At 72.9% G+C, this 56,457-nt stretch carries 56 protein-coding genes and 1 pseudogene (1 of these 57 only partly in view); 32 read left to right on the top strand and 25 right to left on the bottom strand.

The window, feature by feature from the left end:
• The 6 genes from pgl to tkt all read right to left on the bottom strand — a co-directional run.
• Positions 1-213, bottom strand: partial view of a 6-phosphogluconolactonase gene (gene pgl, locus FXF50_RS27365; RefSeq protein ID WP_148431803.1) — the 5' portion only. The gene continues 558 nt to the left of window position 1, outside the view; the window shows 213 of its 771 coding nt (coding positions 1-213); it begins with the start codon at positions 211-213; its stop codon lies beyond the left edge, outside the window.
• A 57-nt stretch (positions 214-270) separates the two neighbouring features.
• Positions 271-1,287, bottom strand: coding sequence for a glucose-6-phosphate dehydrogenase assembly protein OpcA (locus FXF50_RS27360; RefSeq protein WP_091320766.1), 1,017 nt, complete (start codon positions 1,285-1,287; stop codon positions 271-273).
• A gap of 31 nt (positions 1,288-1,318) precedes the next feature.
• Positions 1,319-2,929: a glucose-6-phosphate dehydrogenase gene (gene zwf / locus FXF50_RS27355; RefSeq protein WP_255510216.1), complete on the bottom strand. Its 1,611-nt coding sequence runs from the start codon at positions 2,927-2,929 to the stop codon at positions 1,319-1,321.
• Positions 2,930-2,931: 2 nt separating this feature from the next.
• A complete protein-coding gene (locus FXF50_RS27350) occupies positions 2,932-4,572 on the bottom strand; it encodes a glucose-6-phosphate isomerase (RefSeq protein WP_148431802.1) in 1,641 nt (546 codons plus the stop codon).
• A gap of 69 nt (positions 4,573-4,641) precedes the next feature.
• Positions 4,642-5,820: a transaldolase gene (gene tal / locus FXF50_RS27345; RefSeq protein WP_148431801.1), complete on the bottom strand. Its 1,179-nt coding sequence runs from the start codon at positions 5,818-5,820 to the stop codon at positions 4,642-4,644.
• Positions 5,821-5,836: 16 nt separating this feature from the next.
• Positions 5,837-7,975, bottom strand: coding sequence for a transketolase (gene tkt, locus FXF50_RS27340; RefSeq protein WP_148431800.1), 2,139 nt, complete (start codon positions 7,973-7,975; stop codon positions 5,837-5,839).
• 265 nt (positions 7,976-8,240) lie between these two features.
• Here tkt and FXF50_RS27335 point away from each other — a divergent pair, with 265 nt between their 5' ends.
• The 3 genes from FXF50_RS27335 (at position 8,241) to FXF50_RS27325 (ending at position 10,711) form a co-directional block, all read left to right on the top strand.
• Positions 8,241-9,200, top strand: a complete 960-nt coding sequence (locus tag FXF50_RS27335) for a heme o synthase (protein WP_148431799.1) — start codon at positions 8,241-8,243, stop codon at positions 9,198-9,200.
• Positions 9,201-9,451: 251 nt separating this feature from the next.
• A complete protein-coding gene (locus tag FXF50_RS27330; protein WP_091320776.1) occupies positions 9,452-9,784 on the top strand; it encodes a hypothetical protein in 333 nt (110 codons plus the stop codon).
• 6 nt (positions 9,785-9,790) lie between these two features.
• Positions 9,791-10,711 (top strand): RimK family alpha-L-glutamate ligase, encoded by a 921-nt coding sequence (locus FXF50_RS27325; protein WP_148431798.1) that lies wholly within the window; start codon positions 9,791-9,793, stop codon positions 10,709-10,711.
• A 40-nt stretch (positions 10,712-10,751) separates the two neighbouring features.
• Here FXF50_RS27325 and FXF50_RS27320 read toward each other — a convergent pair whose 3' ends face one another.
• Together FXF50_RS27320 and FXF50_RS27315 are read right to left on the bottom strand one after the other, a co-directional pair.
• Positions 10,752-12,419, bottom strand: coding sequence for a right-handed parallel beta-helix repeat-containing protein (locus FXF50_RS27320; RefSeq protein WP_148431797.1), 1,668 nt, complete (start codon positions 12,417-12,419; stop codon positions 10,752-10,754).
• A gap of 105 nt (positions 12,420-12,524) precedes the next feature.
• Complete coding sequence (locus FXF50_RS27315) at positions 12,525-13,502, bottom strand: heme A synthase (protein ID WP_187399847.1); 978 nt, start codon at positions 13,500-13,502, stop codon at positions 12,525-12,527.
• Positions 13,503-13,600: 98 nt separating this feature from the next.
• Between FXF50_RS27315 and FXF50_RS27310 the strand changes: the two genes are divergently transcribed.
• The 10 genes from FXF50_RS27310 to FXF50_RS27265 all read left to right on the top strand — a co-directional run bounded on the left by FXF50_RS27310 (position 13,601) and on the right by FXF50_RS27265 (position 21,960).
• Positions 13,601-14,353, top strand: a complete 753-nt coding sequence (locus tag FXF50_RS27310; RefSeq protein ID WP_148431795.1) for a metalloregulator ArsR/SmtB family transcription factor — start codon at positions 13,601-13,603, stop codon at positions 14,351-14,353.
• Positions 14,350-15,780: a Fe-S cluster assembly protein SufB gene (gene sufB, locus FXF50_RS27305; protein ID WP_091270091.1), complete on the top strand. Its 1,431-nt coding sequence runs from the start codon at positions 14,350-14,352 to the stop codon at positions 15,778-15,780. The genes FXF50_RS27310 and sufB overlap by 4 nt, the downstream gene beginning before the upstream one ends.
• 58 nt (positions 15,781-15,838) lie before the next feature.
• Positions 15,839-16,981 (top strand): Fe-S cluster assembly protein SufD, encoded by a 1,143-nt coding sequence (gene sufD / locus FXF50_RS27300; protein ID WP_148431794.1) that lies wholly within the window; start codon positions 15,839-15,841, stop codon positions 16,979-16,981.
• The gene (locus FXF50_RS27295; protein WP_148431793.1) at positions 16,981-17,307 is read left to right on the top strand and encodes a non-heme iron oxygenase ferredoxin subunit; all 327 of its coding nucleotides are present in this window, start codon (positions 16,981-16,983) and stop codon (positions 17,305-17,307) included. The genes sufD and FXF50_RS27295 overlap by 1 nt, the downstream gene beginning before the upstream one ends.
• Positions 17,307-18,080 (top strand): Fe-S cluster assembly ATPase SufC, encoded by a 774-nt coding sequence (sufC, locus tag FXF50_RS27290; RefSeq protein WP_148431792.1) that lies wholly within the window; start codon positions 17,307-17,309, stop codon positions 18,078-18,080. Before FXF50_RS27295 ends, sufC begins: the two co-directional genes overlap by 1 nt.
• A gap of 11 nt (positions 18,081-18,091) precedes the next feature.
• Positions 18,092-19,396, top strand: a complete 1,305-nt coding sequence (locus FXF50_RS27285) for a cysteine desulfurase (protein ID WP_148431791.1) — start codon at positions 18,092-18,094, stop codon at positions 19,394-19,396.
• Positions 19,396-19,869, top strand: a complete 474-nt coding sequence (gene sufU, locus FXF50_RS27280; protein ID WP_148431790.1) for a Fe-S cluster assembly sulfur transfer protein SufU — start codon at positions 19,396-19,398, stop codon at positions 19,867-19,869. The genes FXF50_RS27285 and sufU overlap by 1 nt, the downstream gene beginning before the upstream one ends.
• A complete protein-coding gene (locus tag FXF50_RS27275; protein ID WP_341864946.1) occupies positions 19,866-20,231 on the top strand; it encodes a metal-sulfur cluster assembly factor in 366 nt (121 codons plus the stop codon). Before sufU ends, FXF50_RS27275 begins: the two co-directional genes overlap by 4 nt.
• Positions 20,232-20,631: 400 nt before the next feature.
• Complete coding sequence (locus FXF50_RS27270) at positions 20,632-21,264, top strand: LysE family transporter (RefSeq protein ID WP_148431789.1); 633 nt, start codon at positions 20,632-20,634, stop codon at positions 21,262-21,264.
• A 33-nt stretch (positions 21,265-21,297) separates the two neighbouring features.
• Positions 21,298-21,960, top strand: coding sequence for an acVLRF1 family peptidyl-tRNA hydrolase (locus FXF50_RS27265; RefSeq protein ID WP_148431788.1), 663 nt, complete (start codon positions 21,298-21,300; stop codon positions 21,958-21,960).
• A gap of 53 nt (positions 21,961-22,013) precedes the next feature.
• On the opposite strand, the gene FXF50_RS27260 is transcribed toward FXF50_RS27265, so the two are convergent.
• Both FXF50_RS27260 and FXF50_RS27255 read right to left on the bottom strand, forming a co-directional pair.
• Complete coding sequence (locus tag FXF50_RS27260; RefSeq protein ID WP_148431787.1) at positions 22,014-22,472, bottom strand: NUDIX domain-containing protein; 459 nt, start codon at positions 22,470-22,472, stop codon at positions 22,014-22,016.
• Between the two features lie 102 nt (positions 22,473-22,574).
• A complete protein-coding gene (locus FXF50_RS27255) occupies positions 22,575-23,489 on the bottom strand; it encodes a neutral zinc metallopeptidase (RefSeq protein WP_148431818.1) in 915 nt (304 codons plus the stop codon).
• Positions 23,490-23,737: 248 nt separating this feature from the next.
• Here FXF50_RS27255 and FXF50_RS27250 point away from each other — a divergent pair, with 248 nt between their 5' ends.
• Positions 23,738-25,345: an ABC-F family ATP-binding cassette domain-containing protein gene (locus FXF50_RS27250; RefSeq protein ID WP_148431786.1), complete on the top strand. Its 1,608-nt coding sequence runs from the start codon at positions 23,738-23,740 to the stop codon at positions 25,343-25,345.
• Between the two features lie 151 nt (positions 25,346-25,496).
• Here FXF50_RS27250 and FXF50_RS27245 read toward each other — a convergent pair whose 3' ends face one another.
• On the bottom strand, positions 25,497-26,093 hold the full coding sequence (locus tag FXF50_RS27245) for a cadmium resistance transporter (RefSeq protein WP_255510215.1): 597 nt from the start codon (positions 26,091-26,093) through the stop codon (positions 25,497-25,499).
• Positions 26,094-26,306: 213 nt separating this feature from the next.
• On the opposite strand from FXF50_RS27245, the gene FXF50_RS27240 reads away from it, so the two are divergent.
• The 3 genes from FXF50_RS27240 (at position 26,307) to FXF50_RS27230 (ending at position 29,445) form a co-directional block, all read left to right on the top strand.
• Positions 26,307-26,534 (top strand): helix-turn-helix domain-containing protein, encoded by a 228-nt coding sequence (locus tag FXF50_RS27240; protein ID WP_007462679.1) that lies wholly within the window; start codon positions 26,307-26,309, stop codon positions 26,532-26,534.
• 46 nt (positions 26,535-26,580) lie between these two features.
• On the top strand, positions 26,581-27,348 hold the full coding sequence (locus FXF50_RS27235) for an enoyl-CoA hydratase/isomerase family protein (protein ID WP_148431784.1): 768 nt from the start codon (positions 26,581-26,583) through the stop codon (positions 27,346-27,348).
• Positions 27,349-27,462: 114 nt separating this feature from the next.
• Positions 27,463-29,445, top strand: coding sequence for an ABC transporter ATP-binding protein (locus FXF50_RS27230; RefSeq protein ID WP_148431817.1), 1,983 nt, complete (start codon positions 27,463-27,465; stop codon positions 29,443-29,445).
• Between the two features lie 8 nt (positions 29,446-29,453).
• Here FXF50_RS27230 and FXF50_RS27225 read toward each other — a convergent pair whose 3' ends face one another.
• From FXF50_RS27225 to FXF50_RS27190, 8 genes are all read right to left on the bottom strand, one after another.
• Positions 29,454-30,113 (bottom strand): dihydrofolate reductase family protein, encoded by a 660-nt coding sequence (locus FXF50_RS27225; RefSeq protein ID WP_148431783.1) that lies wholly within the window; start codon positions 30,111-30,113, stop codon positions 29,454-29,456.
• 58 nt (positions 30,114-30,171) lie between these two features.
• A complete protein-coding gene (locus FXF50_RS27220) occupies positions 30,172-30,900 on the bottom strand; it encodes a helix-turn-helix domain-containing protein (RefSeq protein WP_148431782.1) in 729 nt (242 codons plus the stop codon).
• Between the two features lie 119 nt (positions 30,901-31,019).
• Positions 31,020-31,586, bottom strand: coding sequence for a G/U mismatch-specific DNA glycosylase (mug, locus tag FXF50_RS27215; RefSeq protein ID WP_148431781.1), 567 nt, complete (start codon positions 31,584-31,586; stop codon positions 31,020-31,022).
• A complete protein-coding gene (locus FXF50_RS27210; RefSeq protein ID WP_148431780.1) occupies positions 31,583-32,344 on the bottom strand; it encodes an SDR family oxidoreductase in 762 nt (253 codons plus the stop codon). Before FXF50_RS27210 ends, mug begins: the two co-directional genes overlap by 4 nt.
• A 43-nt stretch (positions 32,345-32,387) precedes the next feature.
• The gene (locus FXF50_RS27205) at positions 32,388-32,867 is read right to left on the bottom strand and encodes a hypothetical protein (protein WP_255510214.1); all 480 of its coding nucleotides are present in this window, start codon (positions 32,865-32,867) and stop codon (positions 32,388-32,390) included.
• 41 nt (positions 32,868-32,908) lie between these two features.
• The gene (locus FXF50_RS27200; protein WP_148431779.1) at positions 32,909-33,730 is read right to left on the bottom strand and encodes a DUF692 domain-containing protein; all 822 of its coding nucleotides are present in this window, start codon (positions 33,728-33,730) and stop codon (positions 32,909-32,911) included.
• The gene (locus FXF50_RS27195; RefSeq protein ID WP_148431778.1) at positions 33,727-34,629 is read right to left on the bottom strand and encodes a TIGR04222 domain-containing membrane protein; all 903 of its coding nucleotides are present in this window, start codon (positions 34,627-34,629) and stop codon (positions 33,727-33,729) included. Before FXF50_RS27195 ends, FXF50_RS27200 begins: the two co-directional genes overlap by 4 nt.
• 101 nt (positions 34,630-34,730) lie before the next feature.
• Positions 34,731-35,303, bottom strand: coding sequence for a TetR/AcrR family transcriptional regulator (locus FXF50_RS27190; RefSeq protein ID WP_091320811.1), 573 nt, complete (start codon positions 35,301-35,303; stop codon positions 34,731-34,733).
• A gap of 105 nt (positions 35,304-35,408) precedes the next feature.
• On the opposite strand from FXF50_RS27190, the gene FXF50_RS27185 reads away from it, so the two are divergent.
• From FXF50_RS27185 to FXF50_RS27175, 3 genes are all read left to right on the top strand, one after another.
• Positions 35,409-36,263: a carbon-nitrogen hydrolase family protein gene (locus tag FXF50_RS27185; protein WP_255510213.1), complete on the top strand. Its 855-nt coding sequence runs from the start codon at positions 35,409-35,411 to the stop codon at positions 36,261-36,263.
• A 55-nt stretch (positions 36,264-36,318) separates the two neighbouring features.
• The gene (locus FXF50_RS27180; protein ID WP_148431776.1) at positions 36,319-36,963 is read left to right on the top strand and encodes an HAD family hydrolase; all 645 of its coding nucleotides are present in this window, start codon (positions 36,319-36,321) and stop codon (positions 36,961-36,963) included.
• A gap of 161 nt (positions 36,964-37,124) precedes the next feature.
• Entirely contained in the window at positions 37,125-38,054 is a 930-nt protein-coding gene (locus FXF50_RS27175) for an RIO1 family regulatory kinase/ATPase (protein ID WP_148431775.1), read from the top strand.
• Positions 38,055-38,121: 67 nt separating this feature from the next.
• Here the strand turns inward: FXF50_RS27175 and FXF50_RS27170 are convergent, their stop codons facing one another.
• Positions 38,122-38,370, bottom strand: coding sequence for a DUF2630 family protein (locus FXF50_RS27170; protein WP_107079085.1), 249 nt, complete (start codon positions 38,368-38,370; stop codon positions 38,122-38,124).
• A gap of 223 nt (positions 38,371-38,593) precedes the next feature.
• Here FXF50_RS27170 and FXF50_RS27165 point away from each other — a divergent pair, with 223 nt between their 5' ends.
• The 9 genes from FXF50_RS27165 to helR all read left to right on the top strand — a co-directional run bounded on the left by FXF50_RS27165 (position 38,594) and on the right by helR (position 50,111).
• Complete coding sequence (locus FXF50_RS27165; protein WP_148431774.1) at positions 38,594-39,577, top strand: helix-turn-helix domain-containing protein; 984 nt, start codon at positions 38,594-38,596, stop codon at positions 39,575-39,577.
• Between the two features lie 201 nt (positions 39,578-39,778).
• Positions 39,779-41,113 (top strand): cytochrome P450, encoded by a 1,335-nt coding sequence (locus tag FXF50_RS27160; protein ID WP_370464164.1) that lies wholly within the window; start codon positions 39,779-39,781, stop codon positions 41,111-41,113.
• Positions 41,110-42,015 (top strand): terpene synthase, encoded by a 906-nt coding sequence (locus tag FXF50_RS27155; protein ID WP_148431772.1) that lies wholly within the window; start codon positions 41,110-41,112, stop codon positions 42,013-42,015. Before FXF50_RS27160 ends, FXF50_RS27155 begins: the two co-directional genes overlap by 4 nt.
• Positions 42,012-43,643 carry a prenyltransferase/squalene oxidase repeat-containing protein gene (locus FXF50_RS30165; RefSeq protein ID WP_305069339.1) on the top strand — a complete coding sequence of 544 codons (1,632 nt, stop codon included), beginning with the start codon at positions 42,012-42,014 and terminating at the stop codon, positions 43,641-43,643. Before FXF50_RS27155 ends, FXF50_RS30165 begins: the two co-directional genes overlap by 4 nt.
• Positions 43,644-43,779: 136 nt before the next feature.
• A complete protein-coding gene (locus FXF50_RS27145; protein WP_148431771.1) occupies positions 43,780-46,236 on the top strand; it encodes a nitrate- and nitrite sensing domain-containing protein in 2,457 nt (818 codons plus the stop codon).
• A gap of 63 nt (positions 46,237-46,299) precedes the next feature.
• Positions 46,300-46,725 (top strand): roadblock/LC7 domain-containing protein, encoded by a 426-nt coding sequence (locus tag FXF50_RS27140; RefSeq protein WP_148431770.1) that lies wholly within the window; start codon positions 46,300-46,302, stop codon positions 46,723-46,725.
• On the top strand, positions 46,722-47,111 hold the full coding sequence (locus FXF50_RS27135) for a DUF742 domain-containing protein (RefSeq protein WP_148431769.1): 390 nt from the start codon (positions 46,722-46,724) through the stop codon (positions 47,109-47,111). Before FXF50_RS27140 ends, FXF50_RS27135 begins: the two co-directional genes overlap by 4 nt.
• Positions 47,092-47,700, top strand: coding sequence for an ATP/GTP-binding protein (locus tag FXF50_RS27130; RefSeq protein ID WP_148431768.1), 609 nt, complete (start codon positions 47,092-47,094; stop codon positions 47,698-47,700). The genes FXF50_RS27135 and FXF50_RS27130 overlap by 20 nt, the downstream gene beginning before the upstream one ends.
• Positions 47,701-47,930: 230 nt before the next feature.
• Positions 47,931-50,111, top strand: coding sequence for an RNA polymerase recycling motor ATPase HelR (gene helR / locus FXF50_RS27125; protein WP_255510212.1), 2,181 nt, complete (start codon positions 47,931-47,933; stop codon positions 50,109-50,111).
• A 71-nt stretch (positions 50,112-50,182) separates the two neighbouring features.
• Here the strand turns inward: helR and FXF50_RS27120 are convergent, their stop codons facing one another.
• Positions 50,183-50,371 (bottom strand): DUF397 domain-containing protein, encoded by a 189-nt coding sequence (locus FXF50_RS27120; protein WP_148431767.1) that lies wholly within the window; start codon positions 50,369-50,371, stop codon positions 50,183-50,185.
• Complete coding sequence (locus FXF50_RS27115) at positions 50,362-51,129, bottom strand: DUF5753 domain-containing protein (RefSeq protein WP_148431813.1); 768 nt, start codon at positions 51,127-51,129, stop codon at positions 50,362-50,364. Before FXF50_RS27115 ends, FXF50_RS27120 begins: the two co-directional genes overlap by 10 nt.
• Before the next feature lie 115 nt (positions 51,130-51,244).
• On the opposite strand from FXF50_RS27115, the gene FXF50_RS27110 reads away from it, so the two are divergent.
• Positions 51,245-51,676: a hypothetical protein gene (locus FXF50_RS27110; RefSeq protein WP_255510211.1), complete on the top strand. Its 432-nt coding sequence runs from the start codon at positions 51,245-51,247 to the stop codon at positions 51,674-51,676.
• Positions 51,677-51,707: 31 nt separating this feature from the next.
• On the opposite strand, the pseudogene FXF50_RS30325 reads toward FXF50_RS27110, so the two are convergent.
• From FXF50_RS30325 to FXF50_RS27095, 3 genes and pseudogenes are all read right to left on the bottom strand, one after another.
• Positions 51,708-51,959: pseudogene (locus tag FXF50_RS30325) on the bottom strand (type II toxin-antitoxin system VapC family toxin); the annotation flags it as partial.
• A complete protein-coding gene (locus FXF50_RS27100) occupies positions 51,956-52,216 on the bottom strand; it encodes a type II toxin-antitoxin system Phd/YefM family antitoxin (RefSeq protein WP_148431766.1) in 261 nt (86 codons plus the stop codon). The gene FXF50_RS27100 and the pseudogene FXF50_RS30325, both read right to left, overlap by 4 nt.
• A 116-nt stretch (positions 52,217-52,332) precedes the next feature.
• Positions 52,333-55,188 carry an aconitate hydratase gene (locus tag FXF50_RS27095; protein ID WP_148431765.1) on the bottom strand — a complete coding sequence of 952 codons (2,856 nt, stop codon included), beginning with the start codon at positions 55,186-55,188 and terminating at the stop codon, positions 52,333-52,335.
• Positions 55,189-55,344: 156 nt separating this feature from the next.
• Between FXF50_RS27095 and FXF50_RS27090 the strand changes: the two genes are divergently transcribed.
• Together FXF50_RS27090 and FXF50_RS27085 are read left to right on the top strand one after the other, a co-directional pair.
• Positions 55,345-55,701: a VOC family protein gene (locus FXF50_RS27090; RefSeq protein WP_148431764.1), complete on the top strand. Its 357-nt coding sequence runs from the start codon at positions 55,345-55,347 to the stop codon at positions 55,699-55,701.
• 23 nt (positions 55,702-55,724) lie between these two features.
• Complete coding sequence (locus FXF50_RS27085; RefSeq protein WP_148431763.1) at positions 55,725-56,381, top strand: DedA family protein; 657 nt, start codon at positions 55,725-55,727, stop codon at positions 56,379-56,381.
• The last annotated feature ends 76 nt before the right edge of the window (positions 56,382-56,457 follow it).

The raw sequence follows: 56,457 nt of genomic DNA, 5'->3' as shown, positions 1-56,457 counted from the left end.
CCAGACGTCGACGCGGGACCAGTCGACGGCGTCGCGGGCCGGCAGCTGGGTCACCGCCCGGTAGACCGCCGCGGCGATCCGGCCGCCGGTCAGCACCACCGACGCCTGGCCCCGCTCGGCCTGCGCGTCGAGCAGCTTCACCACCAGCCGGGCCGCCACCGCCTGCGCCAGCAGGTCGGGGTCGGCGTGTACGGCGACACTCGCCTCACTCATCCATCGCGCCTTCGTGTTCCGACCGCCCCACGGCGGTCACCTGTGCTGTCCGACCGCTCACTCGTTGGCGGTCGCGCCGGCGTGCGCGGTGACCCCGGCCTCGGCCCGCTGGGCGGTCGCCGGATCCTTCCACACGTGCACCCGCTGGGCCGGTCGCTGGTCCAGCCCCGTCAGCCCGGCGGTCGCGCCGAGCGTCTCGGCGTAGACCTGGTCGGCGTCGAGGCGGCGCAGCTCCTCGGCCAGCTCGTCACCGAGCGGCCGGCGGACCAGCGGCAGCGTCCGGTCCTCCTGCCCGGTACGCCGGAAGATGGCCACGCTGTCGTCCCGGGTCAGCGTCAGCCGGTCGCCGTTGGCGCAGCGCAGCTGCACCTCGCGCATGCGGGGGAACTCGTCGGTGTGCTCCCAGACCGGGTCGATGCCGAGCCGGGCGGCCAGCCAACCGCGCATGAGGGCCGCCGTCGGGTCGGTCCGCGGCGCCACCACGGTCGCCTCGGTGACCCGGGCCTGCGTGGTGTCGAACGCCCCGGCGACCAGGGTGCGCCACGGGGTGATCCGGGTCCAGGCCAGGTCGGTGTCGCCCGGGGCGTAGTCCGCGGCCCGCTGGAGCAGCGCGGCGATCGGGTCGGCGGCCTGCGCCGAGTCGGTGATCCGCCGGTCGGCCACCACGCCGAGGAAGTCGGTGGCGATCTCCTCCGGCGGCTCGCCGTGCCACCAGGTCACCACCGGCACGTCCGGCACCAGCAGCGGCATGACGACCGACTCGGCGTGCAGCGCGAGCCGGCCGTACATCCGGGTCACCACGGCCTCGCACGGGCCGAGCCGGCCACCGACGACGATCTCCGCGTCCAGCCGGTTGCGGTCCCGCTCGACGTCGGAGCGGACCACCACGAGCAGCCGGCACGGGTGGGCGGCGGCCGCGATCGTCGCCGCCGCCTCGGCCTCCCGGACCCGCTTCTCGTCGACCACCACGATCAACGTGAGCGCCATCCCGCTGGCCACCCCGCCCGCGCTGCGCCGCTCGGCGGCGAGCGCCTTGACCACCTCGTTCCCGGTGGTGTCCCACAAGCCGATCAACGGAACCTCCTGGTTCGCTCGCAGTGCTCGCTCACGCTCTCCGCCAGGACCGGCCGTCGCGGGCCAGCATCTCGTCGGCGGCCCGGGGGCCCCACTCGCCGGCCCGGTACGGCTCCGGCTTGGTGCCCGCCCAGGCGTGCTCCAGCGGGTCCACCACCTGCCAGCTCTGCTCGACCTCGGCGGCGTCCGGGAACAGCGTCCGGTCGCCGATCAGCACGTCCAGCACCAGCCGCTCGTACGCCTCGGGGCTGGACTCGGTGAACGCCTCGCCGTACTGGAAGTCCATCGCGATGTCGCGGACCTCCATGGTGGTGCCGGGCACCTTGGAGCCGAACTTCAGCACCACGCCCTCGTCCGGCTGGACCCGGATGACGAGCTGGTTGGGGCCGAGCGACTCCATGTCGGCCGGGTTGAACGGCAGGTGCGGGGCCTTCTTGAACACGATGGCCACCTCGGTGACCCGTCGGGGCAGCCGCTTGCCGGCCCGGATGTAGAACGGCACCCCGGCCCAGCGCCGGTTCTGGATGCCCAGCTTCACGGCCACGTACGTCTCGGTGGTGGAGTCCGGCGGGACGCCCTTTTCGTCGAGGTAGCCGACGGCGCGCTCGCCACCCACCCAGCCGGGCAGGTACTGGCCGCGGACGGTGTCCCGGGAGACGTCGTGCGGCACCGTGATGGCCTTGAGCACCTTGAGCTTCTCGGTGCGGATCTCGTCGGCGTCGAAGCTGGTCGGCTCCTCCATGGCCACCAGGGCGAGCAGCTGGAGCAGGTGGTTCTGGAGCACGTCCCGGGCCGTGCCGACCGAGTCGTAGAAGGCGGCCCGGCTACCGATGCCGACGTCCTCGGCCATGGTGATCTGCACCGAGTCGACGTACTTGGAGTTCCACAGCGGCTCGAACAGGTTGTTGGCGAACCGCAGGGCCAGGATGTTCTGGACCGTCTCCTTGCCCAGGTAGTGGTCGATCCGGAAGACGTCCTGCCGGGTGAAGACGTCGTCGACCAGGTCGTTGAGCGCCTTCGCCGAGGGCAGGTCGTTGCCGAACGGCTTCTCCACCACCACCCGGCGCCAGCCGCCGGACTTGGCGTTGTCGGCCATGCCGGTGCGGGCGAGCTGCTTGAGCACCACGGGGAAGGCCGCCGGGGGGATGGAGAAGTAGAAGGCGGCGTTGCCCGGGATGCCGTGGGTGTCGCGCAGCTCGTCCAGGGTGGCGGCGAGGTGGTCGAAGGCGGCGTCGTCGTCGAACGAGCCCCCGACGAACTTGATGTTGCCGGCGAGCCGCGCCCAGACCTCCTCCCGCCACGGGGTGCGGGCGTGCTTCTTGGCCGCCTCGTAGGCCAGCCCCTCGAAGTCGCCGTCGCCCCAGTCGCGCCGGGCGAAGCCCAGGACCACGAAACCGGGCGGCAGCAGCCCCCGGTTCGCCAGGTCGTAGACCGCCGGCAAGAGCTTCTTGCGGGCCAGGTCGCCGGTCACGCCGAAGATCACCAGAGCGCACGGCTCCGGGATCCGTGGCAGCCGGCGGTCCTGAGGATCGCGCAGCGGGTTCCCTGCGCTGTCCTCGGTTCGCGACTGCGGGGCTCGCAGGACCGGCTCACTCCTCGCGCTCACGGTGCCTCCTCGCTCCGCCGATGTCACGTCATTCATCGTCACGTCAGTGTCCGTCCGGCCGCATCCATTAGCTGGGCGACGCCCGCCGCCCGCTCGGTCAGGTGCAGGCGCAGCACCGGCCGCCCGCGATCGGCGAGGGCCCGCCGGTCGCCGGCGGCCTGGGCCGCCTGAAGGTCTCCGAAGGTGTACGGGCGGCCGGGCACCGGTAGGTCGTCGGTGACCGCGCCGGTCACCTGGAGGTGGCTGCCGGCCCGCGGGCCGCCCTTGTGGTACTGCCCGGTCGAGTGCAGGTACCGCGGCCCCCACCCGAAGGTGACCGGCTGCGGGGTCGCCCGCGCCAGCAGCGGGCGCAGCCCCGCCACCGCCGCGTCGGCCCACCGGTCGAGGTACGCGGACACCGCCAGGTAGCCGTCGTCGCCCAGCCCGTCGAGCAGCCAGCGCAGCGCGCCGGCCAGGTCGGCGGGGACCCCGGCCGGGGCGTACACCTCGACGGCGCCGTCGGTGGACGACGGCGACTCCGCCGGCGGACCGGCGGCGAGCAGCCGGGCGGTGTGCTCCTTGCTCCCGGCGACGTCCGGCTGGTCGAAGGGGTCGACGTCGAGCACGGCGGCGGCGACCGCGGTGGCGTACTCCCAGGTGAGGAACTGCGCGCCGAGCGGACCGTTGACCGCCACGTCGGCGGGGCCGGGCGCGACGCCCGGGCCGAGGGCGCCGCCGTAGCTCACGGTCAGCACGCCCGGGCCGGTGGCGCCGGGGGCGTCCGGGGACTCGACCACCACCGGCAGGATGCCCCGGCCGGCCTTGCCGGTGGACTCGGCGAGCAGTTGCTCGACCCAGTCGCCCAGCCCGTCGAGCCCGGTGCCGTCGGACACCAGCGCGACGGTGGCCCGGCCACTCGTGGCCGCCGCGCCGAGCGCCGCCCCGAGGGCCAGGCCCGGGTTGTCCCGGTCCCGGTCGAGCGCGCCGGCGAGGGCCTCGGCGTCGTCCAGCAGGTCGGCGACGGGCACGCCGGCCAGGGCCGCGGGGGTCAGCCCGAACGCGGTGAGCGCCGAGTAGCGGCCGCCCACCTCCGGGTCGGACTGGATCACGACCACGCCCAGCTCGTCGGCGACCGACTCCAGCGGGGAGCCGGGGTCGGTCACCACGACGAAGTGCCGGGCGGCCTCCGCCTCGGTCAACCCGGCGTCCAGGAACGCCTGGAGGTACGCCCGCCGGACGGTGTCGGTCTCCACCGTGTCGCCGGACTTGCTGGCGACCACCACCACGGTGCGCTCCAGCCGGTCGGCCAGGGCCGCGCGGACCTGGCCGGGGTCGGTGGTGTCCAGCACGGTCAGCGGCCGGCCGAGGGTCCGGGCCAGCACCTGCGGGGCGAGCGAGGAGCCGCCCATGCCGGCCAGCACCACGTGGTCCAGGTCGGCCAGCTCCTCGGCCAGCTCGGCGAGCTGGGGGAGCAGCTCCCGGCTCCGCGCATGGGTGTCCAGCCAACCCAGCCGGGTGCGCGCCGTCGCCTCGGCCTCCGGCCCCCACAGGGTCGGGTCCTTGGCGGCGAGCCGGGCGGGGAAATCCGCGGCGACCAGCGCGGCCCGCACGGACGCGGGTGCCGACCCGTCGACCGCGTCGGCGCCGTGCACGGCCAGCCCGGCGGCGATGTCCGCCCGACCGGCCAGCAGGTCGCTCACCTCACCACCCCGTCCGCGTGGCGTGGCGCGTCCCGGGGCGTCGCCCCGGGACGCGTCCGGCGCCGTCCGTCACGCGTTGCCCCCGGCCTTTTCGGCGGCCTGCGCGTTGCCCTTGGCGGCCCGGTTGGGCTGCCCGGTGCCCTTGCCCGCCTCGGCGAGGGACTTCTTGACCCCGTCGAGCAGCTCCAACCAGCTCGCCTCGAACTTCTCGACGCCCTCCCGCTCGAGGGTGGCGATCACGTCCGCCATGTCCACGCCGACCGCCTCCAGGTCGGTGAACACCTTGCGGGCCGCGTCGTACGAGCCGGTGATGGTGTCCTTGCGGGTCTCGCCGTGGTCGGCGAAGGCGTGGATGACCGGTTCCGGCATGGTGTTGACCGTGCCGGGCGCGATCAGCTCCTCGACGTAGATGACGTCCCGGTAGTCCGGGTTCTTGGTCGAGGTGGAGGCCCACAGCGGGCGCTGCGGGTGGGCGCCGGCGTCGGCCAGCTTCTTCCACCGGTCGGAGCTGAAGACCTCGCTGTACCGCTCGTACGCCAGCTTGGCGTTGGCGATGGCCGCCTTGCCGCGCAGCGCCTTCGCCTCGTCGGAGCCGATCTTCTCCAGCCGCTTGTCCACCTCGGTGTCGACCCGGGAGACGAAGAACGAGGCGACCGAGCCGATCTTCGACAGGTCGTGCCCGTTCGCCTTCGCCTGCTCCAGACCGGCCAGGAACGCCTCCATGACCTGCGAGTACCGGTCCAGGCCGAAGATCAGCGTGACGTTCACGCTGATCCCCTCGGCCAGGGTCGCGGTGATCGCCGGCAGGCCCGCCTCGGTGGCGGGGATCTTGATGAACAGGTTCGGCCGGTCGACCAGCCACCAGAGCGCCTTGGCCTCGGCGACGCTCCGGTCGGACTCGTGGGCCAGCCGCGGGTCGACCTCGATCGACACCCGGCCGTCCACCCCGGCGCTCTTGTCGTACGACGGGCGCATCACGTCGCAGGCCCACCGCACGTCGTACGTGGTGAGCATGCGGACCGCCTCTTCGACGTCGACGCCGCGGATGGCGAGGTCACGAAGCTGCCAGTTGTACTCGTCGGCGTCGCTCAGCGCCTTCGCGAAGATCGTCGGGTTGGTGGTCACACCGGCCACGTGCTGCTCCCGGCGGAGCTTGTCCAGCCCGCCGGAGCTGAGTCGTACCCGGGAAAGATCGTCCAGCCAGATCGCCACACCAGCGGCCTGGAGCTCCCTCAGCCTGTCCGTCATGCCGTCCACGCTCCCCTCAGTTGCCGGTCGTGAAACCGGTGATGTCGCCCACCCGGGTCAGCGCCGCGTGCGCGGCGGCCACGATCCGGTCGGGGGTGAACCCGAACTGCTCGAAGAGCACGGAGTGCGGCGCGCTCGCCCCGTAGTGCTCCAGGCTCACGCTCTCGCCGCTGTCGCCGACGATCGCCCGCCAGGACATGCCGATGCCCGCCTCCACGCTCACCCGTGCCTTTACCCCGCGCGGCAGCACCGACTCCCGGTACGCCTCGTCCTGCGCGAAGAACCACTCCTGGCAGGGCATGGAGACGACCCGGGTGGGGGTGCCGTCGGCCTCCAGCCGCTCCCGGGCGGTGAGGCAGAGCTGCACCTCGGAGCCGGTGCCCACGATGATCACCTGGGGCCTGCCGCCGGACGCCTCGGCCAGCACGTAGCCGCCCTTCGCGGTGCCCTCCGCGCCGGCCAGGTCGGTGCGGTCGAGGGTCGGCAGCGCCTGCCGGCTGAGCGCCAGCGCGGTGGGCCGGTCGGTGTGCTCCAGGGCCTGCCGCCAGGCCCAGGCGGTCTCGTTGGCGTCGGCCGGGCGGACCACGTCCAGGCCGGGGATGGCGCGCAGCGCGGTCAGGTGCTCCACCGGCTGGTGGGTCGGGCCGTCCTCGCCGAGGCCGATCGAGTCGTGCGTCCAGACGTAGACCACCGGGAGCTTCATCAGCGCGGCGAGCCGCACCGAGGGGCGCATGTAGTCGCTGAACACCAGGAACGTGCCGCCGTACGGGCGGGTGCCGCCGTGCAGGGCGATGCCGTTGAGGATCGCTCCCATGGCGTGCTCGCGGATGCCGAAGTGCAGGGTGCGGCCGTACTCGTCGCCCGGGAAGTCCTTGGTGGCGTGCTCGGCCGGGACGAAGGACGGCTCGCCCTTCATGGTGGTGTTGTTGCTCTCCGCGAGGTCGGCGGAGCCGCCCCACAGCTCGGGCAGCACCGGGGCGAGGGCCTCCAGGACCTTGCCGGAGGCGGCCCGGGTGGCCACGCCCTTGGCGTCGGCCGGGAAGGTCGGCAGCGCGTCGGTCCAGCCCGTCGGGAGGGTCCGGGTGGACATCCGCTCCCACAGCGCCTTGCGCTCCGGGTTGGCCTGCGCCCAGGCGTCGAACGTGGTGGTCCACGCCGCCTGCGCCTCGGCGCCCCGGTCCATGACCTGGCGGGCGTGCTTGAGCACCTCGTCATCGACCTGGAAGGTGCGCTCCGGGTCGAAGCCGAGGATCTGCTTGGTGGCCTTCACCTCGTCGGCGCCGAGCGCCGAGCCGTGGATCTTGCCGGTGTTCTGCTTGTTGGGGGCGGGCCAGCCGATGATGGTGCGCAGCGCGATGAAGGAGGGGCGGTCGGTTTCCGCCTTCGCGGCCAGCAGCGCCTCGTAGAGGGCGTCGACGTCCTCGTGGTAGTCGCCCTGGTCGGCGTCGCCGCGGCGCCAGTCGACCGTCTGGACGTGCCAGCCGTACGCCTCGTACCGTGCGGCCACGTCCTCGCTCTTGGCGATCCGGGTGTCGTCCTCGATCGAGATCTCGTTGTCGTCGTAGATCAGGCAGAGGTTGCCGAGCTGCTGGTGGGCGGCGAGGGCGCTCGCCTCGTGGCTGATGCCCTCCTCGATGTCGCCGTCCGAGGCGATGCACCAGACGTCGTGGCGGAACGGGGAGTCGGCCCGGTCCGGCTCCGGGTCGAACAGGCCGCGCTCGCGGCGGGCCGCCATCGCCATGCCGACCGCGTTGCCGATGCCCTGGCCGAGCGGGCCCGTGGTGGTCTCCACGCCCGGGGTGTGGCCGTGCTCCGGGTGGCCCGGGGTGAGGGAGCCCCACTGGCGCAGCGCCTTGAGGTCGTCCAGGGCCAGCGGGTAGCCGGAGAGGAAGAGCTGGATGTAGAGGGTCAGGCTGGAGTGCCCGGCGGACAGCACGAACCGGTCCCGGCCGGGCCAGTTCGGGTCGGCCGGGTTGTGCCGCATGACCCGGTTGAAGAGCAGGTACGCCGCCGGGGCGAGGCTCATGGCCGTGCCCGGGTGGCCGTTGCCGGATTTCTCCACGGCGTCCATGGCCAGCACGCGGACCGTGTCGACGGCCCTGCGGTCGAGGTCGGACCAGTTGAGAGCGGGAAGCTCGGGTCGGTTGGCAGCCACGATGGTTGTGCTCCTCGGCAGATGGGCGGAACCCTCACTGATGACCCTATCGAGCGGCCCTAAACGTCCGCCCGGGGATCTCTGCATGCTCTTCTGTACGTGTCCGACCGAATCGGCCGTTCAACCCGGGGTGTGACGGCCCGCACCGTTGCCGGGTCTCCGGGGCAGCCAAAACGACGCCGCGTAGTGTGTGGGGCGGTGTGTGGACCCCGAGGGGTCCGGGCCGACCCCGACCTCCCCTGCCGAAGCCGGAAGGTGGCAATCCGTGAGCATGATCACCGAGCGCCCCGTCAGCGACTCTGCCGGGCAGCCGCCGGTGCGCACGGTGACGGAGGTGTCGGCGACCGGTCGGCGGGACGTACGGGCCGTGGTGGCCGCGTACGTGGCGCTCACCAAGCCCCGGATCGTCGAGCTGCTGCTGGTCACCACCGTGCCGGCCATGATGCTGGCCGACGGCGGCCTGCCGTCGCTCTGGCTGGTGGCCGTGGTGCTGGTCGGCGGCTCGCTCGCGGCGGGCGCGGCCAGCGTGCTCAACTGCTACATCGACCGGGACATCGACCAGTTGATGCGGCGCACCAAGCGTCGGCCGCTGCCGGCGCACACGGTGTCGCCGCGCAACGCGCTGGTCTTCGGCCTGGTCCTCGCCGTGGTCTCGGTGGCGCTGATGGCCGTCGCCACCAACTGGCTGGCCGCCGGGCTGACCCTCGCGGCGATCGCCTACTACGACCTGGTCTACACGCTCTGGCTGAAGCGCACCACGGCCGCCAACACCTTCTGGGGCGGCGCCTGCGGGGCCGCGCCGGTGCTGATCGGCTGGGCGGCGGTCACCGGCTCCCTGGCCCCGGCCGCGTGGGGCCTGTTCGCGGTGGTGTTCTTCTGGCAGATGCCGCACTTCTACGCGCTGGCCATCAAGTACAAGTCCGACTACGCCCGGGCCGGCATCCCGATGCTGCCGGTGGTGGCCTCGGTCCGCCGGGTCAACGCGGAGATCATCCTCTTCTCCTGGCTGACTCTGCTCTCGTCGCTGGCCGTGTGGCCGCTCGGCATGAGCCCGATCTACGGCGTCACCGCCCTGGTGGTCGGCGGCATCTTCGTCGTCGAGGCGCACAAGCTCTGCCGGCGGGCGGCGCGGGGCGAGGCGGTAAAGCCGATGCGGCTGTTCCACTGGTCCACCACCTACCTCACGATCCTGTTTGCGGCCGTCGCCCTCGACGCGCTGATCTAGTGCGGCGCCGGCACTGACCGGAGTGGATGGTTTCCGCCTGTCCGGGATTTCATCAGAATTTTTTTTCGGCCTGAGCCGGACCGGCTCAACCCGGACAGACTGTGACGATCTTCCCCGCCCGGTTTACCCAGACATAGGCGACATGTACGGGCGAATTACCTGTGGTCTTCCTTAAACCTGTAGGTAATTGGCATCACATTCAGTTCATCGTTCTCGCACATCCGGGTGGATGTCTGCTTAGGCTTCGCGTCATGGCAGATGGTTCCGATACGACGCTCACGGCTGACAAGACCTCGGAACAGGCCCCCAACGGCCTGGTCGCGGGAATCAAGTCGTTCGCCGCCGGACACGGCGGGGCGAAGGCGGTCATCGAGTACGTCGGCAAGCGCGGTGCACGCATCGTCCTCGTGGGTTCCGACGGGGCGTGGGCCGACCAGTTCGCCGACGGCACCGACGTCGCGCGGCAGGCCTGCGCCACCGCAGGGGTCACCGTCGAGAACGCCTGGGAGCGTGAGCTGATGGACCAGATGCGTCCGAGCAACGACCTCTGGCGGTCGATGGCCCGGCGCACGATGGCCCGTTGACATAAATTGACCAACCACCACCAGCCGACCCGGGGGGAACCCCGGGTCGCTCTCGTCACCTGCACGGCCCTTCCCGACCTCGACCCGGACGACCGGCTCGCGCTCGCCCCGCTCGCCGCCCGCGGCGTCGCCGCCGAGGCGGTGGTCTGGGACGACCCGGCCGTGGACTGGTCCGGCTACGACCTGGTCGTGCTCCGCTCGCCCTGGGACTACGCGTTGCGCCGCGACGAGTTCGTCGCCTGGGCGCGCTCCGTGCCGACCCTGGTCAACCCGGCCGACGTGGTCGGCTGGAACACCGACAAGCGCTACCTGGCCGAGCTGTCGGCGGCCGGCGTGCCCACGGTGCCGACCGCCTGGGTCGAGCCGGGCGCGGACTGGCACCCGCCCGCCGACACCGGCGAGTACGTGATCAAGCCGGCGGTCGGCGCCGGCAGCCAGGACACCGGCCGCTACGACCTGGCCGACCCGGAGCACCGGGAGCTGGCCGTGGCGCACGTCCGGCGGCTCTCCGCCGCCGGCCGGGTCACCATGGTCCAGCCGTACCTCCGCGCGGTGGACACCGACGGGGAGACCGCGCTGCTCTTCCTGGCCGGGCCCGACGGCCTGGCGTTCAGCCACGCGATCCGCAAGGGGCCCATGCTGACCGGCCCCGACCGGGGCGTGGCCGAGCTCTACAAGGAGGAGCGGATCGACGCCCGGACGGCCACCCCGGAGCAGCTCGACATGGCCGAGAAGACCCTGGCGGTGGTGCCCGGCGGCACCGACCGGCTGCTCTACGCCCGGGTGGACCTCATCCCCGGCCCGGACGGGGCGCCCGTCCTGGTCGAGCTGGAGCTGACCGAGCCGAGCCTGTTCGTCGGGCACGCCGACGGCGCCCCGGACCGGCTCGCCGAGGCGGTCGCCACCCACCTGGCCCGACGGTCCTGACCCGCGCTCCGGCCCGCGCCCGAGCGGGCCGGAGCCGGCGTCACTCCCCGTCGCAGTGGTTGCGGTCCCAGCGGCCGCCGATCGGCGGGGTGTCCAGCCGGACGGCGGCCTCGTTCCCGGCGAGGTCGTTGTCCTCCACGCGGCACGAGACGCAACTGCCCGCGCCGGTGACCCAGAACCCGTAGGTCTGGGTGTGCTCGTCCCGGTGCCAGATCCGGTTGCCCCGCACGGTGGCCGAGTCGAACGGGGCGTTGACCGCGATCCCCGCCCGCTCCGGCGGCCCGGCCGGCAGCTCGTACGGCGTGCCGGGCGCCGGGGTGGCCTCGTTCCAGCCGGTGGCGCCGTCGGGCCGCACCTCGGCCAGCGACAGCTCCGTGTCGGTGTTGTCGGCCACCACCGCGGTCCGCGAGTCGACCCGCACGATCTTGCCCCGGTGCCCGCCGGGCGGCCAGTCCGCCGACCCGTCGGTGACCCGGCGCGGGGCGTACCGCACGGTCGCGCCGGAACCGCGGCATTCCGGCGCGGACCGGCGCCCGTTGTCCCGGATCCGGTTGTCCACCACGGCGGCGTCGGTCATCGGCCGGTCGATCCGGATCCCGTCCAGCGCGTTCTCCCAGATGTGGTTCCCCTGGATCACCACGTCCTCCGCAGGGCCCCGGTAGCCGTGGCCCAGGTCGTGCTCGTGGTAGCCGTAGCCGCCGTTACGGCTGATCCGGTTGCCCCGGATCACGTACGGACCGGGGGTGTTGCCCATGCTGATCCCGTCGCCGACGTTGCGGTCGATCACGCAGTCGGTGAGCAGCCCGCCGCGGCCGGCGATCCCGGCCGTGCCGTTGGCGGAGACGTCGAAGCCCGCCTCCAGGTTGTTCGTCAGGGTGCAGGCCGAGACGATCAGCCCGTCGGCGCCCCAGTCGGAGATGCCGAACCGGTTCGCCTGGCTGTGGCACCCGACGATGCGGAAGCCCCGCGGGGGCGGCCAGTAGTCCTTCTGCAGCTCCAGGAAGATCCCGTTGGTCCCGTTGCCCACCGTGGTGCAGTTGGCGATGGTGAGCCGCTCCACGTCGCTCCAGCCGCCGATGCCGACGCCGATGCCCGCGCCGCCCATCTGTTCGCCGTTGTCCAGCCGGCCGCAGCCCACCACGACCACCCCGTCGATCAGGCTGTCCTGGAGGAAGTCGCAGCCCAGCCCGGTCGCCCCGGTGTGGTGGATGTAGAGGTTCCGGAAGATACCGCGCACCACGTACTGGAGGCCGAGGCCCTTGGCCAGGTAGTTGTACTGGGTCATGCCGACGCCGGAGCCGTCGATCTCGAAGTCGGCGAAGGTGCAGTCGGCGATGTGCCGGTCCCGGTCCGCGCCGTGCTGCATCGTGGTCCAGTACGCCAGCGGCACGGGATCGTCCCGGTTGCCCTCGTTGCTGAGCAGGAACCGGGTCGCCGCCGGTCCCGCACCGATCAGCGATACGCCGCTGCGCCAGACGGTGCCGGCGTCCCGGACCGAGTAGATGCCCGGCGGGCAGTAGATGACCCGGGCGCGGCCGTCGGCCTCGTACCCCTCGCCCAGCCGGTCCACCAGCGCGGCCAGTGCGGGCTGGTCGTTGGTCACGCCGTCGCCGGTGAGCCCGAACTCGTGGGCGTCGCACCAGAGCGGGGCGCCGGCCACCGGCGTGAGCCGCTGCGGGACGGTGGTGGCCAGGCCCTTGCGCGACACCGGCGGCTCCCCTCGGGCGGACGGTCCGTGGCCCGACCGCTTTCCCGCTGCCGGCGAGGGGTAACGCCGGTCGTGCCGCGGTGACCGGCTCGCCCGGCCGGGGCCTCAGACGGCGGCGGTGACCGGCTGGTCGGCCGGGGCGGTGGTGGTGGCGGTGGCCGGCGCCGGCGGAGCGGCCGGACGCCGCTCCCGGGTGGCCCACAGCACGCCCAGGGTGGCCAGCAGCACCAGGCAGGAGCCGAGCATGTGCGCGGCGACCAGCACGGCGGGCAGGTGGGTGAAGTACTGCACGAAGCCGATCAGGCCCTGGCCCAGCTCGACCGCGACCAGCACCCCGGCGGCCCGGGCGGCCCCGGCGGCCCCCACCGCGCGGAACGCGAAGAGCAGCGCCACCGAGAGGCCGATCAGCAGGAACACCCCGTCGGCGTGCACCTGGGAGATCGCCTCCGGGTCCAGGCCGTTGCGGGCCGCGCCCTGGTCGCCCGCGTGCGGCCCGCTGCCGGTCACCCAGGTGCCGACCACCAGCACGGCCGCGCTCACCACGGTGGTGAGCCCGGCGAGGGTACGCAGCGGCGCCGGCACGGTCGGCGTCACCGGCCCGTCCGGCTCCGTGGTCCGCTTCCAGCAGGCGTACGCGGCGGCGATCACCGCCATCGAGGCGAGGAAGTGCAGGCCGACCACCCACGGGTTGAGGTTGGTGAGCACGGTGATGCCGCCGATGACGGCCTGGGCGGGGATGCCGAACAGCACGCCGATCGACAGCGGCAGCAGCCCCCGCGGGCGGGTCCGCTGGGCCAGCACCGCGAGCACCACGGCCAGCGCGATGACGCCCACCGCGAAGGTGAGCAGCCGGTTGCCGAACTCGATCGCCCCGTTGATGCCCATCTCCGGCGTGGCGATGTACGACTCGTCGGTGCACCGGGGCCAGGTCGGGCAGCCGAGCCCGGAGCGGGTGAGCCGGACACCCCCGCCGGTGACCACGATCGCCACGTTCGCGATGATCGAGGTGTACGCGAGGCGGCGCAGCAGCGTGGGGGAGACCGGGAACCGGACGGAAGCCTTCACGGAGCGAATCCTACGCACCGTAGTTGATCCCGATCGGGTGACTCCGCGACACCGGTGGTCGGGATCACCGGACCCCGGGTTTGCGGGCCCCCGGCGAATTACGTAACGTTGGCGTTGTGAAAAACGCGGCGGCGCTCTCCGGGCACCAGCCAGCAGCCGTCCCGGCCGCTGGCGCTTCCGCGTCCACCGATCTTTCCACCCGCGACCGGGTCACCCAGCTGCTGCTGGAGCGGGGCGCGACCACCGCGGCCCAGCTCGGCTCGGCGCTCGGGCTCAGCCCGGCCGCGATCCGCCGGCACCTCGACGCGATGCTCGCCGACGGCGACGTGGAGGCCCGCGAGCAGGTCGTCCGGGGCAGCCGGGGCCGGGGTCGACCGGCCAAGGTCTTCGTGCTCACCGAGGCGGCCCGCGTCCGCTGCGGCACCCACCACTACGACAACATCGCCACGGCCGCCCTGCGCTGGATCTCCCGCACCGGCGGCTCGCAGGCCGTCGAGGCGTTCGCCGCCGAGCAGGTGACCGCGCTGGAGGAGCGCTGCCGCGCCGCCATGGAGGACGCCGGCACCGACCCGCTCGCCCGGGCGGAGGCGCTCGCGGGGGCGCTGACCGCCGAGGGCTACGCTGCCAACGCGTCCACGATCGCCTCCGGCGGCCAGCTGTGCCAGCACCACTGCCCGGTGGCGCACGTGGCCGCCGAGTTCCCCCAGCTGTGCGAGGCCGAGACCGCGGTGATCTCCCGTCTGGTCGGCACCCACGTGCAGCGCCTGGCCACCATCGCGCACGGCGACGGGGTGTGCACCACGCACATCCCCGCCCAGCCGCGTGCCCAGTCCGGTAACACCGTCACCACTGTGAGGACAGATAGATGACCGAGCAGATCGTCCAGCCCCTGACCCAGGAGGAGCAGCTCGCCGCCCTCGGTCGTTACGAGTACGGCTGGGCCGACCCCGACGTCGCGGGGGCGTCCGCCCAGCGCGGCCTCAACGAGGCGGTGGTGCGGGACATCTCGGCCAAGAAGAACGAGCCGGCCTGGATGCTCGACCTGCGCCTGAAGGGCCTGCGGCTGTTCGACCGCAAGCCGATGCCGGCCTGGGGCGCGGACCTCACCGGGATCGACTTCGACAACATCAAGTACTTCGTGCGGTCCACCGAGAAGCAGGCCACCAGCTGGGAGGACCTGCCCGAGGACATCAAGAACACCTACGACCGGCTGGGCATCCCCGAGGCGGAGAAGCAGCGGCTGGTCGCCGGCGTCGCGGCGCAGTACGAGTCCGAGGTCGTCTACCACAAGATCCGTGAGGACCTCGAGGAGCAGGGTGTCATCTTCCTGGACACCGACACCGCGCTGCGCGAGCACGAGGACATCTTCAAGGAGTACTTCGGCACGGTGATCCCGGTCGGCGACAACAAGTTCGCCGCGCTGAACACCTCCGTCTGGTCCGGTGGCTCGTTCATCTACGTGCCGAAGGGCGTGCACGTGGAGATCCCGCTGCAGGCCTACTTCCGGATCAACACGGAGAACATGGGCCAGTTCGAGCGGACGCTGATCATCGTCGACGAGGGCGCGTACGTGCACTACGTCGAGGGCTGCACCGCGCCCCTCTACTCCTCGGACTCGCTGCACAGCGCCGTCGTGGAGATCATCGTCAAGAAGAACGCCCGGTGCCGCTACACGACCATCCAGAACTGGTCGAACAACGTCTACAACCTGGTCACCAAGCGCGCCGTCTGCCACGAGGGCGCGACCATGGAGTGGGTCGACGGCAACATCGGCTCCAAGGTGACCATGAAGTACCCGGCGGTCTACATGACCGGTGAGCACGCCAAGGGCGAGGTGCTCTCGGTGGCCATGGCCGGCGAGGGTCAGCACCAGGACGCGGGCGCCAAGATGGTGCACGCCGCGCCGCACACCTCCTCGACCATCGTGTCGAAGTCGATCGCCCGGGGCGGCGGCCGCACCTCCTACCGCGGCCTGGTGCAGGTGCTGGAGGGCTCGCACAGCAGCCGCAGCACGGTCAAGTGCGACGCGCTGCTGGTCGACACCATCTCCCGCTCCGACACCTACCCCTACGTCGACATCCGCGAGGACGACGTGTCGATGGGGCACGAGGCGACCGTCTCCAAGATCAGCGACGACCAGCTCTTCTACCTGATGAGCCGGGGCCTGAGCGAGGACGAGGCGATGGCGATGATCGTGCGCGGCTTCATCGAGCCGATCGCCAAGGAGCTCCCGATGGAGTACGCCCTGGAGCTCAACCGCCTGATCGAGCTGCAGATGGAGGGCGCGGTCGGCTGACGCCGCCCGCTCTCCGGTCCACCTGACACCGTCGTCGCACAAAAAGACCAAGGAAGAGATGACTACCCAGGCTTCCGCGCCGCCCGCGACCAAGTCGCAGGCGCTCCGCTCGTACGACGTCGCCGACTTCCCGGCCCTCACGGGCCTGGAGGAGGAGTGGCGCTTCACCCCGCTCAAGCGCCTGCGCGGCCTCGTGGGTGGGGCGCAGGCCGCCACCGGCACGGTCCGCCACGAGCACGGCGACCTGCCCGAGGGCGTCACCGTCGGCCGGATCGGCAGGGACGACCCGCGGGTGGGCAGCGTGCTCACCCCGTTCGACCGGGTCAGCGCGCTGGCGTACGGCGGGGTCGACGAGGCGCTGCTGGTGCAGGTCGCCCGGGACGCCGTGGTCGAGGCCCCGGTGAGCCTGCGGGTGGTCGGTCAGGGCGCGGACGCGCTCGCCCTCGGCCACACCTTCGTCGAGGTGGGCCGGTTCGCCGAGGTGACCCTGGTGCTGGAGCACGTCGGGTCCGCCACCCTGGCGGACAACGTCGAGGTGGCGGTGGCCGACGGCGCGAAGCTGACCCTGGTCACCGTCGCCGACTGGGCCGACGACGCGGTGCAGGCGCAGCACCTCAAGGTGAAGCTGGGCCGCGACGCCAAGGTGGTGCACGTCCAGGTGAGCCTCGGCGGCGACCTGGTCCGGCAGTACACCTCGGTGGAGTACACCCAGCGCGGCGGCGAGGCCGAGCTGTACGGCGTCTACTTCGCCGACTCCGGCCAGCACCTGGAGCACCGCCAGCTGGTGGACCACACGGTGCCGGACTGCCGCAGCTACGTCGGCTACCGGGGCGCCCTCCAGGGCGAGAGCGCGCACACCGTCTGGGTGGGTGACGTGCTGATCCGGGCCGAGGCGACCGGCACCGACACGTACGAGATCAACCGGAACCTGCTGCTCACCGACGGGGCCCGGGCGGACTCGGTGCCGAACCTGGAGATCGAGACCGGCGAGATCGCCGGCGCCGGGCACGCGAGCGCGACCGGCCGCTTCGACGACGAGCAGCTCTTCTACCTGATGGCCCGGGGCATCCCGGAGGGCGAGGCGCGCCGCCTGGTGGTCCGCGGCTTCTTCGCCGAGCTGATCAACAAGATCCCGGTCGAGGAGCTGCGCGAGCGGCTCGGCGACGCGATCGAGGCCCGCCTCACCAAGGCCGGCGCCTGATGATCAAGATCTGCTCCACCGAGGACGTGCCGAAGGGCACCGCGATCAGCGCCGACGTCAACGGCACGCAGATCGCCGTCGTGCACGGCGAGGACGACAGGTTCTACGCCGTGTACGACGAGTGCTCGCACGCCGCGGTGGCCCTCTCCGAGGGCGAGGTCGACGGCTGCACGCTGGAATGCTGGCTGCACGGATCCCGTTTCGACCTACGGACCGGCGAGCCCACCGGGCTGCCCGCGACCGAACCCGTTCCCGTCTACCCCGTCGAAGTCCGCGACGGCGACATCTACGTCAGCCTGACGCCGAGCAATGGAGTGACCCGATAATGAGCACCCTGGAGATCCGCGACCTGAAGGTGTCGGTCAAGCTGCCCGAGGGTGAGCTCAAGCCGATCCTGGCCGGTGTCGACCTGACCGTGAAGTCGGGCGAGACCCACGCGATCATGGGCCCGAACGGCTCCGGCAAGTCGACCCTGGCGTACTCGATCGCCGGTCACCCCAAGTACGAGATCACCGGCGGCTCGGTGACCCTCGACGGCGAGGACGTGCTGGCCATGTCCGTCGACGAGCGGGCCCGCGCCGGCCTCTTCCTCGCCATGCAGTACCCGGTCGAGGTCCCCGGTGTCTCGGTGGCCAACTTCCTGCGCACCGCCAAGACCGCCATCGACGGCGAGGCGCCGAAGCTGCGCACCTGGGCCGGCGAGCTGCGCGGCGCCATGGAGAAGCTCCAGATGGACCCGGCGTTCGCCCAGCGCAACGTCAACGAGGGCTTCTCCGGCGGTGAGAAGAAGCGGCACGAGATCGTGCAGCTGGAGCTGCTCAAGCCGAAGATGGCCATCCTCGACGAGACCGACTCCGGCCTCGACGTGGACGCGCTGCGCGTGGTCAGCGAGGGCGTCAACCGGGTGCGCGAGACCGGCGACACCGGCCTGCTGCTGATCACCCACTACACGCGGATCCTGCGCTACATCAAGCCCGACTTCGTGCACGTCTTCGTGGCCGGCCGGATCGTCGAGCAGGGCGGCCCGGAGCTGGCCGACAAGCTCGAGGAAGAGGGCTACGAGCGGTACGTCGCCGGGGCCGGTTCGGCGCGGGCCTGAGCGGGCACCCGATGACCTCCATCGCGATCCCGTCGGGCATGCCGCAGTACGACGACGTGCCCCGCTTCGACGTGGCGCGGGTGCGTGCCGACTTCCCGATCCTGGACCGGGAGGTCAACGGGCACCCGCTGGTCTACCTCGACAGCGCCAACACCTCGCACAAGCCGCGGCAGGTGCTCGACGTGCTCGCCGAGCACTACGCCATGCACAACGCCAACGTGTCGCGCTCGGTGCACACGCTGGGCACCGAGGCGACCGAGGCGTACGAGGGGGCCCGCGCGAAGATCGCCGCCTTCATCAACGCGCCCAGCGTCGACGAGGTGGTGTTCACCAAGAACTCCACCGAGGCGATCAACCTGGTGGCGTACGCGTTCTCCAACGCCTCGCTGCGGCCGGACGCCGACCCGCGCTTCCGGATCGGGCCCGGTGACGAGATCGTCATCTCCGAGATGGAGCACCACTCGAACATCGTCCCGTGGCAGCTCCTCGCGGAGCGGACCGGCGCCACCCTGCGCTGGTTCCCGGTCACCGACCAGGGCCGGCTCGACGAGTCCGGGCTGGACGACCTGGTCACCGAGCGGACGAAGATCGTCTCGCTGGTGCACATGTCCAACATCCTGGGCACGGTCAACGCCACCGCGCGGATCACCCAGCGGGTCCGCGAGGTGGGCGCCCTGCTGCTGCTCGACTGCTCGCAGTCCGTGCCGCACATGCCCATGGACGTGGTCGACTACGACGCCGACTTCATCGTCTTCACCGGGCACAAGATGTGCGGCCCGACGGGCATCGGCGTGCTCTGGGGCCGGGGCGAACTGCTCGCCGCGATGCCCCCGGTGCTCGGCGGCGGCTCGATGATCGAGACCGTGACGATGGCGCGCTCCACGTTCGCCGCGCCGCCGGCCCGGTTCGAGGCGGGCACCCCGCCGATCGCCGAGGCCGTGGCGCTCGGCGCGGCGGTCGACTACCTCACCGGGATCGGCATGCGGGCCATCCAGTGGCACGAGAAGGAGCTGACGGCGTACGCGCTGGACGCCCTCGCCACCGTGCCGGGCCTGCGGATCTTCGGCCCGAACGTGCCGGTCGGCCGGGGCGGCACCATCTCCTTCGCCCTCGGCGACGTGCACCCGCACGACGTCGGGCAGGTGCTCGACTCGCTCGGTGTGCAGGTCCGGGTGGGGCACCACTGCGCCAAGCCGGTGTGCACCCGGTTCGGCGTGCCGGCCATGACCCGGGCCTCGTTCTACCTGTACACCACGACCGAGGAGATCGACGCGTTGGTGGCCGGTCTCGAGCAGGTGCGGAAGGTGTTCGACTGATGCAGCTCGACCAGCTCTACCAGGAGATCATCCTGGACCACTACAAGCACCCGCACGGCCGTGGCCTGCGGGACGCGACGGACCGGGCCGCCCGGGTCGGCGAGGCGCACCATGTCAACCCGACCTGCGGCGACGAGATCACCGTGCGGGTGTCCACCGACGGCAAGGTGTTCACCGACATCTCGTACGACGGGATGGGCTGCTCGATCAGCCAGGCGTCGGCCAGCGTGCTGCACGAGCTGCTGCGCGGCCGGGCCGCCGACGACGCCGCCGTGGTGCACGAGGCGTTCGTCGAGTTGATGTCCGGGCGTGGTCAGGTCACGCCCGACGAGGACGTGCTCGGAGACGGGGTGGCGTTCGCGGGTGTCGCGCGCTACCCGGCCCGGGTGAAGTGCGCGCTGCTGTCGTGGATGGCGTTCAAGGATGCCGCGGCACGCGCCGGGGTGGGCGTGAGCCCGGAGGTGAAGGCATGAGCAGCGAAGAAACCGCCACCACGCCGGCGGCCGGCGGCAAGGCCGCGATCGGCGACATCGAGGAGGCGATGAAGGACGTCGTCGACCCCGAGCTGGGCATCAACGTGGTCGACCTCGGCCTCGTGTACGGCGTCCACGTCGACGAGCAGAACGTGGCCACCCTGGACATGACGCTGACCTCGGCGGCCTGCCCACTCACCGACGTGATCGAGGACCAGGCCCGGCAGGCGCTGACCACCGGCCCGGGCGGCGGCCTGGTGAACGACATCCGGATCAACTGGGTCTGGCTGCCGCCGTGGGGCCCCGACAAGATCACCGACGAGGGCCGGGACCAGCTCCGCTCCCTCGGCTTCAACGTCTGACCACTCCACGGTCCCAGTCGAGCGCGACACCCTATGCGGGTGTCGCGCTCGACCCGTCTCGGGCGGCCAATGCCCTCGCACGCCCCAAAACACCCCGCAGATCTTGGTACCAACCGGCCCCTGGAGGGGCCATTTCCGTCCAAGATCTCCGCCGGTCTGCCCGCCACCCCCGCTTGGTCGACTCCAGCTCCGCGATGTGGCGGTATCCATCAGGGTCCGATGCTGCCGGCTCGGCGAGGTGGTGCGCGGGGTGCGGAAATCGGGTGGCGGGGTGGGGGAGCGGAGGGCACGATGGGCGCGTGATCGAGGCGTACCCGAAGCAGGTTCCTGTCCGTGCGGCCATCCCCGCGCGTCGACAGCGCGCCCTGCCGCCGGCCGCCTCGACCCGCCGCCCACCGTCGTGACCGGGGCATTCCTCGCCGGTCTGGTGGCCGGCTACGGCGTCGCCGTCCCGGTCGGCGCGATCGCGATCCTCATCCTCGGGCTCAGCGCCCGCACCGGCTTCCGGGTCGGCGCGGCCGCGGCGCTCGCCGTGGCCACGGCCGACGGGCTCTACGCGGCGGTTGCCGCGCTCGGCGGCGCCGGCCTGGCCGGGGTCATCGCGCCGGTCGCCGGCTCGCTGCGGGTGGTGGCCGCGCTGGTCCTGCTCGGGCTCGCCGGTCACGGGCTGTGGCGCACCTGGTCCGCCCGGCGGACCCGGGAGGTCGCGGAGGCACCGGTCGGGCGCGGGCTGAACAGTCCCGGGCGGGCGTACGCGGCGCTGCTCGGTCTCACCCTGCTGAACCCGGCCACGGTGCTCTACTTCGCCGCGCTGGTGCTCGGCCGCCAGGGCACCGCCGACCCGGACGGCGCGACCGCCGCGCTCTTCGTGGCGGGCGCGTTCCTGGCCTCGGCGAGCTGGCAACTGGTCGTCGCCGGCGGGGGCACCATGGTCGGCCGGGCCCTGGCCGGGCCGCGCGGCCGCCTGGTCACCGGCCTGGTCTCCAGCGCCCTGATCGCCGCCCTGGCGATCGCCACCTTGCTGCCCGACTGAGCCGCACCGGTGCCGGTGTCGTACGGTCGGGCGGTGACCAGCCGACCCGCAGCCGGGGGCGGCCGGTGGGTCGAGGTCGACCCGGGCCGCGTCGCCCGCTGGGTCGAGGGCTTCGCCGACCGGCACGGCCCGCCCACCACGACCGTCGAGGGGTACGGGCTGCTGCTCACCGCCCCGGACGGCGCCACCGCCGAGCTGCACACCCCGCCGGGCGCCCCCGCCACCGCCGACGTGCCCGGGTTCGTGGCCGCGGCCGGCGCGCGCCGCCGGCTGGGTCTGCTGCTGGCCCGCAAGGGCGCCGTGGCGGTCGGTGTCGCCGACGGCCCCGACCTGGTCGTCTCCAAGGTGGACACCCGGTACGTGCAGGGCCGCACCGCCGCCGGCGGCTGGTCCCAGCAGCGCTTCGCCCGGCGGCGGGACAACCAGGCGAAGGCGGCGCTGGGCGACGCGGCCGAACTGGCCGTACGCCTGCTGTTGCCGGAGGCGGCGCGCCTCGCGGCCCTGGTCGCCGGCGGTGATCGGCGGGCCGTGGACACGGTGCTGGCCGACCGGCGGCTGGCCCCGCTCGCCGCCCTGCGCGCGGAGCGGCTGCTCGACGTGCCCGAGCCCCGGCACGCGGTGCTGGTCGCCGCGGTGGCCGCCGCCCGTGCGGTGTGGATCCTGGTCCGCGACCCCGAACCCGACGGCGCCCGCTGACCTCACCCGGTGTTCGGCGAGGCGACCAGCCATGCCCCGGAGTCGTGCGCGGATCAGCTTCCCGCCGACGCCAGCCACGCCGGGTCGATGCGGTCCAGGAATTCGTCCTGATGGTCGGCGAGGCGATCGGCGAGCGGCAGCGGGACGAAGCGGCAGGCGAAGCGCAGCCCGCCGTCCTCGCCGTCGCCCGCGACCCGGTGCGCCCAGTCAGCGGCCGTCCCGCCGGTCGCCCGGAGCTGGACGTACGTGGTGCGCCGGGCCCGGCCCGTCACCGGGTGCGGCCACTCGCTCACGCCCAGCTCGGCGACCGCCTCGACGCTGGTCAGTCCGGTCTCCTCGGCGACCTCGCGGACGGCCGCCTGGGTCGGGATCTCGCCCGGCTCCATCCCGCCGGCCGGGACCTGGGTGCCCGCCTCGGGAAAGTCGATGTGGTCGAAGACGAGCAGCTCGGGGCCGTCCGGAGCGCGCCGGAGGACGTACGCCGCGACCCGGAGTCGGGGTGGAACGGTCATCCGGACATCGTTCCCCGGCCGGGCCCGCGCCGGTGTCCCCGGACACGGCGGGACCCCGGCGCCGGGGGTGGTCGCCGGGGTCCGCGGGTGCGGTCGGGGGCGTTACAGGCTGCCGCCGAAGGTGTCGCAGGCCTTCGGGTCGCCCGTGGAGAAGCCCTTCGTGAACCACTGCTTGCGCTGCTCGGAGGTGCCGTGGGTGAACTCGTCCGGGTTCACCGGCCGGCCGGAGCGCTGCTGGATCGCGTCGTCGCCGATCTTCTCGGCGGTGTCGATCGCCTGCTGGATGTCCTGGTCGGTGATGCTCTTGAAGATCTTCTGGCCCTGCTCGTCGGAGGTGCCGGTGGCGTTCTTCGCCCAGGCGCCCGCATAGCAGTCGGCCTGGAGCTCCAGCTTCACCGAGAGCGCGTTGGCGCTCTGCGGGTCGCGCTGCTGCTGGCGGCGCATCTGCGCCTCGGTGCCGAGCAGGTCCTGCACGTGGTGCCCGTACTCGTGGGCCAGCACGTACGGCTGGGCGAACTCGCCCTCGGCGCCGAGCTGGTCGGCGAGCAGGCGGTAGAAGGTGAGGTCGATGTAGACCAGGTCGTCCGCGGGGCAGTAGAACGGGCCCACGCCGGAGTCGGCGGCGCCGCAGCCGGTGCTGACGTTCTGGCTGAAGAACACGGTCTTCGACGGCTTGTACTGGTCGCCGAACACCTCCGGCATGGCGGTCCGCCAGTATGCCTGGATCGAGTTGACGTAGAGGGTGTTGCGGCAGTCGAGCTGCTTCAGCGCGTCCTGCGCCGAGCACTTCTGCTCCAGCGAGGTGTTGTCGCCCTGCTCGGAGCCGCCGCCGTTGGTGGCCGCGTTCAGCCCGAAGCCGCCGCCCACCAGGGCGACCAGAACGGCGATGATGAGACCCACGATCCCGCCCCGGCCGCCGCCGATCGGGATCGGTATGCCCATCCCGCCGCCTCCGCCGGACCCTCGCCGATCCTCCACCTGGCTGGTGTCGACCCGCGCGTTCTCGTTCAGCTCCATGTTGACCCCGATCACCGAATAATCCGTATGTGGTGGTTGCGGTACCGGACCGGGTCCGGACGAGGTTTTCGGTACCCGATGATCTTGCGCGGTAATCCGGCGGGCCGCCCGGGGGCCGCCCGGTACACTTGGCCCGTGCTGCGCTGCGAAGGCTGAACGGCCCCGCGCCGACGGGAAGTGATGACCCGCCGGCGCTTTCGCGTGCCCTGAGTCAGCCTTCGCCGAACCCCGAGAGCGAGTACCTCGAAATGATCACTGCCACCGGCCTGGAACTGCGCGCCGGTTCCCGGATCCTGCTGTCCGACACCACGCTGCGGGTGCAGCCGGGTGACCGGATCGGCCTGGTCGGCCGCAACGGCGCCGGCAAGACCACCACCCTCAAGGTGCTGGCGGGGGAGGGGCAGCCCTACGCCGGGCAGATCGACCGGCGCAGCGCGATCGGCTACCTGCCGCAGGACCCGCGGACCGGCGACCTGGACGTGACGGGGCGGGACCGGGTGCTCTCCGCCCGCGGGCTGGACGTGCTGATGGCACAGATGAAGGAGTTGGAGGCGAAGCTCGCCGAGGGCGCCGACGACGAGCGGCTGGTCCGCCGCTACGGCGCGCTGGAGGACCAGTTCGCCTCCCTCGGCGGCTACGCGGCCGAGGCCGAGGCGGCCCGGATCTGCGCCAACCTGGGACTGCCCGACCGGGCCCTGGCGCAGACCATCGGCACCCTCTCCGGCGGCCAGCGCCGCCGCATCGAGCTGGCCCGGATCCTGTTCCGCGACGCCGGCGAGAACGGCGGGGGCATCCTGCTGCTCGACGAGCCGACCAACCACCTCGACGCCGACTCGATCACCTGGCTGCGCGGCTTCCTCGGCAACCACAAGGGCGGCCTGATCGTGATCTCCCACGACGCGTCCCTGCTGGAGGCGGTCGTCAACAAGGTCTGGTTCCTGGACGCCACCCGTTCCGTGGTCGACGTCTACAACCTGGGCTGGAAGGCGTACCTGGAGGCGCGGGAGACCGACGAGCGGCGCCGCCGCCGGGAGCGGGCCAACGCCGAGAAGAAGGCCGGCGCGCTGAAGGCCCAGGCGGACAAGATGCGGGCGAAGGCCACCAAGACCGTCGCCGCGCAGAACATGGCCCGCCGGGCCGAGAAGCTGCTGTCCGGCCTGGAGGACGTCCGGGTCGCCGACAAGGTGGCGAAGGTGCGCTTCCCCACCCCGGCGCCGTGCGGCAAGACGCCGCTCACCGCCTCCGGCCTGTCCAAGTCGTACGGGTCGCTGGAGATCTTCACCGACGTCGACGTGGCGGTGGACCGCGGCTCCCGGGTGGCCATCCTGGGCCTCAACGGCGCCGGCAAGACCACCCTGCTGCGGATGCTCGGCGGCCTGCTGGAGCCGGACACCGGCGAGGTGCGCCCCGGGCACGGGCTGCGGCTCGGCTACTACGCCCAGGAGCACGAGACGCTGGACGTGGAGCGCACCATCCTGGAGCACATGCGCAGCGCCGCGCCGGACCAGACCGACACCGACCTGCGCAAGATCCTCGGCGCGTTCCTGTTCTCCGGCGAGGACGTGGACAAGCCGGCCGGGGTGCTCTCCGGCGGCGAGAAGACCCGGCTGGCGCTGGCCACCCTGGTCTGCTCCGGCGCGAACGTGCTGCTGCTGGACGAGCCGACGAACAACCTCGACCCGGTCAGCCGCGAGCAGGTGCTCGACGCGATCGCCCGCTACCCCGGCGCCATCGTCCTGGTCACCCACGACCCGGGCGCCGTGCTGGCGCTGAAGCCCGACCGCGCCATCCTCCTCCCCGACGGCGACGAGGACGCCTGGTCCGACGACCTCCTCGAACTGGTCGAACTGGCCTGACCCGGCCTGCCCCCCACCCACCGCGCCCGGCCCCGCCCGGGGTCGCGTCGATCATGAGGTTGGCGGGACTTTCGGCGATCCACATCGCCGCCAACCTCATGATCGACGCGGCGGGCCGGATGGGGTGGGCGGGGCGGGGTGGGGTGGGGGGTCAGGGGAGCAGGTGGGGGAGCACGCCGGAGGTGGTCAGGATGACCACGCCGAGGGCGATGAAGACGGTCGGGACCAGCCAGTGGCCGGCGCGGCCGACCAGGGCGACCACCCGGGGGTGGCTGCCCAGCGCGGCGGCGACCGCGCACCAGACGGCCACCAGGGCGGCGAAGACCAGCAGCCAGACCAGGCCGGCGGCCGGGTCGAGCGAGCGGAACACCGGCACGTAGACGGCGATGTTGTCGGCGCCGTTGGCCACCGTCACCCCGGCCACGCCGAGCAGGGTGCCGACCACGGCCGGAGGCTCCTCGTCGTCGCCGTCGCGGGCCAGCAGGGCGCGGATGCCCAGCGCGATGGGCAGCAGCCCGAGCAGGCCGGTCCACGGGTCGGGCACCACGAGCAGCCCGGCGGCGACCACCACGGAGACCGCGACCAGCGCGCCGATGCCCGCGTACTGGCCGGCGACGATCTGCCAGGGGCGGGGCCGGCCGGTGCCGCGGGCCGCCACGAAGAACACGGTGAGCACGACGATGTCGTCGATATTGGTGGCGGCGAAGACCCCGGCGGCGGCGGCCGCCGTGGCGAGCAGGTCGATCACGCGAGGCAGCGTACGGGTCGGCCGGCCGGGCCGCCCCTCATGATCCAGCCGGGTGGTGCCGGCTGACCGGTCAGAAGGATCACTCTATCGGGAAGCTGACATTGCATAGCGTGTCGGTTGGCGAATAGTTGATATCTGGCGCATGATCGTTCGAGGCGGTCTAATAGGTGGGACCGTATCCGAACCGCACAGTCTGGGACGTGAGGAATCAGCATGGCAGCCACCGGCACAGCCACCAGCACTGAGAAGGGTCGCCGGATCGTCGGGGCCGAGCGCCAGACGCTCGCCAAGGACCTGGTAAAGCGGTACACCTCGGGTGAGAGCATCCGTGCGCTCGCGGCCTCGACCGGCCGTTCCTACGGGTTCATCCACCGGGTGCTCACCGAGTCCGGGGTGCAGCTGCGGCAGCGCGGCGGCGCCCGGCGCCGGAAGAAGGCGTGACCCGCCCCCCAGCGTCGTCCATCAGCGCCGTGCTCCGGGTGGTCCGGTGACCGCCGAGACGACCGGAGTGCGACTCGACTGCGACGGGCCGGTCGCGACGGTGACGTTGTGCCGGCCCGACGTGCTCAACGCCCAGACCCCGGCGATGTGGCGCGCGATGAGCGACTTCTCCCGAGATCTGCCCGGCGACGTCCGCGTTGTCGTGGTGCGCGGTGAGGGGCGGGCCTTCTCCGCCGGCCTCGACCTGTCGGTCGCCGGCTCCTCCGGCCCGGGCTCCTTCGCCGAGCTGTCCACCCTGCCCGAGCAGGAGTGCGCCGACCGGATCGCCGAATACCAGGGCGGCTTCACCTGGCTGCACCGGCCGGACGTGATCTCGATCGCCGCCGTGCAGGGCCACGCCATCGGCGCCGGCTTCCAGCTCGCCCTCGCCTGCGACCTGCGGGTGCTCGCCGAGGACGCCAAGCTCTCCATGGCCGAGGTGACCATCGGCCTGGTCCCCGACCTGGCCGGCACCAAGCGCCTCGCCGAACTGGTCGGCTACTCCCGCGCGCTGGAGATCTGCGCCACCGGCCGCCGGATGGACGCCGCCGAGGCCGACCGGATCGGCCTGGCCACCCTGGTGGTGCCGGGCGCCGAGCTGGACGGCGCGGTGCGCGACCTGACCGCCGGCCTGCTGGCCAACAACCGGGACGCGATCGTGGAGATCAAGGCGCTGCTCGCCGGGGCCGGCGGGCGCACACACGCCGAGCAGCAGCGGGCCGAGCGGGAGGCGCAGACCCGGCGGATCCGCGACCTGGCCGGCCGGGGCGAATAGTAAGGACCGTTCGGGAAGATCCGGGTTACTCGCGAGGTTGTCGTAGTCGTCGGGAGAATTGACCCCGACGGTCCACGGCTGCCGACGACCCGGAGGTGACGAGTGTCCAACCCGATGGCCGGTGGCGGCATGGGCGGCTGGAGCATGCTCCGGTCGATGCGCAACCGCGACGAGATCTCCACCCACCAGCTCAAGCGCGGCACCGCCAAGCGGATCGTCGCGTTCGCCCAGCCCTACCGGCGGGACATCGTCGTCTTCCTGCTCACCGTGGTGATCGCCGCGGTGATCGGGGTGGCCACCCCGCTGCTCGCCGGTGACGTGATCGACGCGATCGCCGGCGGCGGCCCCGACGCGGGCGCCACCGTGGTCCGGCTCGCCCTGATCATCGCCGCGCTGGCCGTGGCCGACGCGCTCTTCTCCCTGGCCCAGCGGTGGTATTCGGCCCGGATCGGCGAGGGCATCATCCTCGACCTGCGCACCCGGGTCTACGACCACGTCCAGCGGATGCCGCTGCAATTCTTCACCCGGACCCAGACCGGCGCGCTGGTCAGCCGGCTCAACAACGACGTGCTGGGCGCCCAGCGGGCGTTCACCTCGACGCTGTCCGGGGTGGTCAGCAACGTCATCCAGCTCGTGCTCACCGCCGGGGCGATGCTCATCCTGTCCTGGCAGATCACCGTGCTGGCGCTGGTGCTGCTGCCCATCTTCATCATCCCGGCCCGCCGGGTCGGCCGGCGGCTGGCCGAGATCACCCGCGAGTCGTACAACCTCGACGCCAAGATGAACGCCACGATGACCGAGCGGTTCGGCGTCGCGGGTGCCCTGCTGGTCAAGCTCTTCGGCTCGCCCGAGGTGGAGGCGGCCCGGTTCGCCGGCCGGGCCGAGCGGGTCCGCGACATCGGCATCCAGTCCGCCATGTACTCCCGCACCTTCTTCGTGGCCATGCTGCTGGTCGCCTCCCTCGCCCAGGCACTCACCTACGGGCTCGGCGGCTGGCTCGCCGTCACCGGCGCGGTGAGCGCCGGCACCGTGGTCAAGCTGGCGCTGCTGCTCACCCGCCTCTACGGCCCGCTCACCGCGCTGTCCAACGTCCGGGTCGACGTGATGAGCGCGCTGGTCTCCTTCGACCGGGTCTTCGAGGTGCTCGACCTGCGTCCGGGCATCGAGGAGAAGCCCGACGCCGTGCCGGTGCCCCGGGGCAACGGCCGGGTCGAGTTCCGTGAGGTGCGGTTCCGCTACCCGAGCGCCGCCGAGGTCTCGCTGGCCTCCCTGGAGGAGGTCGCCGCCCTCGACCGGACGGTCAACGAGCCGGTGCTCAAGGGCGTCTCGTTCGCCGTCGAGCCGGGCCAGATGGTGGCCCTGGTCGGTCCTTCCGGCGCCGGCAAGTCGACGCTCTCCATGCTGATCTCCCGGATCTACGACGTGAGCGACGGCCAGGTGCTGGTCGGCGGCGTCGACGTCCGCGACGCCACGCTCGCCTCGCTGCGCGACGAGATCGGCGTGGTCACCCAGGACTCCCATCTGTTCCACGAGACCATCCGGGAGAACCTGCGCTACGCCAAGCCGGACGCCACCGACGACGAGATCTGGGCCGCGCTGGCCGGCGCGCAGGTGGCCGACCTGGTCCGTGCCCTGCCCGACGGGCTGGACACCACGGTCGGCGAGCGCGGCTACCGCTTCTCCGGTGGCGAGAAGCAGCGCATCGCCATCGCCCGGCTGCTGCTCAAGGCGCCGTCGATCGTGATCCTCGACGAGGCCACGGCGCACCTCGACTCCGAGAGCGAGGCGGCGGTGCAGCGGGCGCTGTCGGTGGCGCTGACCGGGCGTACCGCGCTGGTGATCGCGCACCGGCTCTCCACCGTCCGCGACGCCGACCAGATCCTCGTCCTCGACGAGGGGCGCATCGTCGAGCGCGGCCGGCACGACGAGCTGGTCGCCGTGGGCGGCCTCTACGCCGAGCTCTACCGCACCCAGTTCGCGGTCACCGACTCGCCGGCCCCGTACGCGGAGCAGGAGCAGCCGGAGCCGGTGGTCACCACGGTGCCGGCCGGCACCTACGTGGCCCAGGAGGCGCTGCCCCCGGCCGCCGCCAACTAGGGCTGACGTCAGTCGAGGACCGTCGCCGAGCGCCCTTCGTCGACCGTGTACGCGCCTGCGGAGATCGCGCCGAGGCCCGTGGGGTGGACGGTCAGCGAGACGACGCCGCCGGGCAGTACCCGGGAGCTCTCCTCGACGGTGGCGAACGTCGCGGGCGTCGATCCGTCCGGGAACAGGCGCTTGCCCGTGCCGACGATGACCGGGAACTGGAGCAGCCGGTAGACATCGACGAGTCCTGCCTGGTGCAGCGCCTGCACGAGTTTCCAGCTTCCGTGAACCTGGAGTTCTCGGCCGGGAAGCTCCTTGAGGCGGCGTACCTCGTCGGCCAGGTCACCGCGCAGGACCGTCGTCGGGCTCCAGTCGGCTTCCTCGTCGGTCAGCGTGGAGCTGACGACATACTTCGGCAGCGTGTTGAGCTTGGTGGCGATCAGGTCGTCAGGTTCGGTGACCTTCGGCCAGTAACCGCCGAGCAGGCCGAAGCTGGTGCGGCCGAACAGGAACGCGTCGGCCGCGCGGAACCAGCTCTCGACAACCTCGTTGGTGTGCGTCGAGGCGTGCGGGACGAGCCACCCGCCGCGGTCGAAGCCGCCGGAGCGGTCCTCGTCGGGGTTTCCGGGTCCCTGCATGACGCCGTCGAGACTGACGAAGGTGTTGATGCTGAGCAGCACGGTTCTCCCCTGAATTCGGGTCGCGGACAGCCGGCCGGGGTCGGCGGGCAGACGGACGCTAGCTGCCGGGCCCGGGGTGGGTCTTGTACAGGAACGACATCGCGGCAAGGTGGCCCGCCCGCAGCTCGCGTGCGGTGTACCCGACGTAGCGACGCAGCGCGTGCGCGAGGTGGGCCTGGTCGAAGTACCCCAACGTCTCGACGACCGTCCGCCAGTCAAGGCCGTCGCGCAGCATCGTGGCTGCGGCGTTCGCGCGGTCGATCTGCCGCACGGCGGTCGGCGACAGTCCGATGATCGCTCGGTAACGACGCTGCCGGGTTCGCTCGGTCGGGCTGGCCTCGCGATGCCCGACCACCCGATCCTCGTCCCCGAGCTGCGATCGCACCAGCAGACCCGCGTGCTGCAACCGCCGGACGAAGTGCTCGACGTTCTCGAACGTCGGCGCCTCCCAGCTCTCGCCGCCGATGACGATCCGGCCCGATTCCGTCATCGGGAACGGCACGTACCCGTCGACGATCGAGGCGGCAGGATGGGGCCGGAGAACCGCGCCGAACGCGAACCGGACCCCGAGGAACTCGGTGCCCGGCGGGACCGGCGCCGTGGTCGCCCTCGTCTCCGGCCCGCGCAGGCCGGCGAGCAGGCGTCCCTGTGTCCGCGAGAGGATCAGATGCCAGCAGGTGCGTGCCGCGGACGTCATGGTCTCCGCCGTGTCAGAGCGGGTGCGCCACACGCGGTCGACGAGGCTCACGTCGATCTCGGTGTCGCGATGCTCGAACCGCAGGGCCATGACCTTCTCCGTCTTCAATCCGCCGAGGTCCCCTCCCGAGGCTAGCGACGTCGACGGTCAGGACCGAAACGTCCCGGAAGCGCGCGCGGGCCGTGCGTGCGGGCCAGCACCGCGGCCGGCTAACCGGCGACCGCGGCGCGCAGTTCGCCGAAGGCCGCGCCGAGCGTCTCCGGGGTGAAGTGCGCGTTCAGCCCGCTCGGGTTGGGCAGCACCCAGAGCCGGGCCGCCGCGAGCGGTTCCGGCTGCGGCCCGAAGCCCGCCTTCGGCCGGGCGAACCCGATCCGGTACGCGGTCACCCCGACCACCGCCACCCAGCGCGGCCGGTAGCGCGCCACCTTGGCGGTCAGCTCCCGCGCGCCCTCGACCAGTTCCTCGGCGCTCAGCTCGTCGGCGCGGGCGCTGGCCCGCGCCACCATGTTGGTGATGCCCAGCCCGAGGCCGGGCAGCTCGTCCTGCTCGCTGGGGTGCAGCTGCCGCGGTGTGAAGCCGCCCCGGTGCAGCGCCGGCCAGAACCGGTTGCCCGGGCGGGCGAAGTGCCAGCCGGTGGCCGCCGACCACAGGCCCGGGTTGATCCCGACGAAGAGCACGTCCAGGCCGGGGGCGATCACGTCCGGCAGCAGCTTGTCGGCCGCCGCCGCGAGCTGCTCCTTCGTCGGCCGCGGATACCGCCGCCCGGCCGCCGTCACAGGCCGCGCAGCGCGCCGCCGTCGACCGGCACGGTCACCCCGGTGACGTAGCCGGCGGCGGGGGAGAGCAGGAAGGCGGCCACCCGGCCGAACTCGGCGGGGTCACCGATCCGGCCCAGCGGGATCGACGCCTCGGCCTCGGCCCGGGCCCGCTCCGGGTCGCCGGCCGCGGCCAGCAGTTCCCGGTTCCGGGCGGTCATGATCCGCCCCGGCAGGAGGCTGACCACCCGTACGCCGCGCGGCCCGTACTCGTCGGCCAGGTCCTTGGCCACCCCGGCCAGGCCGGGGCGCAGGCCGTTGGAGATGCCGAGCCCGGGCAGCGGGCCGCGGACCGAGGTGGACAGCACCAGCCCGATGGCGCCCCCGTCGGTGAGCGCGGCGGCCACCGTGCGCGCGGTGCGGACGCTGCCCAGGAAGACCGTCTCGAAGGACTCCCGCCACTGCTCGTCGGTGATCTGGGCGGCGGTGCCCCGGGGCGGGCCGCCCACCGAGATCAGCGCCCCGTCGAGCCGGCCGAACTGCTCGCGTGCCGCCGCGACCAGGCGTTCCGGGGTGCCCGGGTCGGTGAGATCGGCGGTCAGCCCGATGGCGCGCTCCGGCCCGCCGAGCGCCTCGACGGCGGCGGCCACCCGCTCGGGCGCGCGGGACGAGATCACCACCCGGGCGCCGTCGGCCACGAGCTGCTCGGCGGTGGCGAAGCCGAGGCCGTCCGAGGCGCCGGTCAGCACGTACACCCGGTCGGCGAGTCCGAGATCCATGAGGCCGATCCTGCCGTACCCCGGGTGGGCCTGCCACCCGCTCTCAGCGCGGCGCGGGCCGGAGCAGGCGTACCCGGCCGGCGAGCTGGGCCGCGACGGCGCCGCCGGCCCGGGCGACGGCCGGCAACCGGCGCGGGCGGGGGGCGGTGCGGCCGTCGTAGCGGCTCGCCGCCTCGCGGGCGGCCAGCTCCTCGGCGCCCAGCGGCGGCAGCGTGCCCCGGTCGCGCAGCTCCCGGGCCAGGTCCCAACCGTCGCGCAGGGAGCCGTTGGTGGGCCGGCCGGCCGCCCAGCCGGCGAAGGTGGCCGCCCAGGCGTCGCCGTGGCCGGTGGCGAGCAGCGGCCAGTGCCGGGCCACGTCGCCGGCCCGCTTGCGCAGCAGCGCCCGCCGGGCCGCCTCGACGGGCGCGGGGGCGAACCCGGCCGGCAGCGGCCCGCCGGCCACCAGCGCCGCGACCAGTTCCGCCTGCCGCGCGGCCAGGTCCCCGCCGGCCACGGGACCGCCGGCCACCGGGCCGTCGGGCACCCGGAGGCGGTGTCCGCCTGGCGTGGCCTGGTCTCCGCCGGTCACGTGACCACCGGGTACCCGGAGGCGGCGGCGAGGGCGTCCAGCTCGCCGCGCAGCTCGGCGGCGGGCGGGTAGTGGCCGTCGCGTTCCAGCAGCAGCGCCGGGGGCCGGCGCCGGCCGCACAGCTCGCGGACCAGGTCGAGCACCTCGGCGGGGACCGGATCGGTGTGCGTGTCGTGGTAGAAGCCGCCCTGCTCGGCGCCGCCGGCCACGTGCACGTAGGCGATCCGGTCCAGCGGCAGCCGGTCCAGCAGGGCGGCCGGGTCGCCGCCCCGGTTGCGGGCGTTGGCGTGCACGTTGGCGACGTCGAGCAGCAGCAGCGCCCCGGTGGCGTCGAGGATCTCGGTGAGGAAGTCGGCCTCGTCCAGCTCGTCGTCCGGCCAGTCGAACAGGGCGGCGATCGGCTCCAGGGCCAGCGGCACCGGCAGCTCCGCCTGCGCCCGCCGGACGTTGGCCACCACGGCGGCCACGGCCTCCCGGCTGCGCGGCAGCGGCAGGAGGTGACCGGCCTCCAGGCCGCCGGCCCGGACGAACGCGATGTGTTCGCTGACCAGCGGCGCGTCCAGCGCCCCGGCCACACCGGCCAGGTGCGCCACCCGGGCCGGGTCCACCGGTTCCGCGCCGCCGAGGGAGAGCTTCACGCCGTGGGGTACGACGGTGACGCCGCGCCCGCGCAGCTCGGCCAGGCCGTCGGGGAGCGGCCCGGCCGGTGCGACCGTCTCCGCGACCACCTCGACGAAGCGCAGCCCGGGCAGGGCGGCCACGAAGCCCGCGATCTCCGGCCGCCACCCGAGGCCCACGCCGTACGGACCGGTGGTCATCCGCCGCACCCGCCACCGCCGCCGCAGCCGCCACCGCCCCCGCAGGAGCTGCCCCCGCCGCACGAGCTGCCGCCCCCGCAGGAGCTGCCCGAGCTGCCGCTGGCCCCCATCGCCTGGCGCTGGATCTCGGCCTGCTCGGCGAAGCCCGGGTCCATGCTCCAGAGGGTGGCGGTGCCGAACAGCGCCACACCCATGGCGGCGTCGGATGGGCCGTAGGTGGCGTACGCCGGTGCGGCGGACGGGCGCAGCCAGGTGTGCTGACGGCGCAGCTCGCGCAGCGCCTGGTCGGCCGCCCGGGTGCGCCACGGCACCCGGTTGAGCAGCACGAACGCGATGAGGAGCGGCACCAGGGTGAGCAACAGCCAGCCGACGGGCCGGCCGTTGGACATCCCGACGAAGGCCCGCACGAAGCCGAGCGCGAGCAGCGCGCCGACCAGCAGCGCGCCGCGGCGCAGCGTCGCCCGCCGCTCCTTCTCCAGCGCCAGCCCCCGGCGCACGAGACCGTCGCGCAGCTCGTCGAGGGCGCGCCGGACCCACTCGTCCCGGCCGAGTTCCCGGGAGCGCAGGCCCCGGCTCGCCGCGTGGTGGATCGCCTGGTCGAGGGGGGTGACCCCGGCGGGCAGCGGGCCGCCGGTGGTGAGCCGCCGGTCGGGGCGTACGCCGACCGCGCCGGCGCGGCGCAGCCCGCCGAGCGCGGTCCAGACGGCGAGCTGCTCGCCCCCGTTCAGGTACGCGGCCTGCTGCGGCCCGAGCGGCCCGGCGCCCTGCACGGGGGTGCCGGCCAGCGCGCGCCAGCGGTACACGAGAGCGCCGACGACCAGCACGACGGCCGCCACGAGGTACCAGCGGAGGAAGACGGGGCCGGGGATGCCCCAGGTGTCGCCCGCGAGGACGGTCATGCTCTGCTCCTGTCGCGAGGGGGTCGCGGCTCATTGTGGAGCAGGTGCGCCAGCGGTGATCTTCCCGGCGGGGCGAGTTACCGGACCGAGACCCGGGCCGGTCAGTGCCGGCGGACGGCCTCCTCGACCAGGTCGAGCACCCGGCCCAGGTCACCGGCGGGGCGGCCCATCGCCAGGTGCAGCACGAGCCCGTCGTACGCCAGCTCCAGGAACTGGGCGAGCACGTCGATCGGCACGTCGTCGCGGAGCACCCCGGCCTCCCGCTGGCGCAGCAGGCGTTCCCGGGTGGCCTCGGCGATCGCCGCCGACCGTTCCGCCCAGCGCTTGGCGAACGCCGGGTCGGTGCGCAGCCGCCGGGAGACCTCGAGCTGGCTGCCGAGCCAGCCGGTGGTGTCCGGAGAGATGGCCCGGGCCAGCAGGTCCCGCATGACCTGGACCAGGCCGTTGCGGGCCACGGTCTCCACCATGACGGCGGCGTCGTCCTCGGCCACGGCGAGGAAGAGCGAGTCCTTGTCGCGGAAGTGGTGGAAGATCGCGCCCCGGGACAGCCCGGTAGCCTCCTCCAGCCGGCGGACGGTGGCACCCTCGTAGCCGTGCCGGGCGAAACACGCCCGCGCGGCGCCGAGGATCTCCTGTCGGCGCGCGTCGAGCTGGTCCTGGCTTACTCTGGGCACGCCACGATCGTTCCAGGTGGACCCGACGGATGCAAACCGTACGTACGGCTTGAGATGCGGTTTCGCATGATCCGCGCGGTCGGCGCCGCCGGTTACCATCCTCCCGTGACCCAGGCCGTGCCGCTCCCCACCCGCCCGCTGACCGTGGCCACCGTGCAGGCCGAGCCCGTCCCCGGTGACGTCGCCGGCAACGCCGCCACCGCCGCCCGCCTCGTCGGCCGGGCCGCCGGCGCCCGGGTCGTGGTGCTGCCGGAGCTGTTCCTGCCCGCGTACCACCCGCCGGTCCTGGGCGCCGACCCGGCCGGCACCGACGTGGCCGCCGACGCCGACGGCCGGGTCGACGACCCGCGGCTGGACCCGCTGCGCGCGGCCGCCCGCGACGGCGCGACGAGCGTGGTGATCGGCGCGGCCGTCCGCCACCCCGACCGGCGGCGCACCATCTCCTCGCTGGTGGTCGACCCGACCGGCGCGGTCACCGTCGGCTACGACAAGCAGCAGCTCTGGAGCGGCGAGCGCGAGCTGTTCGTCCCCGGCCTGCGGGGCGCCACGCTGCTGGTCGACGACTGGCGGTTCGGCCTCGGCATCTGCTACGACGGCTGCTTCCCCGAGCACGGCCGGGCCGCCGCCGACGACGGCGCGCACGGCTACCTCTGCCCGAGCGGCTACCTGGCCGGCTCCGAGCACCGCCGCGACCTCTACTACGCGGCGCGCGCCCTGGACAACACCATGTACGTGGTCTTCGCCAACTCCGTCGACGGCGCCGACCCGTGGCGGTTCAACGGCGGGGCGGCGGTCTACGAGCCGGAGGGCCGGGCGCTGGTCCGGGGCGCGGACACCGGCGAGGACGTGCTGGTCGCGACCCTCGACCCGGCGGCCCTCGGCGCCACCCGGGCGGCCCACACCATGCTCACCGACCGCCTGCCCCACCAGGGGCTCGCCCGGGCGACGCTCGTCGGCTGAGGGCCCGGTGCCCTGGGCCTGTCGGTGGCACACCCCGGTCCCGTAAGGTTCCCGAGTGCCGTTGCTCCTGCTCGATCTGGACAACACCCTGCTCGACCGCGAGGGGCCGTTCCGCGCCTGGGCCGAGCGGTTCCTGAACAGCATCGGCGCCCCGCCCACCGACATCGACTGGTTGCTCTCCGTCGACGCCGACGGCCTCACCGACCGGTGGGACGTCGCGGATGCCATCCGGGACCGGTACGCGCTGCGCATCCCCTCCATCGACCTGGTCGAGGAGCTGCACGACGGCGTGGTGGCGTTCACCCGGCTGGACCCCCTGGTGGCCTGCGCGCTGCGGATCGCGGACGACGCCGGCTGGGTGCCGGTGGTGGTCACCAACGGCACGTCCCGCCAGCAGGACGCGAAGATCCGCCAGACCGGGCTGGACCGGTACGTCGCCGACTGGGTGATCTCCGAGGAGGCCGGGGTCAGCAAGCCCAACCCGCGCATCTTCGCGCTGGCCGCCCAGCGGGCCCGGATGCCGCTGCGCGGCGCCTGGGTGATCGGCGACAGCCCGGAGGCGGACATCGGCGGCGCGACCGCCGTGGGGCTGCCCAGCGTCTGGCTGCACCGCGGCCGCCGCTGGTCGGACACGCGGTTCGCGCCCACCCGCACCGCGGACGGGCTGATCGCCGCGGTGGCCGCGGTCCTGGCCGGCTGAGCGGTAATTCGGTTGACCCGTCCGGGGCCGCCCGTGACCATGGTGCGGCGCGAGGGCGCAGCCGGGCGGGTCCCGGTCGAGGAGAGGAGGTCGGTCATGGCCGTCTTTGCAGGGTCGTACCACCTGCCTCCACCAGCCTCGATCGAAGGACCGATCCACCCGTGCGCGATCACGACTTCCCGGCGCCGCAGCGCCGTGGCCGCGGCAAGAGCCGCTTCGACGACGACGAACCCCACTTCCTGAAGCGGGGCCGGCACACCGAGCCGGCTCTCGCCGACCCCGACGCCGAGCCGGACGGGGAGGACCACTGGTCCTCCTGGGACCAGGCCGTGCACGGGCCTGAACCCCACCCGGACTGGCTGGTCACCGAGCTGGCCGCGAAGGACACCGAGCTGGGTGTGCTGAAGACCGGCAAGGAGGCGGACGTCCACCTGGTCCGCCGGGCCGTGCCGGACACCGGCCGCGGCTGCCTGCTGGCCGCCAAGCGGTACCGGGATCCCCAGCACCGCCTCTTCCACCGCGACGCCGGCTACCTGGAGGGGCGCCGGGTGCGCCGGTCCCGGGAGATGCGGGCGATGGCCGGCCGGACCTCGTTCGGCCGGCAGATGATCGCCGGGCAGTGGGCGGCGGCCGAGTTCGCCGCGCTCGCCCGGCTCTGGGAGATCGGCGCCGCCTCCGGGCGGATCGCCGTGCCCTACCCGGTGCAGCTGCTCGGCACCGAGCTGATGCTGGAGTTCGTGGGGGACGCCGAGGCGGGCGAGGCCGCGCCCCGGCTGGCCCAGCTCCGGCCCGAGGGCGCCGACCTGCGCGACCTCTGGGAGCAGCTGGTCGACGCGCTGGTGGTGCTGGCCCGCGCCGGGTACGCCCACGGCGACCTGTCGCCGTACAACCTGCTGGTCCACGCCGGGCGGCTGGTCATGATCGACCTGCCGCAGGTGGTCGACGTGGTGGCCAACCCGCAGGGCGCGGAGTTCCTGGCCCGGGACGTCCGGGTGGTCGGCGCCTGGTTCACCGCCCGCGGCCTGCCCGCCGCGGACACCGACCCGGAGGCGCTGACCGAGGTGCTGCTGCGGGAGGCGGGCCTCCGCTGAGCGCGGCGTCCCGGGCGGGTGGCGGCCCGCCCGGGACGCGACGCGGGGGCCGACGGACGGCTCGGGGTCACTGGAGGTAGCGCTCGACCTCGGGCACCGGGCGCTGGCCCTGGGCATCCGGGTCGCCGTGCGCCTGGCGGGCCGCCCGGCGGCGGCGGAGCAGGTCCCAGCACTGGTCGAGGGACTCCTCCAGGGCCCGTAGCCGCTCCTTGGCCTCGTCGTCGGTGCCGGCCTCGTGCTCCTGCGCGGCCGCGCGCAGCCGGTGCTCCTCGTCGACGAGTTCGGAGATCCGGCTCAGGATGGTCTTGTCGTCCATGCCCGAAGCTTGGCACAGCGGACGCCGTCGCGCCCGCGCCTCCGGTCGGCCACGCGGCGATATGATTCCGGATCCCTGAGTCGGCCTCAGGTATCTGGGGGTGAACGGCATGCTCGAGTCCCGTGAGTGGCGTCAGCCGGGCCGCCCGGCGACCCAGCGGGCGTTCGACGTCCGGGACGCGCCCCGCACCGTGCCGTGCGCGCCGATGATCGGCTGCTGAGCCGTGCTGCCGGTCCAGGTCCTCGACACCCGGGTGCTGCCACCGGCGGACCGGTACGACCTGTGGCTGGAGATCGTCGCGAGTTCGGCGCCCGCGCTCATCTCCAGCCCGCACGCGGCCAGGTTCGACGCTCACGCGCGTTCGATCGAACTTAACGGCCTTCGCGTCACCGACTTCACCTATCCCTCGCTGACCATGACGCGGACGCCCAAGCTCATCCGCCAGGTCGATCCGGAGATGTATCAGCTGGCGCTGACCCGTGTCGGCAACGGCACGGTGAGCCAGCAGCGCCGGGAGGCGCCGGTGCGCCCCAGCGAGTTCACCCTGCTGGACAATTCGCGCCCGTTCGTGGCCCGCCACGACGCCCCGCCCGGCGAGCTGCTCAACACCGTGACGGTGAACATCCCGCACGCGGCGCTGCCCGTGCCGCCCGCCAAGGTGGCCGCCCTGCTGGGCACGAGCATGTGCGGCTCGACCGGAGTGGGCGGGCTCCTGGCGCCGTTCCTCCGTCGGATCGCCGCCCACCCGGAGCAGTTCACCGACGCCGACGCGAGCCACCTCGGCAGCATCACCGTCGACCTGGTGTCGGCGATGCTGCTGCAGCAGATCGGTGCGGAGAGTGCCCTGCCGCCCGACACGCGGCACCATGCGCTCCGGCGCCGCGTCGACGCGTACATCGCCGACAACCTGCACGATCCGGAACTCGGCCCGCGAAGCATCGCCGCCGCGCACCACATCTCGCTGCGTACCCTTCACCGCCTGTTCGCCGGCGAGGACGCGACCGCGGCGGAGCTGGTCCGGCGACGCCGGTTGGAGCGGTGCCGGAGCGACCTGGCCGACCCTCGGATGCGTACCCGTCCGGTCCAGGCGATCGGCGCGCGCTGGGGGTTCCCGGACAAGACCCACTTCAGCCGGCTGTTCCGCGCGGCGTACGGCCTGTCGCCGCGGGCGTACCGCGAGCAGAACGCCGACCACCCGTCGTCCTGAGCGGGTGATCGGCCCGTCCCGCCACACAGGACCGTGGGCCGGTGGGATGAGGAAGTCGATCTGGAGTTGCTTCTCGACACGTGGAATGATCAAACCGGCGACTGTTGCCGAGACCTCTTGAGCGCTGTGGCGCGCAGCTCGGGATGCACGACGATCGAGGAGGCGCTCATGGCCGAGGCGAGTCCCGGTAGGGCCCGGCAGGTGCCCTTGCGCCACGCGCTGCCGCGTCTGGCCCGTGATCCCCTGGGTGCCCTGGTGCGCTACGCGAACGAGGGCGACGGCGAGATCGTGCAGCTGAACCTCGGCACGTTCCGGCCGTACCTGGTCACCCACCCGGAGCACCTGCAGCAGATCCTCCGCGACCGCACCACCTACATCCGCGACGGCAACAGCATGCTCTGGCGGTCCGTGCGACGAGCGGTGGGCGACGCGATCCTCGTCACCGAGGGAGCGCAGTGGGAGTCCAGCCGCGACACCCTGCAGCCGCTGTTCACCGCCAAGCGCGCCGAGACGCTGGTCGACCGGATGGCGGTGGCGATCGCCGAAGCCGTGGACGCGCTCGACGTGCCGGCCCGGGCCGGGCAGGCCGTCGACCCGATGACGCTGATGTCGCAGATCGTGTGCCAGGCCACCACCCGGGTGCTCTTCGGCCGGAAGATTCCGCTCTCCGACGCGCTGCAGATCTACGCGCACCTGGGCACGATCACCCGGACGATGGTCCCGAGGCTGCTCGCCCCGGGCATGCCCTACTGGGTCCCGCTGCCGGGCGACCGCGCGTTCCGAGCCGCCGTGCAGGGCATCGGCGCGCTGGTCCTGCCGATCATCCGCAGGGAGCGCGCGAACCCGGGCGACGGCGACGACATCATCGCGACCCTCTGTCGCCCCAGGGCCGACGGGTCACAGGCCAGCGAGGAGTCGGTCCGCAGCGATCTGGTCGCCATGTTCTCCACGGCCACCGAGACCACGATCGGCGTCCTGTCCTGGCTGTGGCCGGTCCTGGAGAAGCATCCCGACGTGGCCGAACGGCTCTACGCCGAGGTCGACGAGGTCGTCGGCGTCCGCGGGACGGTGCAGCGCGCCCACATCCCGCAGCTGCGCTACAGCCGGATGGTCCTGGACGAGATGCTGCGGCTCTGGCCCGCCGGCTGGACCATCCCGCGCACCGCGGTGGGGGAGCAGGTGCTGGGCGGTGTCCGGATCGAGTCCGGAGCGACCATTCTGGTCAGTCCCTTCGCGACGCAGCGGATGGCGGCGTTCTGGGAGCGTCCCGAGGTCTTCGACCCGCAGCGGTTCGCCCCGGACCGGCCGAAGCGCCAGTACCGCTACAGCTACTTCCCGTTCGGCGGTGGCCCGCACCAGTGCATCGGGCAATACCTGTTCCTGCTCGAAGCGCCCATCATCATGGCCACGTTGCTGAGTCGGTTCCGTTTCCGGCTGGGTCAGCCGGCCGACCTCACGCCGCGGATCGGCGCGTCGCTGCGGCCCCGGTCGAGCACGATCACGCTGCTGCGCCGCGACAGCGTCCCGGCCTCGTGACCCCCACCTCCCACGTCCGGTTCGGCGCAGGTGACCAGCTCGCCGTGGTGGAGCAGGCACGGATCTGCGCGTTGGCCGTCGCCGTCGAACGCGATCTGCACACGGTGGTGGCCGACCACCAGGACCTGTTCGCCGGCCGACCCTTCGACCCGGCGCTCGTCAGCAGCATCGCGATGTCCGTGGCCTTCACCGCGCCGGAATACACCGCCGAGCAGCTCCGCGTGACGGCTCGTACCGTGCTGTGGGTGTTCGCGGCCGACTGGCAGATCGACTATCTGGCCCGGACGGCGGACGACGTGCGGGAGGTGACCGCCGCCTGCCTGGCGGCCGCCGACGCCGGTCCGTCGTCCGCGCGGCATCCGCTGGCCCGGCTGCTGGGCGGCATCCGTGACGAGCTGTCCGCGACCCCGGCGTTCGCCGTCGTGGAACCGGTCTGGCGGGACGAGCTCGGGCGGACGTTCGCGGCGATGTCGCGGGAGTGGCGGTGGAAGACGACGCGCGGCACCGGGCCGGGTGGCCCCACGCTCGACGACTACCTGGACATCGCCGACAACACGGCCGCCGTGCTGGTCAGCGTGACGCACTGGGCCTCCGTCGGGGACCAGGACTGCCTGGACCATCTCGACGCGCTGCGGGTCGCCGGCCGCGCGACGCAACGGGCGATCCGGCTGATCAACGACCTGGCCACCTACCGGCGCGATCTCCAGTGGGGTGACCTGAACGCGCTCATGCTCGCTGACGCCGCCGATGTCACGGCCCGGCTCGCCATGATCGTCGACGAGAGCCGCGAACTGCTCCGGCCCCTGGAGCGATCCTGCCCCCGGCAGGCCGCGTTCCTGAGCCGCCAGATCGCGTTCACCAGCGGGTTCTACCGGGTGTCGGACTTCTGGGGCAGCCTGTGAGCAGCGAGTTGGCCGCCGTCCTCGCTGACGCCGTCGACATCGACGCCGCAGCGCGCGACCTGATCAGCAGTCTGGGTGAGCGGCCGTGGGGTCAGGTCGGCCCCTCGGTGTACGAGACGGCGCGGCTCGTCTCGCTGGCGCCGTGGCTCGCCGGGCACGCCGAACGCGTCGCGTTCCTGCTGCACAGCCAGCGTGCGGACGGCGGGTGGGGCCCGCCGGACGGCTACGCGCTGGTCCCCACCCTGAGCGCGACCGAGGCGCTGCTCGCCGTCGTCCGGGCCGGCGGCTCCGGAGCGGCACCGGTCGTCGCGGGTCCGGCCGCGGCGGCCGCCGGCGGCCTCCGCGCGCTCGCCGGCTGGCTGCCGGCGGCGGATCTGCTGCTGCCGGACACGCCGGGAGTGGACGTCATCGTGCCGTCGCTGGTCGCGGCGATCAACGACCACCTGGCCGAGGCGGACGCCACGGCGGCGCCCGCGCTCGCCTCCTGGCGGGGGGTGCGGCTCGACCTGCCGGCGGGCCTGACCGACGAGCGTCTCGTGCGCGTACGGCACGCCCTGGCCACCGGGCGGGAACTGCCGGCCAAGCTGCTGCACTTCCTCGAGGTGCTGGGCCCGGGCGCCCGCCGCGCGGCGGGCATCCGCCCGGTCCTCCCCGGCACGGTGGGCGCGTCACCCGCGGCGACGGTCGCCTGGCTCGGCGGTCCACCGGCGGCCGGTGACCCGGCCCGGGCCCACCTGGAGAACGTGGCGCGTGGCGGACCCGTCCCCTGCCCGCTTCCGATCACCGTCTTCGAGCAGGCGTGGGTGGTGAGCGAACTGACCCGCGCGGGCGCCCGGTTCGTGGCGCCGACCGCGATTCTGGAGTCCCTGACCGCCGCGCTCGGCCCGGTCGGCACCCCCACCGGGCCCGGTCTTCCCGCGGACGCCGACACGACCGCGGTCGCCCTGTACGCGCTCGGGACGCTCGGCCGGCCGGCGGACCCGCGAGGGCTGTGGACGTACGAGACGGCCGACGGCTTCTGCACGTGGCCGGGGGAGGACGGCTTCTCGATCACCACCAACGCGCACGTCCTGGACGCCTTCGGCCACCACGTGCGCGGCACCCGGGCCGCCCCGCGCTACGTGGCGACGGTGGACCGGCTCACGGCCGTCCTGCGGGAGCACCAACAGCCCGACGGGCAGTGGCGCGACCGGTGGCACGCCTCGCCGTACTACGCCACCGCGAGCTGCGCGCGGGCCCTGCGGGACCACGGTCGGGGGACGTCGGTGGCCGAGGCGGTGGCAAAGGCCGTCGACTGGGTCCTGGACACCCAACGACCCGACGGATCGTGGGGGCGGTGGGACGGCACCGTCGAGGAGAGCGCGTACGCGCTGCTCACCCTTCTGGCCGCGCACCCGACCGCGCGGATCGACGCGGCGGTGCGGCGCGGCTACGCGTACCTGCGGAGCGCGGTCGGTCGCCGCCCCGACCCTCCCCTCTGGTACGGCAAGGAGCTCTACCACCCGGTGGCGGTCGTCCGCGCCGCGGTGCTCGCCGCGTTCCGCCTCGCGCGGCACCGGCAGGACCGCGCGACGGCGGAAGGTGGAGCGATCCTGCCGATACCCCCGCAACGGGTCGGGAAGCCGTGATCAGGGCCGCTTGAGGGACGTCTCGGACGCTGCTAGCGTGCCCCGCAGTCGCGTGACCCACACCCGCCATATCCACCGACCACAATCCGCCCGCCGCGCCAGGCCGATGCCGCCACAGCTGACTGGGGACCGTGTAATGCGTTCTCGCACCAATGTGCGTACCAAGGTCGTCGCGATGCTGGCGTCGCTGACCGCCCTGTGGGCGTTCGCGGCGTGGGTGACGCTCCGCGACGGTCTGGACCTCCTGTGGGCCAACACGCTGAACAGCACGGTCTACGAGCCGAGCGCCCCGTTGCTGACGGCGCTGCAGCAGGAGCGCCGACTGACCCTGGCCTACCTGGGTGGGCCGGGGGACAGTGCCGAGGTACGGACGGCGCTCGACACCCAACGCCGGGAGACCGAGCAGCGCGCGGCGACGTTCAAGGAGTCCTCGCAGAGCCGGCAGGCCGGGTTCGCCGGCAGTGAGAAGTTGAGCCAACGACTCGACGCGACCTACGCCACGTTGGACGGTCTCCGCGCCACCCGGGAGTCGGTGGACGCGCGCACGATCGACCGGACCAGCGCCGGGCGCGAGTTCGGCAAGGCGATCGACAACATCTTCGACATCTACGCCGCCACGGCGAGTCTCGACGACAAGGAACTCGCCGGCTACGCGGCGGCGCTCATCCAGCTCAACCGGATGTCCGAGCTGATCTCCCAGGAGGACGCCCTGATGAGCGGCATCCTCGCCAGCGGTCGCATCACCGAAGCCGAGCGGGCGGAGTTCACGCGACTGGTCGGCGCCCAGCGGTTCGCCGGGACGGACGCCTCGGGAAAGCTGTCGTCCGACGACCGTGGCCGCTACGACCGGCTGCTCGCCGGCGACGCGTTCAGCCGCCTCCGGGCCGTCGAGGACCAGGTCGTCGCCCGTGCCGACGGTTCCACCAGGGTTCCGGTGGCCGCGGCCCAGTGGCGCAGCGCGGTGGACAGCGCCCGGTCGGAACTGCGGGACGTGGTCGACGTCGGTGGTGACGGGATCGTCAGCGGCGCCACCAGCGTGGCCGTAGGGGTCATCATCCGGCTGCTTCTGGCGGCGGGCCTGGGCACCGTGGCGGTTGTCGCGTCGATCGTCCTGGCGGTCACCACCGCCCGCGCACTGGTGCGTGAGCTGGAGCGGCTGCGGAAGGCGGCCCACGAGCTCGCCGACGAGCGACTGCCCGGCGTGGTGCGGCGCCTCGGCCGGGGCGAGACCGTCGACGTCGCGGCCGAGGCGCCGCCCCTGGCCTTCGGCAGCGACGAGATCGGACAGGTCGGTGACGCCTTCAACCGCGTCCAGGAGACCGCCATCCGCACCGCCGTCGAGCAGGCCGAGCTGCGCCGCAACGTCCGCGAGGTCTTCCTCAGCCTGGCCCGGCGCACCCAGGCGCTGGTGCACCGCCAGCTCACCCTGCTCGACGCCATGGAACGCCGGGAGCACGACGCCGAGGAGCTGGAGGACCTCTTCCGCGTCGACCACCTGGCCACCCGGATGCGGCGCAACGCGGAGAACCTGATCGTCCTCTCCGGCTCGACGCCGGGCCGGGCCTGGCGGCGCAACGTGCCGATGGTCGACGTGGTGCGCGGCGCGGTCGCCGAGGTCGAGGACTACACCCGGGTGACCGTACGGCCGCTCGGCCCGGTCTCGCTGACCGGCCGGGCCGTCGGTGACGTCATCCACCTGCTGGCCGAGCTGATCGAGAACGGCCTCTCCTTCTCGCCGCCGCACACCACGGTCGAGGTGCGCGGCCAGATGGTGGCCAACGGCTTCGCCATCGAGATCGAGGACCGCGGCCTCGGCATGGGCGCCGAGGAGTTGGCCGCCGCGAACCGTCGCATCGTGGACCGGTCGGAGCTGAACCTGGCCAACGCCGCCCGGCTCGGCCTGTTCGTGGTCAGCCGGCTCACCGAGCGGCACGGCGTGAAGGTGCAGCTCAAGGAATCGGCGTACGGCGGGACGACGGCGGTGGTGCTGATCCCGCTGGAGCTGGTCACCCAGGACGAGCCGGACGCGAGCACCTCCGGCAGCTTCCCGGTCGGCACCGGGCAGCCCGCCCCCGGCGGACCGGAGGGCGAGGCGGCCCGGCCCGCGGGCGACCGGCCGGCCGCCCCCGTGGCGGTGGCCGAGAGCACCGGCACGGTGGAGGCCGCCGAGGACGGCGCGGACCAGCCCGCCCCGGCGTCGGAGGCCGAACCGGCCGAGCCCCGGCGCAGCACCCCGTCGGGGCTGCCCGCGCGTACCCGGAAGCGGCAGCCGGCGCCCGCGGAGGCCGCGGTGGGCCTGGCGGTGGACGCCGCGCCCGCCGAGCCGCGGCCGGCCGACGCGGCGTCGCCGCGGACCGACGGCGGTCTCCCGGTCCGGGTCCGTCAGGCGAGCCTGGCGCCGGAGCTGCGGCACGAGCCGTCCACTTCGGAAGACGACGGGGACGACGACGCGGTGCGCCCGCCGGAGCAGGTGCGCCGCATGATGAGCTCCTACCAGAGCGGCACCCGACGCGGCCGGACCGACGCGGCCCGGCTGCTCGGCGGGGCGCACGAGGCCGGCACGCCGGACACCGGCGACGGTCAGGCGACCTAGGGACCGCCGATCCGCGGTCCCGGACGAGCACGGCACACCAGCCGGGGGAGAAGAGGACGACGAGTGGCGCAGAAGACGGCTTCGAGCGCGGACCTGACGTGGTTGCTGGACGACCTGGTCGGCCGGGTCAAGCAGGCGGACCACGCCGTGGCGCTCTCCACCGACGGACTGCTGATGGCCTCGTCGCGCGGGTTGAGCCGGGACGACGGCGAGCACCTGGCGGCCATGGCGGCGGGCATCCAGAGCCTGGCGCGGGGCGCGGGCAAGCGGTTCGGCGGTGGTCAGGTGCAGCAGACCATCATCGAGATGCAGTCGTCGTTCCTGTTCGTGACGGCGGCCGGCCGCAACGCCTGCCTGGCCGTGCTGGCGTCCGAGGACGCCGATGTCGGCCTGATCGCCTACGAGATGGCCATGCTGGTCACCCGGGTCGGCCGGTTCGTCGCCTCACCGACACGGGAACAGCCCCTCGGCGAGAATCCGGCGCGATGACCGGCCCGGGGGAGACCGCGGAGCACGAGTGGGTGGACGACCACGCCGGTCCGGTGGTGCGCCCCTACGCGGTGACCGGTGGCCGGGCCCGCCCGGTGACCGGCACGTTCGACCTGATCTCCCTGGTCACGGCGACCCAGGCCGAGGTGGGGTCGGAGTCCGGGCTCGGCCCGGAGCACGTGGCGATCGTCGGCCTCTGCCAGCGGATCCAGTCCGTGGCCGAGATCGCCGCCCATCTCGACCTTCCGGTGGGCACCGTACGGGTCCTCCTGGGTGATCTGGCGGCCCGCAGCCTGGTGCAGGTCCGTGAGCCGCGCGCGACCCCCGCCGGCCTTCCCGACGACAGCGTTTTCGAGGCGGTTATCAATGGACTACGGGCGCTCTGAGCGGCCGGCGGGAGCTGCGCCGCTGCCCACCGCGATCAAGATCCTGATCGCCGGCGGTTTCGGCGTCGGCAAGACCACCCTGGTCGGCGCGGTCAGCGAGACCAAACCGCTGCGGACGGAGGAGGTGCTGACCGAGACCGGGATCGGCATCGACGACCTGTCCGGGGTCGAGGAGAAGACCACCACCACCGTGGCCATGGACTTCGGCCGGATCACCCTCAGCGACGACCTGGTGCTGTACCTGTTCGGCACCCCCGGGCAGGACCGGTTCTGGTTCGTCTGGGACGAGTTGGCGCTGGGTGCGATCGGGGCGGTGGTGCTGGCCGACACGCGGCGGCTGGCCGACTGCTTCCCCTCGATCGACTACTTCGAGGGGCGGGGGACGCCCTTCGTGGTGGCGGTCAACTGCTTCGAGGGCGCCAAGAAGTACCGGCTGGACGAGGTGCAGGGAGCGCTCGACCTCGACCCGGAGGTGCCGGTGGTGCTCTGCGACGCACGGAGCCGGGAGTCGGTCAAGGAAGTGCTGATCACGCTGCTGGAGTACGCCATGAAGCTGCGCGAGGAGCGGCGGCGCGCCGCCACCGACTGACGTCACGAGATCGGCGGGAGCTGTCCGGATCCGCTGGCGGATCGACAGCTCCCGCCGTCGTTCCGGGCGGCTGCCCCGGCGCCTGGCTGATCTCGATCACATCCTGAAGGAGGGCATGAACCCCTCCACCTTCAAGGTATACCGCAAGGGGGGTCTTGCGGCAAGACCCGGTTCGTGACGCAGAATCGCTGGCCGAGGCCAGTGCCCGCGCACATCGGGGGAGTCGCGACGTGCGACTTCAGATCGGATTTGATGAATTGAATTCTCAGGCCACCAGCGCGTTCGACCTTCCCGACCACCTGACCGCCAAGGCCGACCCGACCTTGATCGCCGGCGACGAGCGGCACTTCGCGGCCATCGCCGAAACCCTGGAGCAGTTGCGCGCCGACCTGTCCGACCGCCTCGACGCCGAGCGCCGGGCGCCCGGCGGCATCGGCCGGCGGGCGTCGGACCGGGACATGGAGATCCGCCGGCTGACCGGTCGCCTGCGCGCCCTGCGCCGCTTCGGGATGGACCTGTGCCTCGGGCGCATGGTCGGTGCCGACAACCCCGAGCCCGTGTACGTCGGGCGGCACGGCCTCACGGACAGCACGGGTCGCCGGCTGCTGGTCGACTGGCGTTCCCCCGCGGCCGAGCCGTTCTTCGGCGCCACCCACGCCAACCCCATGGGCCTGGCCAGCCGGCGCCGGTACCGCTGGACCCGGGGCCGCGTCATCGACTACTGGGACGAGGTGTTCACCCCCGACGGCCTGGAGGGGCACGCCGCCCTCGACGACCAGTCCGCCTTCATCGCCAGCCTGGGCGGCAGTCGGTCGAACCGGATGCGGGACGTGCTCGGCACCATCCAGGCCGACCAGGACGCCATCATCCGGGCCGGCTCCCGGGGCGCTCTCGTGGTCGACGGCGGCCCGGGCACCGGGAAGACCGTCGTCGCCCTGCACCGCACCGCCTACCTGCTCTACTCCGACCCGCGCCTCGGTCACCGCCAGGGCGGTGTGCTGTTCGTCGGCCCGCACCAGCCCTACCTGGCCTACGTCGCAGACGTCCTGCCCAGCCTCGGTGAGGAGGAGGTGCAGACCTGCACCCTGCGGGACCTCGTCCCCGAGGGCGCCGCGGCGGGCGTGGAGACCGACCCGGAGGTGGCGCGCCTGAAGTCGTCCGCGGACCTGGTGGGGGCCATCGAGGAGGCCGTCCGGTTCTACGAGGAGCCGCCGGCCAAGGACACGACCGTCACGGCCGGCGACACCGACCTCCGGCTGAGCGCCGACGACTGGGCCGAGGCGTTCGCGGCGCCGGGACCGGGCACCCCGCACAACGAGGCGCGCGACGAGATCTGGGCGGAACTGCTCACGATCCTGCTGGAGCGCTACGACGGCGACGAGCCGGAGGACCTGGTCCGCCGGTCCCTGGAGCAGAACCGGGAACTGCGGACGACCCTCCACCGCGCCTGGCCCCTGCTCGAAGCGACCGACGTGGTCGCGGACCTGTGGTCGGTGCCCGCGTACCTGAGGAGGTGCGCTCCCTGGCTCGGCCCCGACGAGATCCGCACGCTCCAGCGCGACGACCCGCGGGCCTGGACCGTGGCCGACCTGCCGCTGCTGGACGCCGCACGGCAGCGGCTCGGCGACCCGGAGACGTCACGACGCAACCGCCGGCACGAAGCCACCGTCGCCACCGAACGCGCGCGGATGGCCACGGTCGTCGACGACCTCATCGCGGCCTCCGTCTACGACGACGGTGAGGGCCTGCTGACCATGCTGCACCAGCAGGACCTGCGGGACGCCCTGGTAGACGAGGCCGCACTGCCCAGCGCCGACCCGGACCAACTCGCCGGCCCGTTCGCGCACATCGTCGTGGACGAGGCCCAGGAACTGACCGACGCGGAGTGGCAGATGCTCCTGCTCCGCTGCCCGTCCCGGAGCTTCACCATCGTCGGTGACCGCGCCCAGGCCCGGCACGGCTTCACCGAGTCGTGGCGGGAACGGCTGGAGCGGATCGGGCTCGACCGGATCGACCTGGCCTCCCTGACCGTCAACTACCGGACGCCGAAGGAGGTCATGGCGGAAGCCGAGCCGGTCATCCGGGCCGTGCTGCCGGACGCCAACGTGCCGACCTCCATCCGCGGCGGCGACGTCCCCGTCGTGCACGGGTCGGTCGCCGAACTGGGGTCGATCCTCGACACCTGGCTCGCCGCGCACGCCGAGGGAACGGCCTGCGTCATCGGCGACCCCACCTTCCCGGCGACGTCCCGGGTCCGGTCGCTGACCCCGGAGCTGGCCAAGGGGCTCGAATTCGACCTGGTCGTCCTCGTCGACCCCGAGGCGTTCGGCACCGGCATCGAGGGCGCGGTCGACCGCTACGTCGCGATGACCCGCGCGACCCGGCAACTCGTCATCCTCACGAGCGCCTGACGGCGCGGCCGTCCTCCCGGGAGAGGCACGGAAGCCCCCGGCATCTCCGCCGGGGGCTTTCGGGGTACGGGTCAGCCGCGCTTGGCCGTCTCGATGAACCGCATCCAGGCGGCCGGGTCGAAGGTGAGGACCGGCCCGGCCGGGTCCTTCGAGTCGCGTACGGCGACGACGCCCGCGAGATTGTCCGCGACCTCCACGCAGTCACCGCCGTTGCCGCCGCTCCTGGTGCTCTTGCGCCACCGCGCGCCGGTCAGGTCCATGCTGTCGCCGCTTCTCTCAGGAGATCCAGGGACCGCCCGCGGGGAAGAGCCTCGCCCCGGATGCGTTCCCACCGACGCTCAAGCGTAGCAATCTCGGAAGCCTGGTCGATGATCTGCGCGCGGGCCTGGCTGTCGACGAGGGCGACCCGCGTCCCGTCCGGCAGTTCCGCCAGCGTGAAGGGCCCGTCCAGCCCGGGATACGTCGACGTGTCGCGCGGAACGACGTGAAGTTGGACGTTGGGCAGCTCGGCGCAGGCCACGAGGTGGGACAGTTGCGCGGCCATGAGCTGCCGGTCGCCGGCGGCGGGGCGGCGGAGAACCTGCTCGTCGACCACCGCGACGAACAGCGGCCCCCGCTCCCGGGTCAGGATCGCCTGCCGGTCCAGCCGCGCCGCGACCAGATCGGCGACCTCGGCCGGCGTGAGCGGCTGGCCGATGAACGTGGCGCGGGCATACGCCTCGGTCTGGAGCAGCCCCGGCACCCACGCCAGTTGGAACGCGCGCAGCGCGACCGCCTCGCGCTCGATGTCGACCCACGGCCGGAACCACACGGGCTCGCGGCGCCTGACCACATCCGGCCAGAGTGCGTCGACAGGCCGGCCGAGCATGTTTGCGACGGTGGCGCGGTGTCTGCCCTGCGGGATGTGCCCCGGGTTTGCCCACCGGGCGACGGTCTTCGGATGCACCCCGAGGTGACCCGCCAGGCTCTCGGCCGTGTGGCCCGCCTCGGCCAGCGCGGCAACAAAGGCATGGTTCATCCCTGTTCCTCTCAGGAACAAAACAACCGTCCAAAGGAGATTAGACAACGCTGTGTGATTGTCCGACAACCCTCGGAAGGCTGCTGTGCAGGACGACGCCGAGAAGGGATGACCGATGCCCGAGGAGAAGCCGAAGCCGGCAGCGGAACCGAAGAAGGACCGGCCGCCGGCCCGCCTGGTCGTGCCCGGACCGATCGGGCCGCTCGTTCCTCCGTACCGTGGCCCCGGCCGGGTGACGAACGTCGTGCCCGCCACGCGCTGGCGGGCCCGGTGCGGCCGGCCCGTCGCGCACACCGCCCGCGGCCCGTCCTGGACGTGCGACGCCTGCGGTCGGGACTGGCCCTGCCCGGTGCTGCGCGCGACCCCCACGGACGCGGCCCGGCGCGCGACGCTGATCCCTGAGTACTCCCGGATCACCCGCCAGGCGATCCGCGACCTCCGCGGCCGGCCCGGGGGCCCGGACCCGGTGGCCATCGTGCGGCGCTTCCTCTGGTTCCTGCCGCTGACCGACGAGGAGGCCCGGGCGGTCGCGCTGAGACTGCGATGAGCAGCGATCGGCCGGGCGGAAGTTGGGGCGGTCGTTGCCCGGCCTCAACTGCGTGGTCGTGCCGGATCGGCAGCTCCCGGAGGCCAGCCTGAGCGACCCGCGCCGCGAGGTCGGTAGGCCCGCTCAACTTCCCCAACGCTTGCTTGATCGCCACCTCCCATACCGTCACGGCGCTGAGGTACACCTCGGGCTGGGTGTCGATCAGGTCCTTGAGGTCGGCCGAGAGGTTCGAATAATCGGTCAACCACCACAGCACCACGGGGGTGTCGAGCAGCAGGCTCATTCGTGCAGTCCGAAGTCAGCGGCGATCGACTCGTTGAGGTCGTCGGAGTCCCAGCCCTCGTGCAGGACGAGTTCGCCGCGAAGCGATCCGCGCCCCGTGCGAGCCGGGGGCCGGAGCGGAATCACCTTGGCGACCGGGGTGCCAGCACGGTTGATCACGATCACCTCGCCGTGCTCGACGCGCTCGATAATCCGGGAGAGGTTCGTCTTGGCATCGTGAATGTCGTATTGGCCTGCTGCTTCGGCGTCACGGTCCACATCCTTAGCTAACAGGTCAGCCCCCCTTCAGTCGCGGCCGGCGAGCGCCGGAGGCGGGAAACGCCGGAGGGCCCCTCCCCGCGAGCGCGGGAAGGGGCCCTCCGTCGGGTACGACGTCAGCTGGCGATCATGCGACGCAGCACGTACTGGAGGATGCCGCCGTGCCGGTAGTAGTCCGCCTCACCGGGGGTGTCGATGCGGACCACCGCGTCGAACTCCACGCCGGTGTCGGTGGTGACCTTCAGGGTGCGCGGGGTGTCGCCGTCGTTGAGCGCGGTGACGCCGCTGATCGAGAAGGTCTCCGTGCCGGTCAGGCCCAGCGACTCCGCGGTGGTGTCGACCGGGAACTGCAGCGGCAGGACGCCCATGCCGATCAGGTTCGAGCGGTGGATCCGCTCGTACGACTCGGCGATGACCGCCTTCACCCCGAGGAGCATGGTGCCCTTGGCCGCCCAGTCGCGGGACGAGCCGGAGCCGTACTCCTTGCCGGCCAGGATGACCAGCGGGACGCCCGCCTCCTGGTACGCCATGGAGGCGTCGTAGATCGAGGTCTGCTCGCCGGTCAGGTGGTTGACCGTGAAGCCGCCCTCGACACCCGGGACGAGCTGGTTGCGCAGCCGGATGTTGGCGAAGGTGCCCCGGATCATCACCTCGTGGTTGCCCCGGCGGGAGCCGTACGAGTTGAACTCGTGCCGCGCCACGCCGTGCTCGGCCAGGTACTTGCCGGCGGGGGAGTCCGCCTTGATCGAGCCGGCCGGGGAGATGTGGTCGGTGGTCACCGAGTCGCCCAGCTTGGCCAGCACCCGGGCGCCGGCGATGTCCTGCACCGGCTGCGGGTCGCGCGCCATGCCCTCGAAGTACGGGGGCTTGCGCACGTAGGTCGACTCGCCGGCCCAGGCGAAGGTGTCACCGGTCGGGGTCGGCAGCGACTGCCAGCGCTCGTCACCGGCGAACACGTCCGCGTACGCGGAGCTGAAGCCCGTGGCGCCGATCGCCGAGGCGATGACGTCCTGGATCTCGGCGCTGTTCGGCCAGATGTCCCGCAGGAACACCGGGTTGCCCTCGGCGTCCTCGCCGAGCGGCTCGTTGGCCAGGTCGATGTCCATGGTGCCGGCGAGCGCGTACGCCACCACCAGCGGCGGGGACGCCAGGTAGTTCATCTTGACGTCCGGGTTGATCCGGCCCTCGAAGTTGCGGTTGCCGGAGAGCACCGAGACGACGGCCAGGTCGCCGTCGTTGACCGCGGCGGAGACCTCCTCCGGCAGCGGGCCGGAGTTGCCGATGCAGGTGGTGCAGCCGTAGCCGACCAGGTTGAAGCCGAGCTTCTCCAGGTAGGGCGTGAGGCCGGCGCGGTCGTAGTAGTCCATGACGACCTTGGAGCCCGGCGCGAGGGTGGTCTTCACCCACGGCTTGCGGGACAGGCCCTTGTCCACGGCGTTCCGGGCCAGCAGCGCGGCACCGATCATGACCTGCGGGTTCGAGGTGTTGGTGCAGGAGGTGATCGCGGCGATCACCACGGCGCCGTGGTCCAGCTCGTACTCGACGCCGTCCGCGCCGGTCACCCGCACGGGGTTGGTGGCGCGGCCGCCGGCGCCGGCCGCCGCGGTCTCCAGGTCGCGCGGCTCGTCGGCCGGGTCGCTGAACTCGTTGGCCGGCGGGTCGCTGGCCGGGAAGGACTCGGCGCTGGCCTCGTCGGCCGGGCCGGCCGCCCCGCTGGGCAGCTTCTCCCGCGGCACGCTCGGCTTGAGGTCGCGCTCGCCGTCCACCTGGCCCTCGGCGACGTAGTTGGTCAGCGCGGAGCGGAAGAGCGTCTTGGCGCTGCCCAGCGGCACCCGGTCCTGCGGGCGCCGCGGGCCGGCCAGGGACGGCTCGATGGTGCTGAGGTCCAGCTCCAGCCGCTCCGAGTACTCCGGCTCGCGGGCCGGGTCGTGCCAGAGGCCCTGCTCCTTGGCGTACGCCTCGACCAGCGCGACCTGCTGCGGGTCGCGGCCGGTCAGCTCCAGGTAGCGGACGGTCTCGGCGTCGATCGGGAAGATCGCGACGGTGGAGCCGTACTCCGGGGACATGTTGCCGATGGTGGCCCGGTTGGCCAGCGGCACCGCGCTCACGCCCGGGCCGTAGAACTCGACGAACTTGCCGACCACGCCGTGCTTGCGCAGCATCTCGGTGATGGTGAGCACCAGGTCGGTGGCGGTGGTGCCGGCCGGCATCTCGCCGGAGAGCTTGAAGCCGACGACCCGCGGGATCAGCATGCTGACCGGCTGGCCGAGCATCGCGGCCTCAGCCTCGATGCCGCCGACGCCCCAGCCCAGCACGCCCAGGCCGTTGACCATGGTGGTGTGCGAGTCGGTGCCGACGACGGTGTCCGGGTACGCCTGGCCGTTGCGCTCCATGACCGTGCGGGCCAGGTACTCGATGTTGACCTGGTGCACGATGCCGGTGCCCGGCGGGACGACCTTGAACTCGTTGAACGCGGTCTGGCCCCAGCGCAGGAACTGGTAGCGCTCCTTGTTGCGCTCGTACTCCAGCTCGACGTTGCGCTCGAAGGCGTCCTCGCGACCGAACAGGTCGGCGATGACCGAGTGGTCGATGACCAGCTCGGCCGGGGCGAGGGGGTTCACCTTGGTGGCGTCGCCGCCGAGGTCGCGGACGGCCTCGCGCATGGTGGCCAGGTCGACGACGCAGGGCACGCCGGTGAAGTCCTGCATCAGCACCCGGGCCGGGGTGAACTGGATCTCCACGCTCGGGTCGGCGGTGGGGTCCCACGCGCCGAGCTGCTGGATGTGGTCGGCGGTGATGTTCGCGCCGTCCTCGGTCCGCAGCAGGTTCTCCAGCAGGATCTTCAAGCTGTAGGGCAGCCGGTCGTGGCCCTCCACCTTGTCGATCCTGAAAATCTCGTAGCTCGCGTCTCCGACGCGTAGCTGGGTCTTCGCACCGAAGGTGTCGAGGCTCGCCACGTCGTACTCCTTCACACCAGCGACCGTGAGTAGTCCTGAGCAGTTTGTCGCACCGGCCGGGGCGCCGCCGTGGTTAGGCAACACTTACCCGCGCGGTCTTCAACAAAACCGTACGTCCGTCTTGCTATTCGCGCAACCTCATGCCAGGGTTCGGGACGAGGAGGTGCCACCATGATCCATCACGTCCTGCTCGCCTGCCCGCGCGGCTCCGAGGAAACCTCGCGGGCGTTCTACGCCGGCCTGCTCGGCCTGGTCGAGAAGCCCAAACCACCGGCCCTCGCCGCCCGCGGTGGTTGCTGGTTCAGCGGGTACGGAGCGGAATTGCACCTCGGCGTCGAGGACGAATTCAGGCCCGCCCGCAAGGCGCACCCGGCCCTGCTCCGCCCCGACCTCGACCGGCTCGCCGCCCGGCTCGACGCCGCCGGGCACCCCGTGACCTGGGGCGACGACGAGGTCCCCGGCATGCGGCGGTTCCACACGTACGACCCGCACGGCAACCGTCTGGAGTTCCTCGCCCCCGTGTACTGAGCCTCCCCGGGTAGGGTTCGGGGGTGGTCGACGTGCAGCACTGGCTCTCCGCGCTGCCCCCGGGCGTGCTCTACCTGATCGTCGCCGGGGTCATCGGCGTGGAGAGCATGGGCATCCCGCTCCCCGGCGAGATCGTGCTGGTCAGCTCCGCCCTGCTCGCCGCCACCGGGGTGGTCGAGCCCGAGTGGGTGGCCACCGCGGCCGCCGCCGGCGCCATCATCGGCGACTCCGTCGGCTACGCCGTGGGCCGCCGCGGCGGCCGGCCGCTGCTCCAGCGACTGGGCCGGCGCTTCCCCAAGCACCTCGGCCCGGCGCAGCTCGCCCGCGCCGAACAGAGCTTCGCCCGACACGGTGTCTGGGCGGTCTTCTTCGGGCGGTTCGTCGCCCTGCTCCGCATCCTCGCCGGCCCCCTCGCTGGGGCGCTGCACGTGCCGTACCGCCGGTTCCTGGTCGCCAACGCGGCCGGCGGCCTGGTCTGGGCCTTCGGCACCACCTACCTGCTCTTCTCGGTGGGCCGCGCGGCCGAGCACTGGCTCAAGGACATCTCCTGGGCCGGGCTGGCCCTCGCGGTGGTCGCCGGCCTGGCCAGCACCTGGTGGCTGCGCCGCCGCGCCCGCCATCTGGAGTCGGCCGACGTGCCCGACGAGGCCGACGAGCGCGTGCCGGCCGGCGACCGCTAGACCGAGACGCCGAAAGGGCCCGACCCCGTGAGGGGTCGGGCCCTTTCGCGTGTTGCTCGGATCGTCAGGAAGCGGA

Origin of the sequence: Micromonospora sp. AP08, from assembly GCF_008085935.1 — a bacterium.
Taxonomy (GTDB): Bacteria; Actinomycetota; Actinomycetes; order Mycobacteriales; family Micromonosporaceae; genus Micromonospora; species Micromonospora chersina.
The sequence above is the reverse complement of the archived record's forward strand: the minus strand, read 5'-3'. Positions and strand labels throughout refer to the sequence as shown.

Excerpts from the sequence above, each read along its gene's own strand:
- FXF50_RS27195 (WP_148431778.1), bottom strand. The coding sequence starts at position 34,629 with ATGACCGTCCTCGCGGGCGACACCTGGGGCATCCCCGGCCCCGTCTTC.
- FXF50_RS27295 (WP_148431793.1), top strand. The coding sequence starts at position 16,981 with ATGATCAAGATCTGCTCCACCGAGGACGTGCCGAAGGGCACCGCGATC.
- sufU (WP_148431790.1), top strand. The coding sequence starts at position 19,396 with ATGCAGCTCGACCAGCTCTACCAGGAGATCATCCTGGACCACTACAAG.
- FXF50_RS27230 (WP_148431817.1), top strand. The coding sequence starts at position 27,463 with ATGGCCGGTGGCGGCATGGGCGGCTGGAGCATGCTCCGGTCGATGCGC.
- tal (WP_148431801.1), bottom strand. The coding sequence starts at position 5,820 with ATGACGGACAGGCTGAGGGAGCTCCAGGCCGCTGGTGTGGCGATCTGG.
- FXF50_RS27210 (WP_148431780.1), bottom strand. The coding sequence starts at position 32,344 with ATGGATCTCGGACTCGCCGACCGGGTGTACGTGCTGACCGGCGCCTCG.
- FXF50_RS27115 (WP_148431813.1), bottom strand. The coding sequence starts at position 51,129 with ATGAACCATGCCTTTGTTGCCGCGCTGGCCGAGGCGGGCCACACGGCC.
- FXF50_RS27220 (WP_148431782.1), bottom strand. The coding sequence starts at position 30,900 with ATGGCCCTGCGGTTCGAGCATCGCGACACCGAGATCGACGTGAGCCTC.
- FXF50_RS27240 (WP_007462679.1), top strand. The coding sequence starts at position 26,307 with ATGGCAGCCACCGGCACAGCCACCAGCACTGAGAAGGGTCGCCGGATC.
- zwf (WP_255510216.1), bottom strand. The coding sequence starts at position 2,929 with ATGAATGACGTGACATCGGCGGAGCGAGGAGGCACCGTGAGCGCGAGG.
- FXF50_RS27110 (WP_255510211.1), top strand. The coding sequence starts at position 51,245 with ATGCCCGAGGAGAAGCCGAAGCCGGCAGCGGAACCGAAGAAGGACCGG.
- FXF50_RS27285 (WP_148431791.1), top strand. The coding sequence starts at position 18,092 with ATGACCTCCATCGCGATCCCGTCGGGCATGCCGCAGTACGACGACGTG.
- FXF50_RS27090 (WP_148431764.1), top strand. The coding sequence starts at position 55,345 with ATGATCCATCACGTCCTGCTCGCCTGCCCGCGCGGCTCCGAGGAAACC.
- FXF50_RS27135 (WP_148431769.1), top strand. The coding sequence starts at position 46,722 with ATGACCGGCCCGGGGGAGACCGCGGAGCACGAGTGGGTGGACGACCAC.
- FXF50_RS27130 (WP_148431768.1), top strand. The coding sequence starts at position 47,092 with ATGGACTACGGGCGCTCTGAGCGGCCGGCGGGAGCTGCGCCGCTGCCC.
- sufD (WP_148431794.1), top strand. The coding sequence starts at position 15,839 with ATGACTACCCAGGCTTCCGCGCCGCCCGCGACCAAGTCGCAGGCGCTC.
- sufC (WP_148431792.1), top strand. The coding sequence starts at position 17,307 with ATGAGCACCCTGGAGATCCGCGACCTGAAGGTGTCGGTCAAGCTGCCC.
- sufB (WP_091270091.1), top strand. The coding sequence starts at position 14,350 with ATGACCGAGCAGATCGTCCAGCCCCTGACCCAGGAGGAGCAGCTCGCC.
- FXF50_RS27200 (WP_148431779.1), bottom strand. The coding sequence starts at position 33,730 with ATGACCACCGGTCCGTACGGCGTGGGCCTCGGGTGGCGGCCGGAGATC.
- FXF50_RS27330 (WP_091320776.1), top strand. The coding sequence starts at position 9,452 with ATGGCAGATGGTTCCGATACGACGCTCACGGCTGACAAGACCTCGGAA.
- FXF50_RS27250 (WP_148431786.1), top strand. The coding sequence starts at position 23,738 with ATGATCACTGCCACCGGCCTGGAACTGCGCGCCGGTTCCCGGATCCTG.
- FXF50_RS27145 (WP_148431771.1), top strand. The coding sequence starts at position 43,780 with ATGCGTTCTCGCACCAATGTGCGTACCAAGGTCGTCGCGATGCTGGCG.
- FXF50_RS27275 (WP_341864946.1), top strand. The coding sequence starts at position 19,866 with ATGAGCAGCGAAGAAACCGCCACCACGCCGGCGGCCGGCGGCAAGGCC.
- FXF50_RS27255 (WP_148431818.1), bottom strand. The coding sequence starts at position 23,489 with ATGGAGCTGAACGAGAACGCGCGGGTCGACACCAGCCAGGTGGAGGAT.
- FXF50_RS27120 (WP_148431767.1), bottom strand. The coding sequence starts at position 50,371 with ATGGACCTGACCGGCGCGCGGTGGCGCAAGAGCACCAGGAGCGGCGGC.
- FXF50_RS27260 (WP_148431787.1), bottom strand. The coding sequence starts at position 22,472 with ATGACCGTTCCACCCCGACTCCGGGTCGCGGCGTACGTCCTCCGGCGC.
- FXF50_RS27170 (WP_107079085.1), bottom strand. The coding sequence starts at position 38,370 with ATGGACGACAAGACCATCCTGAGCCGGATCTCCGAACTCGTCGACGAG.